The following is a 40,427-nucleotide window of genomic DNA, read 5'->3' as shown; positions in this document are numbered from 1 at the left end:
AGAAAATCAGTTGGCTTTATTTCCTGGAGCAATAAAGCCAACCGATGCTCGGTTAGATAGAAACCTGACTTTTTCAGGGCTGACTACCTACTTTAACCAGTCCGGCTTCGATAGCCACGTGGACAAGTTCTGCAATAGAGCCAATATTGAGTTTGCTTTTCAGAATAGCGGTATAATTGGATACGGTCTTACTGCTGATGCAGAGCAGCTCAGAAATTTCCTTTGCATTGCTTCCCTGAGCCAGCATGACAAAAATCTCAAACTCTCGCTGTGTCATATCATGCAAGCGGGTATCTTTTTGCTCTGGACGTGATACTGCAAGACGCATGGCCAGTTCGTGTTCAACATAGAGCTGACCGGCAGCGACTTTAGTGACGGCTTCGATCAGGATTTCAGGTGTGCAGCTTTTGGTAATATACCCTTTCGCACCGGCTTCTAATGCCTGAGTCACTACAGGAATTTCATCGTACATACTGAAAAACAGAATCCGGATATCTGAATTTCTCTGCAATATACGCCGTGTCGCTTCTATTCCACTAATTCCCTTCATATTGACGTCCATAATGACAAGATCCGGACTATCAGTCTGACATAGCTGAAAAGCCTGATCGCCATTGGCCGCCTCCAGTACTTCACAGGGAGCCAGCATAGCAGACAGTAAACTGGAATACCCTTGTCTGACTACAGCATGATCATCTGCTATAACTATTTTCATTTTAACTCCTCAATCACGCTGTTTGTTGTAATGGTATCTGCAGTTTTACGGAGCTCCCACGGCCCGGAACCTGATTAAACACCAACTCTCCTTTCAGACATCTGGCGCGTTCTCTCATCGAGCGCAGGCCTAATCCTGAAAGCTTACCCGCAGTTTCATCAGCCAGATTACCGGAACCGTTATCGGCAATATTCAGAGTGATTTGCTGATTGTCTGAACTCAGGCAAACCCAGGTCTGCTCTGCCTGTGCATGTTGAGCAATATTGTTAAGCGCTTCCTGCACAATACGATAAATATGAGTCTGGCTTTCGTCACCAAGGGAAGGCAATTCATCCGGAAGCTCCAGAGTTACCGGGATATTATGGGCTTGTTGCCAGTTAGAAATCTGAGCCTTAATCGCTTCCAGTAGACCCAGTTCTTCAAGCATAACAGGGTGTAGTTGTCTGATAAGTTGCCGGAAACTGATCTGCATCGCATTGCAGTTTTCTGCAATTTGACCACCGACAGAGGCTACAAGATCCGGGTTTCCTGTGCTGTTCTGAATCAACCAGGCCTGGGCTCTTATTCCCGTCAGATACTGCCCGAGATCATCATGAAGCTCTCTTGCCAGGTAGGCTCGCTCTCTCTCCTGAATACGCATCAGTTCATGGGTCAGTAATCTGTTTTCAGTCTCTGCGTGTTCCAGAGCCTGTGCCATAGAATTAAAATGCCCCGATAACTGATCTATTTCACTGATTGAATAGTGATTCAGTCGGGTTGCATAGTGACCTTTTTCTATTTTGTTCAGGGCAGCAAGAAAGTCTGCAACAGGTTTTATACCCTGACGCACCCCCAGATAAATTGCCAGGTTAGACAGCAATGCACTCAGCCCGAACAATATGAGTACGCTCTGAAATGATTCCCAGACCTCCTCCACTTCATCTTCGGGATCAGCCTGCAGCTTCAGAGACCTGCCATCAGGTAAATATAGGAAATATTGTTTGTGTCTGAGCTCATCCAGTCCGGGAATCATCTGTTGAAACCAGTCTGGTACATCACCTTCTGTATTCGTCTCTTTGCTGATTCCGGTATGGCTATTATCAACAATTTCTAAAGATACATGACGGGTTTCTGTATGCAGGATTTGCTGTAGAAGGGAATTATCTGTCACTGCAACACTGAGTAACTGGTGAGTCAGATTAACTCCGGCTGTGACTTCACGGGTGATATCTTTAGTGGCTTGTTCCAGCATTTCCAGTGCAGTGATGATAAAAGCAATCGTAAAAACAATGGCTACCAGAAGATTTAACCGCACAACTGCATTCATAGAACTTCCTCAGAGAACCGCTTTTAGCCTTTGTCTTTGTTATTCGACCTGTTTGCACACTGCTTAGTACCTGAACATTTAAGTAGCCATATTCCCACCGCTGTTAATCAGTCAATTCCAGCAGAATTCTCAGGTATGTAATTGGAGCTAAAAGTCAGTGTCTGAATATACAGAGGTTAACCATATGGGAAGATGCCACCTTGGCAGAAGAAAAACAGGGTCGAAAGTAGTAGTTTTAGAAATCGGGTAATTATCAGCTGCCAGTTAATGAGGAGGTTCAGGCGTTAAATCATATTTCATAAAACGTCCTGCTCTATCCAGGCCTGTAATACGTAAAACAAAGTAACAGTTCTGAAAAAATAAGATGGACAGAAATATGAGCTATGCACACAGAGTGTCGGGATATGCTGGTTTAATCCCCTTCTTTACTTTGATGATTCTGGCAATCAGCGGATATGATGCTGCAGGGCAATGGCTTTTGTCTTACGCCGCTCTTATTTTCAGTTTTCTTGGCGGCATACTATGGCTGGCTACGCTCAAAGACCCGTTACCCCGGCATGTCACAGTCATTTCTCTTGTCGTGATGCTCTGGGGATGGTTGTGGTTAATCGTTCCTTCTGAGTACTGGCTGATTATCGCTGCGTTATCATTTTTGCTATTGCATGGCTATGAGCGGTATTTTCTGGCTCACAGTTACTTTCCGGATTTTATGCATTTAAGACGTAACTTGTCTGCAGGTGCAGCTATAGCTCTGACTCTGGCATACTTATTCCTGCCATGAAAGCGAAATCATCGCTTTCATGTATAACTGCAGAAAATAGCTGTATCACTATATGGCCTGTCAATCACTATCAGGAGACATATTTTTCAGCTTTTCGCACTCTGGAGTTGAAGCTCCGTCATCCATAATTTCACTGCAACTCAATCTGCTGATACTACGCATGCAAGCTGTGGCCGGAGCATAAAGTTTATGTTCCGGCCCGAATCCTGATATAGCATTTCCAGACGGCAAGCTCTGACACATAGCATCAAGGCTCTGTCTCATCATATCTCTGTATTCTGGCGGAATATTTTCTAGCTGAGTGCTGGCACATTGACGTATATGGTTACATGCCGCTTCAGATTCTCTCGCGTAAGCATCATCAGCAATTGCCTGACTTGTTGGGTATACAGAGAAAGCAACAATAGCGGTCAAAGCATAATGCTTCCATTCTGAAAGATATCTCATTATTTATGGACTCCTGTATTGACCTGAAGTAACAGTGATGCGCTCTGTCGATCCAGATGATCCTGTATATACCAGTCATGCTGCACAGACGATGGCAGATGAATTACATTTTCTGCCAGGCATTATCGTCACCCCGTGAATTCAGTCAGAAGCATATCAGATCCTCTTGCCAGGGCTCTGTCATACAAAAGCATATTCAAATGTTCATGATGTTGCTTTCAGCTCATCAGATAGCGTAATCTCCGGGCGCAGCGGATCAGGTAAATCCCTGCAAGACAGCTGATAATAACCGGACTATCCAGCACAATACCGGCTCCCAGTACACCGTAACCGGCAGAATACCCTAACAGACGTTGTTTACGACTGACGACTTTTCTGGTCATTGCCTATGTCTCCTGATATTTATTGTGAACGGTGTTCAAAAATAAATTGATTTTTGAACACCGTTCACAATATGATTGATCTATTGCTGAAAATCAACCCTGAAGGTGAAGAATTTATGGCACGAAGAAAAGATCATACCCATGATGAGATCAGGGAACAGGCTTTAAATGTTCTGATGACTCATCTGGAGGAAGCACCTGCAGATGCAACCAGTCTGAGGCAAATAGCCCGGCAAATAGGCTACTCACCCGGAACTTTGATTAATATATTTGGTAGCTATGATCAGCTATTACTCAGTGCAAATGCTCGTACACTGGATCTGTTGGCATCTGATCTTCAAAATATTTCCAAAGAATATGCTTGTCCCCTGTCACGATTAAAAGCATTTGCCTGCAGTTATCTGCGTTTTGCTGAACAATATAATTATCAATGGCAGCTTTTATTTCAGCACAGATTGCCAGAAGAGGAATCTGTGCCTGAATGGCAGCTACAGCGAATCAATGATCTGTTTGCCATCATTGAACAGGCATTATCTGAGTTAGCTACGACGGTTCCTGAATCTGATTTGCAACAGGCTTCACGTACTATATGGGCTTCGGTACATGGCATCTGCTCTCTTTCGCTGGATGACAAGCTATTTGCTGGTAGTCAGACCTATGGTGAATCTATGCTTGATTCACTGATCAGTCACTACGTCAGTGACTGGAGAGCACAATATAATGAACCGTCTCAGGCTATTAAAGGATAATAACCATGAGTCAGCACAGTCAGTTTTCTCTGTTAAGTAAGCGCCGCTTTCTACCCTATTTTCTGACTCAGGCTATGGGAGCGTTTAATGACAACCTGTATAAAAATGCTCTGTTACTCATGATCGCTTTTGGAGGTATCAGTCAGCAGGAAAATAGCGCTCTGTTAACTAATCTGGCAGCGGGTATCTTTATCCTGCCCTTTTTTCTGTTCTCCCCCGTTGCCGGACAGATTGCCGATAAAATGGAAAAGTCATTACTGATCAGACGAGTTAAATTGCTGGAAGTTGTGATTATGTCTCTGGCTGCGATATCCGTTCTTGCTGGTTCAGTCTGGAGTCTGATGGCATTGCTTTTTCTTATGGGATTGCAGTCAGCCATTTTTGGTCCGGTGAAATTTGCCCTGTTACCGCAGCACCTGAGCAGCAAAGAGTTAGTGGCTGGTAATGCACTGGTTGAAATGGGTACTTTTATCGCGATTCTGACAGGGACGATCTGTGCGGGTATTCTGTTTGATCTGAGTGATTACCGCTATTGGATTGCTATAGCTGTCGTTCTGTTTGCTGTATTTGGCTTAATAACCAGTCGTTTTATACCTGAGGCACCCGCTAATGACCCTGATCTCAGAATCAACTGGAATCCCTTTACAGAGTTAAAAAACACGCTGCGTCAGGCCCGAGAAAAGCGAGCTGTTTTTTTGTCTATTGTAGCCATCAGCTGGTTCTGGTTTATCGGGGCCAGCTATCTGACACAGTTTCCAGGTTTTTCTAAAGAATACCTGGGTGGTTCAACTCAACTGGTCACTTTGTTATTAACTCTGTTCTCGTTAGGCGTTGCAGCAGGCTCTCTGGTTTGTGACAAACTATCAGGTCACAAAGTCGAGCTGGGCATTGTCCCTATTGGTTCAATAGGCATGAGTATTTTTGGCATCGATCTGTGGTTTGCACTGGATCAGCTGAATATATCGCAGACAATGACGATTACTGAGTTTATTAGCCAGCCAGCTCACTGGCGTTTAATGCTGGATATTACCTTAGTCAGTGCTTTCGGTGGCATGTTTGTTGTGCCGTTACAGGCATTGATACAGCAACGTAGTGATGATAAGAACCGAGCTCAGATTATAGCCGCCAATAATGTACTCAATGCTTTGTTTATGGTGGCCAGTGCCGTCACTGGTATTATTTGTCTTGCCATTCTTGAAATGAGCATTGGTGATTATTTTCTGCTGTTAGCGCTTATGAATCTTATCGTTGCCGGTTATGTCTATTCTCAGGTACCAGAGTTTGCTCTGCGCTTTATGATATGGATTCTTAGTCATTCTATGTATCGGGTTCGACATAAAAACCTGAGTCATATTCCTGAACATGGACCTGCAGTTCTGGTCTGTAATCATATAAGCTATGTTGATGCCCTTTTAATTGCAGGAGCCTGTCAGCGCCCTATTCGCTTTGTGATGGATAAAAGCATTGCAGAACTTCCCGGTTTAAAGACCTTTTTCAGATTGGCCAGAACGATTCCAATTTGTCCTCCCAGGACAGATCCTGAGATGTATCAACAGGCATTTGAACGTATTAAAGAGGAGCTGGATGCTGGTGAGCTGGTATGTATCTTCCCGGAAGGTAAGCTGACCCGTGATGGTAATATCAACCCGTTTAAAAAAGGTATTGAGCGGATCATACAGCAGAATCCGGTTCCCGTAATACCTATGGCTCTGGATGGCTTATGGGGTAGCTTTTTCAGTCATAAAGACGGACATGCTCTGACAACACGTCCCAGACGCTTCTGGTCAAGAGTCACCCTGACGGCTGGGCCATCAGTACCAGCGGCTGAGGTTAATGCAGAAAATCTTCAGCAACAGGTTACTGATTTAATTCATTCCTGAGTCATTCAATGATGCGATTAGTATCTGAACGGACAGATACCGATCGCAAGTGATTTTATAACTATTTTGCTGGAAAAGACTGATCTGCGTTAAAATACCCGTTGCACATACCTACACTTACGATATAAGGGCATAATATGGGTCTGCTTTCTTCTCTTAAGTCTATGTTTTCCGGTGGCGAATCCACACCAAAAGAGCCGGAGGCAATGCCCTCAACTGAATATAATGGTTATACCATCACACCAGCCCCGGTCGCAGAAGATACTGGTTTTCGTATTAATGGCACCATTACTAAAGGCGATCAGAGTCACACTTTCATCCGGGCAGATACTTTGCCAACGGCTGACAGCTGTGCCCAGGAGATGATTCGCAAAGCGAAACAGATGATTGACCATCAGGGTGATAATATTTTCTGATTAATGCCTATGACTCAGAAGCAATTACTCGGCCGCTATCTTGACGATATTAATCCGGGCAGACTGGATTGGATAGGATTGCGTCCTGGTCGGAAACAGCCAATGATCACAACAGAGTCAGTCATGGCGTTAGCTGAACTGGGGCTTGAGGGTGATCACAGGTGTGAGAAAACACCTGGTTCTGGCAGACAAGTTACTCTGATTGCTGCTGAGTCTATCCGCACTATCGAAATATACTCTGGTCATCAGCATATATCACCAGATCAGTTGCGTCGTAATCTGGTGATATCAGGAATTAATATTAATCTTCTGCGTCATCAGAGATTCAGAATTGGTGACGCTGTATTTGAGGCAACAGCACTGTGCCACCCCTGCTCCAGAATGAATCAGACGATTGGCCCGGGCGGTGCTGCTGCTATGTTTGGCTATGGTGGCTTATGTGCCAGAATTATCCAATCAGGCCTGATCAGCACAGGAGATCAGGTTATTCCGCTGACGGATGAGAGCTGAACGTTATTATTCCGCCAGCTCTACTCTATTTCTGCCATTGGCTTTGGCCTGATACATCGCTTTATCGACCCTAAGAATGACAGAATGGAAAGTATCATCCTGACGGAACTCTCCAACACCAAAGCTGCAGGTTACATGACCGACTTCATCAAAAGTCATATTGAAAATTGTCTCTCTGAGTTTCTCGGCAACAACTTTTGCTTTGTCCTGGTTGGTTGAAGGCAGAATAGCGACAAACTCCTCCCCTCCCCAACGAGCAACTATATCAGTCAGGCGCATACGTTTACTGACAGTCTGGCAGATTTCCTGTAGCACATAGTCTCCAGCAGCATGACCATAGTTGTCGTTAACCTGTTTAAAGTGATCTACGTCGAAGAACAGAACAGAAAAAGTCTCTGAGCCGTAGCGTTTGACCCGGTCAATTTCTTTCTGTAACTCAACTTCAAATTTTGCTCGATTGTAAATACCTGTCAGGTGATCAATAACAGACATCTCTTCAAACTTGGTAGCCCTGACCTGAAGCGCACGGTTCATCTCTTTCAGCTGCTTGTCATTATTGCGCAGTATTTCAGACCAGCGTGAATAGACCCTGTTAATCAACTCGCCCTGAGTAATCTGGCCAACAACAAAGCCATCTCTGTCCTCAACAATTAAACGTTTAAACTGTTTACGTTGAATAAAGTTAAGAGCATCTTTTATCGAGGTATCATATGGAATGGTCTGAATTGGCTGGCTCATAAACTTAGAAACAGGCTGGTTAAGGTCCTGCGCTTCACCAAATAAACGGATGACATCCTTGGTTGTGATGATACCAACGGGCTTATCTGTATCGAACACCATGACACAATCATTCAGCAAATGATCCATCAGGCCTATCACACTGATAGCAGAATCAGATAGCTGGGCTTTTTTCAGATGCTGATTAAGGATAATTTCACTGATAGTACGTTTTTCCAACAGGCGATGAGGATCAATACTGGAAATAATATCGGCGTAAAACACAACGCCAGCCAGTTTATCGTTCTGATCGGTAACGCACAGGCATTCTATTTCATGACTGACTTCTTCCAGAACATCATCCAGTGGGGTGTCCTCACTGATAGAGAAGACTTTATCGTACTTAACCGAGTCGATAGGGTTTGAGAAATCAACCTGATTCACTCTGAGCCGGATCAGATCATTGGCTGTCAGCAAGCCAAAGCGGTGGTTAACATTCTGCGAAACAACAATAATGTTCCGATGATTCTCCCGATACATCAGCTCCACGGCACAGGCTATGGATTCCGTTGCATCAATCCTGATAACATTTTTCTGAGCAATATCTTTTACTGTGGGTATATTCAACAAACTGACCTTCAGCGACCGTGGGTTTCAATCAAAACGAGAGTAATGTATAGATTCGGGCTATTTTCTGCAATATAGTCATTAGCAGAAAATAGTGCCATTACTTCCCTCGTTGTATCATTTATGACGACGGGCTGGTTCCAGTTTTTGACTCAAATTTTCAAAAAAAAAGAACATATAGAAAATATGGCTAAACCCAATAAAAAGGCACCGACATCAACAGTGAATATCTATTGCGCTAAATGTCGGACACAACTGTATAAATATAAAAAAGGCGGCAAAGGGGCATTGGTCAAGTGCTTTAAAGAACGTATCAGTGAAGACTACACGACAACACCATGCCACTGTCCCGGATGTGACTCGATGTTTGCCAGAGATACACTGGTCAGAGGAACACCTGCGTTCAAAATGATTGGTGGTAAAGTGATGATGAAGTAACCGAAGTAGCACCGCTACTCCGGTTATTTGCCTGTATTTATTCAGGTGTATTCGTTCAGATCAGAATTTACAAAGCTGTGACTTCAATTGCTGAGGCATCCTGTGTTCCAACAACAGATATGAATATACCATCACCGCTATTATCCGGGCCAAAATGAATAACAACTGAATTTACAAAAGGATTAATCTCTGCACTTATCACTTCATTCGCAGCAACCAGGTTGGCAACATTTGTTTCACCAGGAGTTGCAGCATCAAGGTCCAGCTTTAGCTTATCGTTAGTAACATCAAAGCCATTAATCGTCAGAACAGTGTTTTCATCCAGTGCTTCAGCAGCTGTAATATCAAGCACAAAAATATCACTCTCTGATGTCGCGTCTACTGTGCCGGATGAACCCGCAGCTAATGTAATCTCATTAGCAGTGTCAGTATTATCACCTGAATCTGTATTGTTGTCTCCGGTTCCTGAATCAGTGTTATCATCGCCCGATCCGCTATTACCATCTGTACCTGAATCGGTATTACCATCTGTACCTGAATCAGTGTTATCGTCGCCATGCCCTGAGTCATCTGCTGTTGAGACGAGCAAAGAATAGGTTCCACCACTGTATCCACCAACATCGACATCATAAGTTCCTGAAACGGTTGGTGTAAATGTGATAAGGGATTCAAGCCCTTTACCGCTGTCATCATCGAAATGGCTCAGGTTATTATTACCGGAAATAGTCAGATGTGGATCCACTAATGTCCCCAGACCTGAATCTTCTGCCAACAGGTTAACAACATATGTATTACCTGCTGTCAGCGTCACCTGATAGGTCTCTGTTTCTGAAGCATTTATCAGATCGCCAGAAATCACCTGATCGGTCTGAATCTGCATAACGCCATCATCATCTTCCCCTGCTGGCTGTATAGACAGGCTATGAGACGCTGCGCTGGTCGCTGAAAAAATAGGTATAAGGTCGATGTTGTACAGGCTGGTTGACTGAGATGTGAATGATAATGTAGTGGCATCCGCTTCTGATACATAACTTTCACCTGAATAAACATTCTGAACGCTAATCAGAAATTTATCAGTCTGGGAAGCAAGCCCCAGATCTATGGTGTAGTCCTTACCATTTTGTAATACCAGACTGTATTTGGCATTACCATCACCAGAAAAGTTATAAGTAGAAGCAATCTCTGCACGCTCACCATACACATCTGTGTCCAGTGCAGAACCGTCAAAGCCCTGAGCATCAAACCAGGCAACGACATCTGAAGCACTTACATCCAGTTCAACAATCTCTGCCAGCATCTCAGAGGTTACGCCAACGCTCTTTACCGTATTATATATAATCTCAGGCGAAGACAGGTTTCCCATAATAAAAGCGTTAGCTTCATTCATTGTGAAACCCAGTTTGGATAAGTATTCCTTAGTTGACATATTGTCTCCCGGTATAAAGCAGGCCTGTTGTACAGCCCGTATGGTCATATAAATTTAAAAATGCTAATAACATCTCTGAACAAAAAAATATGCTGGTATTCTCCAGCCAGCAGCTGGGGCATACTGCGATGTGTGCAGGGAAACTTTGTTCAGCGATATAGTTGATCTTGTTTCAAAACGATAATCTTTATGAAACAACCTATAGCGAAATGCTACCACATTCTTTATAGCTTTCCTTTCTCTCCTTCCAGAATATACCATCTGATACAGGGCTATAACATGATTGTACGAATACCACCGTCACTGGCAACTGTCTGCCACATTACCTGAGATAAAATTATCAGTAAATTCAGTTAGCTGGAAAGATATGCCTATATCTATCATGCCAGAATAAACACGCCAGCTCTGGGCAATGTGTTTAACCCGAGCAGAAGCGTCTTTGCCAATAGATTCCATCTTCTACGGTTGTTGACCGGAGAAGATGGAAAGGTACTTGTTCAGATACGTGATATTTACTTGCAGACAATACTTATCGTGGGGTTTTACTCATTTCGTTCAGGATAAATTCTGCAATAGATCCCTCAGTTGCTGCTATATAGTCCTGAAGATGATGGCTTTGCATATGAACCTGCCATAGTTCACGACTTTCCCAACGTTCATAAAACAGAAAAATGGCAGGGTTATCATTATCCTGATGTAAATCGTACTGCAAACAACCTTTTTCCTGCAGGGTTGGCTCTATCAGCTTAGTTAGTTCTGCTTTTACCCGTTCGATATGCTCAGGTTTGGCTTCAATTCTGGCAACAATAGTTAAGGCCTGACTCATCGTTGAAAACGCCTTGAAGTAATAAAGTCAAAGATATTGATCAGACAGGTATCTGTCTGAAATTAAGCATCAAACCCTTCCAGAACTATCTTTCCAATTGTTCTGCCCGCTTCTAAGTCCTGATGGGCTCGCTTAAGGTTAGTGGCATTGATAACTCCGTAATGCTCTCCCAGAGTTGTTTTCAGCGTTCCGGCATCAACCAGTTCTGATATTTCATTCAGTAAATCCCGCTGTCTGGCCATATCTTCTGTCTGGTACATAGAACGGGTATACATAAACTCCCAATGAATAGAGACTGATTTACTTTTTAACTGCAGGATATCAAGCGGTTCAGAGGGATCATCAATCAGTGCAAACTTACCCTGAGGGGCAATGACCTGAGCAATTTCGCTAAAATGCTGTTCTGTCGCGTTAAGACTGATAACGTGGGAAACATAGTCAATACCGATATTTTTTAGCTCTGAGCTCAACGGTTTTCTATGATCAATAACATAATCAGCCCCAAGCTCTGTTACCCATTTCTGGCTTTCGGGGCGAGAAGCAGTTGCAATAACTGTCGCTTCCGTTAATTGAGTTGCCAGTTGTACCAGAATCGACCCCACGCCTCCAGCGGCACCGATAATCAATATCTGCTCCTTATTATTCTTTGTAGCACCATAGGTCTTCTGAATACCTAAACGATCAAATAGCATCTCCCAGGCTGTAATTGCGGTTAAAGGTGCGGCAGCGGCCTGAGCATTACTCAGGCTGGCGGGTTTACGGCCAACAATACGTTCATCCACCAGATGGTACTCTGCATTGGTGCCCTGTCGGGTTAAATCCCCGGCATACCAGACGATGTCCCCTTTTTTATAAGCTGAGACTTTATCCCCGGTTTCAATCACTTCACCGACGGCATCCCAACCCAGAACTTTATAGTTGCCCTCTTCTGGCTGAGCTCTCATACGGACTTTTGTATCTACCGGGTTGACAGATATCGCTGCTATTTTCACCAGCAGATCATGTCCCCGAGCTTGCGGCACGGGCAAATCAATGTCCTGTAAAGCATCTGATTGGGTAATTTCCAGCGATTGTTGATAGCCGACTGCTTTCATAATTTCTCTCCTGAATAAAGGCTTTAGCTGACTGTTGGAGACATTCTGCCTGTGGTTTAATAAACTAAAAACAGGGCTATAAACTAAACACTTTCAAAAAATATTTGATAAATGAATATTGCAGATCTGCAACTTTTTATACGCACCGCGGATACAGGCAGCATTACTGCTTCAGCCAATCAGCTGGGAACAACTCCAGCCGCTGCCAGTGCAGCTCTTAAACGATTGGAAAAGCAGCTTGAAACTCAGCTGTTCATCCGCTCTACCCGACAGTTACGCATTACCGCTGAAGGAGAACGCTTTCTGGTATATTGCCGACAAGCGCTGGCTCAGCTGGAAGAAGGTAAAGCCTCTCTCCAGGCTATGCGAGGACGAATTGCCGGTGAACTCAGAATGTCAGTGCCATCAGATCTGGGTAGAAACTTTATTCTGCCCTGGCTAGATGAAGCTATGGCCCAACATCCCGGTTTATCTCTTCAGCTCAGTATCAGTGATGCGTTATCTGATTTCTATCTGGATCGAGTGGATGTCGCGCTGCGTTATGGAGAGCTGGAGGACTCCAGTGCAGTTGCTTTCCAGATTGCTGTTGTCGAAAGAATTGTTTTTGCCTCGCCAGATTATATTTCTCAACACGGGGCCCCCACTCACCCGAATGAACTCAAGCAACATAACTGTTTGTTATACCGTTTAGGTAAAAGAGTCTTTAATCACTGGGGACTGTCAGGTAAAGGTGAACAACATCAGGTTATGGTAAGGGGCGACAGAGAAAGTAATGATGCAGAAGTTGTGCGGCGCTGGGCCCTGGCTGGAAAAGGCGTTGGTTTTAAATCCAGCCTGGATTTAAGTGCTGACCTGCAAAGTGGCCGTCTGATCAGGTTATTGCCTGACTATCAATCAGAGCCGGTTGGTTTGTGGCTGATCTGTCCCAGCAGAAAACAGGTAACACCGGCGGTTTTAATGTTAAGAGACTTGCTTCGTCAGCACTGTGCAGAAGCTTTACGCCAGATATAGTACTTCTTTTCTCTTTTGCGCTGATGTTAAAGAACGGTACGATAATGGCGATTCCTGTTGTTGATTTCAGCCATAAGTCAGGGATATCAGATACTGGATCTGAATCGGCTTAGTCAGAGGAAACACCAGTTGGATAAGAATCTGGTGGTGTATTTGTTCTTTATTATTTTCTGATGCGTTACAGCGTCAGCTCCCGATCAGTCATCAGTCCCGTTAAATAATTTTTAATAAGCATACGGATTATACTCCTGCAGATTTTCGAAGAAGTTCATTACGGTAATTTCCTGGTGTGGATTCAGTAGTCTTTTTAAAAATCCTGATAAAAAAGCTCTGATTTTCATAGCCGACAGCGTAGGCAATCTCTCTGACACTCATTGTTGTCGATAGCAGCAATTTCTTCGCTTTTTCAATCCGGACAGCTTGCAGGTACTGAGTAAAAGAAAGCGCTGTCGCTTTTTTCAGACGGCGTTTAAGACCCGTATCACTTAGCCCGAACTGGCGAGCAACGCCTTCAATCGTCAATACTTCCTGATAATGCTCTTCTATCCAGTCCTGAATCTGTGCAATATCCACATCTGTGTGATTGCGCCGCCCGGGAAGAATGGGAGTTATCTGCTCTGGCGACGATAACAAGCCATGTGCAGCACACAAGTTAGCGAATTTATCCCCACGGTACTGTCCCAGATGGTACAGGATGGCATCAATACCGCCCGTCAGACTGCCGGTAGTAAATAAGCCACCAGATTCAATAAAAGAACTGTGGGATGTAAACTGACACTCTGGAAATAACTGTCGAAAACGAGCAATAAAAGCCCAGTGGGTAGCAATAATCCGTTGATCCAGTAATCCGGCTTTTCCTGGCAACAGCACACCAGTGCTGGAGGCCAGAATTGGAATCCCCTTGTCATATTGACGACGAATCCAGCTAATCAGGCTATTTTCATCGAGAATGGGCAGATCAATGCCACTGCCCTCGATCGCCGGAATAATAACCAGGTCCGTTTTATCGACAGTACTCAGTGCACAATCCGGAGTGATGCCTGCTCCACTGGCGGTTGTGACCAAAGAGCCATCCACTGAGGCAATAACACAATGAATGCTCTGCTTCCGGAAGATTTTCTTTTCAAGAATGCTGGCGATATGGACAAAATCTTTAATTGTCATCACATTCATCGCCCAGCAGTTGCGGTAAGCCAGAATAGTTATATGCATTTTTAAATCTCTTTGACCTGATCAGACTATATATTGGCCTGAATAGCTATCGCCTGGCCAGTATCTGTTTCATTATGCTGTCAGTACATACCTGAACAAACATATTCCGATATATCTCAGCCAATGATGGGATAGATTTTCCACTTTAAAAAGAAGTACTTTTATTCAGGTACTTATATATAACAAGAAGCTACAAAAATATTATGAAAAATATCACTGTTTCTGAACAGCATCTGGATACTCCTCATGGCTTAATTTTTATTCGACAGTGGGAGCTGGATGAATCAGCTAAAAATGACCCGATTGTGTTATTGCATGATTCACTTGGCAGTGTTGCACAATGGCGTGATTTTCCAGAAAAAATTGCTCTGGCAACCGGCCACCCGGTAATTGCCTATGACCGGGCCGGTTTTGGTCAGTCCTCTGCACGGAATTCGTTACCTTCTCGCCAATTTATCAGTGAAGAAGCAGAAATTGCTTTCCCGCAGATCCGACAGACTCTGGAACTGACAGATTATTATTTACTGGGGCATAGTGTGGGTGGCGCAATGGCACTCTTGATTGCTTCAGAAGATAGCCGGTGTAAAGGCGTTATATCCATTGCCGCTCAGGCGTTTGTAGAGGAAAGAACCAGAGAAGGAATTCGATTGGCTCAGCAGTTTTTCCAGGACCCTGATCAGTTTAATCGGCTTGGGAAATGGCATGGCGAAAAAGCACGCTGGGTGCTATCAGCCTGGACCGAAATATGGCTGTCAGAAGACTTTGCTGACTGGAGTCTGATTCCTGAGCTGAGTCAGGTCCACTGCCCTGTTCTGGTTATTCACGGTGAATCTGATGAATATGGCTCAAAGGCGTTTCCAGAAACCATTCGTGATCAGGTTTTCGGGCCGGTGCAAATGGCGGTTATCCCTGATTGTGCTCATATGCCCCATAAAGAGCAGCCTGAGACAGTGCTTAATCTGATTTCAGCATTTTTTAATCAGTCTGAATAACAAGATCCCACTCTGAGTGATCTCTTAAAAATAACATCACAATCTTTTGCTTATCAGATCTGAGCACTTAAGGCTGTCAGGTATTCCTTTTACCTGGCAGCAATCCTGACCTTCCTTGCTTTCCTCATTAGTTGTCATCTTTTCTCTCCTGCCTTCAGTTGTGAACTGAATACGCTATGTCTGGCAGACTGATCTGTCTTTTAAGTACCCAAGAGGTAGAGCAGAGATTTTTTAATCTATGTCAAACCACTTGTTAACAGCAGTCAAAAAATATACGATTCACATACAAAGCATATTCAAAATAAATATATGGATGCCATATGGGTGTATTAAAAGTATCAGAAGAACTGCATGGAGAAATTCGTAAAAGTAGCGCTGTAATGTCACGTTCTATCAATGCCCAGGCTGAGTTCTGGTTAAAAATGGGCATGCTTTGTGAACGAAACCCGGATATGACCTTTAACCAGATCATCCTCCAGCAGCTCAGGCAGGAACAGATTGATCCTCAGACATTACTGAATGGAGAAACCGATGAGCGGAATTAAGCAGGTCTCCATCAAAACGGCAGGTGAAATTGAGATCATGCGTGAATCCGGGCGTTTACTGGCCAGTGTTTTCGTAATGCTGGATCAACACATTAAGCCTGGTATAACGACAATGGAGATTGACAGGCTGGTTGAAAGCTATATCGTCAATGAGTTGAAAGCACGTCCGGCAAGTAAAGGGCAGTATGGTTACCCCTACTCTCTTAATGCATCGGTTAATCATGTGGTGTGTCATGGTATGCCATCAGAAAGCTATAAACTGAAATCCTCAGATATTGTTAATATCGATATCACGCTGGAGAAAGGCGGTTTTATTGCGGACTCCAGTAAAATGTATGTTATGCCTTCTGCCAGTACTCAGGCTCGCCGTCTGGTTAAAACAACTTATGAAGCCATGTGGCTGGGCATTCAGGAGGTTAAACCGGAAGCAACATTAGGTGATATAGGTTTTGCTATTCAACAACACGCTCGTGAAGCGGGTTATAGTGTTGTGCGCGAATATTGCGGGCATGGTATCGGCCAGCAGATGCATGAAGCGCCAGATGTATTGCATTATGGTCGACGCAATAATGGCATGATTCTGCAGCCAGGCATGACATTTACTATTGAGCCGATGATCAATCAGGGGGTATCGAGGATTAAAACATTATCAGATGACTGGACGGTTGTGACCCGTGACAGAAAGCTGTCGGCTCAATGGGAGCATACTATTCTGGTAACAGAAAACGGTTATGAAGTACTGACCTTGCGTGAAGAAGAGCGCTGTTAAAGTAACGCCGATGACTCCGGATGCTACAAGATGTGATACAGATACTTCTTCCTATCATAACTATTGAGTAGTAGTCTGGACTGGCAATGGATATTGCTGACCGTATGTGTCTCATTTATTAAAGGAATGACTGCATGGAACGCATTATTTTTAACTGGGCTCTGATCTTATCTCTGGCTTTTTTTTCTACCTTCTCTATCGCCTCCGATAAACACCCGCTTGATAAACCACGAACGAGTGTTTTACTGAAGATCAGTGGCAAAATTAAAAAGACCAATGCTGATAACATAGCCCTGTTTGATCTGGAGATGCTCAGAGATCTTCAGATCTATACTCTTGAGACCCACACGCCATGGCAGGATAAGCCTCAGAAATATCAGGGCATATTATTAAGGGATCTGTTGAATCTGGTTGGTGCAGATAAAAACAGCTCACTCTACACCCGAGCTTTGAATGATTATGATGTTTCTATCCCCGCTGAGATGATTGAAAAGTATTCCCTTATGCTGATTTTTAATCAGGATAACCAACCTATCAAAATTCGGGATAAAGGCCCTTTGCGCATTCTCAGTTCGTTTGAAGATTATCCTGAGTTACGCAAAAATAGTCGTTATATGATCTGGCATCTCAATGAGATAGAGGTCAGGTAAGCCCTTAAAACCGCTATCCCTGAAAGAGATCATCTTTCAGGGATATAAACAGGCACCAGTGCCTTTGCAGAATGTTGCGATATTCGTAGCTTCTGGCAGGATAAAACCGAAATACTTTCTGTTGGCTATATCAGAATTAATAGTCTACTGGCCGAAAATAGCACCCTTCTCAATGCCTTCATACGCAAAGACACGAGTATCAGTCTGCTCTGTGCTTTCACAGATAAAACGGGCAATCAGTTCAACTGTGCTATCCGTTTCCATTAATGTGCAAATACTTTTTGGCACGCTCAGCTCAAAGTAGCCCTGGTTGGCGGTATAAGCAAAGGTAATACTACTTTCATCTTCGGTAATAATGTCTTCCCGGGTACCAATGTAAGCATCGCGCAACTGATTTGCCCATTGCTTTTCCAGCGTTTGATTTCTTGAACCACTGGTGAAAATTTCAATTCGGGATCTGTGACCATGAGCAATACGCTGGCAGTTACCATCATGCTTTTTCAGACCGTGGCTATAGTGATAGTATGCCTGATCATCGGGCATAATCTCATGGTGCAGATGAAAGCGGACGCCTTTTACATTGCCAGGTAATACATCAGGAGCTGTGCTCTCCAGCCAGCGGGCAACATTTTCCGGAGTGATTGCTGGAACGGGTAAACGCTGTATCGCACACTGAGGACTGATATGACGGAACATTCCGACATGACTATCGAAAGTCATTTCCACCCGCCCTTCATCTTCGTTAATAAGACTATATGCGTCTGATGCCTCTGGTATTAGCAGAGCATGATCAACGGTACTGTCGATCATAGCTTTCAGTGTTTTCTTTACATGGCTGAAATCGAATAACATGCCCTGTTCATTCAGATCACCGTCCAGTTCCACGTCCACGTGCCAGCTTTCCCCAACCAATCCTCGGCGGGCATCCAGATAAGAACAGTCAATTACGGTCAGTTTACGAACAAAAAGGGTTGTCATATTTTGGATAATCCTGAGTCCTGTACTGTGATATTCACATAATATAGTAAAACTTATGATAAATATTTTACGTTATTGTTTCTTTTTTTTCAGTCAGATCAAGCAGATGCTCGGTTTAAGGTGTTCAGCAACAGGACAAAATGATATGTTACACCCTATCACAAGTGATAAAATGCTCTATAACTTAATAAGAGTATCAGGCGATAACTGACCGTTCCTGATTGACAGTACCGTTATCGTGCTCTGCCGATATCAATGGTTTATTGATATGACTCTGATCAATGGAGGTTGGCAGATGCAAGAGATTCAGCTCTGGCTTAGCAAGGTGAAGCTATCATTAAGTGCTAATGAGATTCCCTGAGCCTGGCAGAGAAGTCATTGAGTACAGATAGACTGAACGGTGTCGCCTACAGGCAATTTTCCTGACAATCATGCTGATACGCTACAACGTATCTTTTATAAGATAAAACAGGCCTGCCAAAGTTAAATATTGAAAAACTGTTACCAGCAGAAAATGCCGGGCTGACAGTGAATTAAAGCCGGTAATCGGCCAACGTCTGGAGCTAAACCGTTAATGAAGTCTCGTTTATTCTCTAAAGTCGGTGCAACTGCTGCACTGGGAACTGCTGTTCTGTCTTTTGCCAGTTTTCCGGTTCTGGCTAAGCCTCTGGTGTATGTCAGTGTATTGCCTCAGAAGTATCTGCTAGAACAGATTGTTGGCGATAAAGCAGAGGTCGAGGTACTGGTACAACCCGGCCATAACCCTCATAGTTACGATCCTACGGGTAAACAGATGGCTCAGCTGGGTAAGGCCAGCCTGCTGTTTACCACGGGTGTACCATTTGAAGATAACTGGCTGCCAAGAATCAGTAAACTTAACCCTGACCTGGTGCTGGTTGATACGACTCAAGGTATTGAGCAGGTCGAAATGGCTGCCCATGCTCATCATGATGAAAATGAAGATAAAGAGCATGGTCATGACGAGCATGAAGATCATGACCACGATAAGCATGATGCTGACCATGAGGAGCATCATGGACATAAAGAACATGATCATAATGATGAGCACGAGCATGCCCATAAAGATAAACATGATGCTCATGAGGGCCATGATGATCATAAAGAAGCGCATCATGATCACGATGAAGAGCATGACGATCATCATGACCACAAAGGCGAGCTTGATCCCCATGTCTGGATGAACCCTCTTCTGGCGATCAAACAGGCTGACAATATGACTCATACACTGGAAAAAGCATTTCCTGAATCAGCAGAAAGCTTTGAACAGGGTTTCGTGAAACTGAAGCAGCGTCTGACTGCTCTGGATCATGACATTCACGAAAAGCTGCATGATTATGAAGGCCGCAGTTTTATGGTATTTCATCCAGCCTGGGGTTACTTCGCCAAACGCTATGAGCTTGAACAGATTGCCATTGAGTTTGAAGGTAAAAGCCCGAGCGCTCGTCAGTTAACTGAACTGGTACATAAAGCTGAACACGAAAATATTAAGGTGATTCTGGTTCAGAACCAGTTTAACCAGAAACCGGCAGAAAGAATTGCCAGTCACGTTAATGCAAAAGTAGTAGCGGCTGACCCATTACCCTATAATCTGCCAGAAGCATTAGAACAATTAACCCAACAGCTGCTGGAGTCCTGGCAATAATGGGGCGATTCCCGAAAAGTATTATTGAGTTTGACCGGGTTAGTTTCCGGTATCAATCAGTGCCTGTTCTTGAAAATATCACCCTCGCCGTGCGCGAGGGTGAGTTTTTGGGTCTGGTAGGTCCCAACGGCGGGGGTAAAAGCACCCTGCTTAAACTAATTATGGGATTGATCTCACCTGACTCTGGCTCTGTCAGGGTTTATGGCACGACGCCTAAAAAGGCTCGCTCTCGCTTGGGGTATGTGCCTCAGTTTGCCCGCTTCCCTTCTGACTTCCCTATTACAGTGGAAGAAACGGTGTTAATGGGACGTTTGAAGCAACGCCGTATCTGGCAGCGCTACAGTGCTGAGGATAAAAAAATAGCCCACAAGTCTCTGGAAGAAACCGGAGTTGCCGAGTTTGCAGACCGTCCTATTGACCAGCTTTCAGGTGGTCAGCTACAGCGAGTTCTGATCGCCCGTGCTCTGGCTTCAGAACCAGAACTGCTATTACTGGATGAACCAACCGCCAGTGTCGATTCACACCAGGAAAAAGGTGTGTTTGATCTGTTTAAAGAGCTTAATAAACGCATGTCTATTATCGTGATTTCTCATGATATTGGTTTTATTACCGACTATGTTGATCGTGTGGCCTGTCTTAATAAAGAAATTCTCTGTCACGAGACTCACGCTATTACACCGGATATTATTGATCAGATGTATGGAGGGCATGTTCATGCTATTCATCACCACTCCCATGCCATCTGAAACTATCGCCTTAACTTCAGATCATTTATAAGCACCTGAACAAAAATTTCTCTGTAAGAGCCAATCGTATACGTCTAATTCAGATAGAAGAATATCGACGCGCTTTTGTTCAGGATGTCATAAGAAAACGCAGAAAAAGCAGTCCTATTATGATGGAATTTTTTACCGCTCTGGCCGAACAGAGTTTTTTGCAAAGTGCGATGATTGCCGGAGTGCTGGCCAGTATTGCCTGTGGTCTGATCGGCAGTTATGTCGTGGTGATGCGCATCAGTTATCTGGCAGGCGGTATCGCTCACTCAGTAATGGGAGGCATGGGTATCGCTTATTTTCTGGGTGGCTCGCCTCTGGTCGGAGCATTGATTGCAGCGGTTGTATCCGCCTTGATTATCGGCCTGGTCAAACTGTACTGGCAGGCTCGGGAAGATACTCTTATTGGTGCTTTATGGGCTTCAGGTATGGCGCTTGGCATCATTTTTATCAGCCAGACCCCAGGCTATCAGGTCGATCTGATGAGCTATTTGTTTGGTAATATTCTGTTGGTTGCCGAAGGCGATCTCTGGTTAATGGCCGGAATGGATCTGATTATTGTAGGGGCTATTGCTCTGCTCTATCGGCCTTTCCAGGCGGTAGCCTTTGATCCTGAGTTTGCCCGTATGAGAGGTCTGCCGGTTAATCTGCTGTATCTGTTGTTGCTGTGTATTGTCGCTTTAACCGTTGTGCTTCTGATTCAGGTGGTCGGTTTGATTCTGGTGATTGCACTGCTGACTCTTCCGGCTGCAATTGCAGGGCATTATGTGAGAACCCTCTCCTCTCTGATGGCTCTGGCGACATTACTGGGTCTTTGCTTTACATCTGCTGGCCTTGCGATATCCTACGGACCAGATTTACCAGCAGGGGCAACTATTATTCTGCTGGCTGCGGGTTGTTTCATTATTTCCAGTGTACTTTCTGCCCGCAAAAAACCGATGAAAAGTCCGGATACACGGACATAATCACTGTGTATGTAGCATTCATCTGCTACGTATCACTAAACCCTATATAATTCTGTCTCAGAGCCTGGCATTCAGAAGGTTCTGAGACATTGACCAGGATAGATGCATGAGTGACACTTTCAGCTGGAAAGCGATTGAAAAAGCAGAACTTAATCAGAAATTTGACCTGACAGAAGCTCTGGAAAATATTCAGTACAATGCCGATGGTCTGGTGCCTGCAATTGCTCAACAGCATGATACTGGTGAGATTCTGATGATGGCCTGGATGAATCTGGATTCCATTCGGGAAACGCTGCGTACCGGGCGGGTCTGCTACTGGTCCCGTTCTCGTCAGGCCTACTGGCGTAAAGGCGAATCCTCTGGTCAGGAGCAGCATCTGAAGGAACTGCGTCTGGATTGTGATGGTGATACTGTACTGTTACTGGTCGATCAGACTGGCCCTGCCTGCCATACTGGCCGTCGCAGCTGTTTTTACAACTTAGTCGATGGCGAGCATCTGGTCGTTGATAAAGAACCACTTATCGATCCTTCCGAGCTTTACAAGAAATAACTGATATAATACTTGTCGTTTGTCACACACGATATTGATTATTCAGATGATTAAGAGGCAGCTACGATGAAATGGTTTCTGAAACTACTGGTGAAATTCTACCGATACGTGATCAGTCCCCTGCTGCCTCAACGCTGCATCTATTATCCGACCTGTTCGACTTACGCTATGGAAGCATTAGAGGTTCATGGTGGTTTTAAAGGTCTTATTCTGATTATTAAACGCATTCTGAGTTGCAATCCTTTTGCTAAAGGCGGCTATGATCCGGTGCCTGAAAAAGGTCGCTGGAGTAATGGATTAAAAGACGCAGATCAGACTGGCACACAGGAACAGCCTGAAGTGGAATCACAGCAGCCCTGCCAGTGCTGCAGTAATCAGAAATCTGATTCAGCGACAAAACCGTAAAAAGTAATTACTACTATCTTTATACACCGCCTGAGAACCCGAGATTTCCCTTGTTTATGGCCCGAATTGAATCCCCATGCCTTGGCGTCTGTAGCACCACTCAGGGTGACCAGATCTGCCGGGGCTGCAAGCGTGACTCTGAAGAAATTCTGAACTGGGGAGCTTATACCCCGGAACAACGTAGTGAGATAATGCTTCGTACAGAACGTCTCACCGTATCTTCTGTTGGTGAATACTTTCAGCTGATTGATAAAGATCAACTGGAACAGCAACTTATACGACACAGAATCCGTTATACTAAGCGCTTTGATCCTTTATGCTGGGTAGTTGACCTGCTGCGAGCCGGTGCCAGAAATATTCAGCGACTTGACGCCTATGGTCTCAGCTTTTGTAATAGCGAGCACAGTGAAGCGGATCTTGAGCAGCTTTACCAGACCATAAATAAGCAGATTTTACAGAATACGGATAGATTGATTCGTGAAAGATACTGATTTACTTGAAGAAATGTTCCAGTTCCTGCCTTGTCGTACGCCAGAACTGTGGGTTCAGCAAGCGCTGGAGAATCTCGATATCCTGCTGATTGACCATGCTCAGTGTGAGAAAAAAGCGGCCTCAACGGCGATGAACCTGATGTATCGTTATGTTGATCGTCCGGATCTGTTAAAGAAAATGTCTCAGCTGGCCCGTGAAGAGCTGCTGCACTTTGAGCAGGTTGTGGGTATTCTGGAAGAGCGTGGTATCCGTTATGAGCACATCTCAGCCGCGCGCTATGCATCCGGCCTGCGTGACCATATGCGCAAAGGCAAGGATGAACTGATTGATCTGCTGATTATCGGTGCCTTTATTGAAGCCCGCTCCTGTGAACGTTTTATGGCTCTGATTCCACATCTGGATGATGCCTTAGCGAAGTACTATCGTTCACTGGTCAAGTCTGAAGGCCGTCATTATCAGGATTACCTGTCACTGGCTAAAATGTATGCCGACGAGCCAATTGATGATCGCATTGCTTTCTTTGCGCAAGTCGAGAAAGAGCTGATTGAATCGGATGATGATACTTTCCGTTTCCATAGTGGTCCGGTGAATAGTGGTCCGGAGAAAAACGCAGCATAATCTGCATCTCTTCAACGAGCACAGTTATAGCGAGAAACCGATAAGCTCCTGAAATACCCCGAGTGAGTTTCCTCGGGGTATTTGTATCAGACGCTCAGAATTTGCATCAATCCATTACATGACCCGGTTGGTGGTCATAAATTTCGAATCCTGATCAGGGCCTGTGCCATCAGCGTACAAAGTTACCCCTGAACGCAGACAGATCGATAAGTTATCATGAGAAGCCGCCGTTTCTTCTGGTAGCAGATGGTTCACAACCGCTTTCTCTTCCAGCAACTCTTGTTCCGTTACCTTCAGACACTCCTTACTGAAATCATTCAGCTCAATGCCCTGGACAATCTGATAACGACCGTAATTACAACGAACCGGGAATGAGTAGAATATCCCTTTCTCTACGCCGTAACTGCCATCACTCAAAATCCCCATGCTGGCGACTTCACCAGGCTCCGTACCCAGCACCCAGTCATGCATATGATCAACAATCGCCTGAGCTGCAGAGGCAGCACTGGACAGACCACGAGCCTGAATAATTTCACTGCCACGTTGCTGCACTTTGGGAATGAACTCTTCCTTATACCAGTTCATATCAACCTGGTTTATGGCTGGTTCGCCAAGAATAGTGGCATGATGCAGATCCGGGTATTGAGTCGGAGAATGGTTCCCCCAGACGATAATACCGTTAACATCTCGCGGGGTCGCCCCGGTCTGGTTTGCCAGAATGCCTTTAGCGCGATTGTGATCCAGGCGAGTCAGGCAAGTAAACTGAGATGGGCTCAGATCAGGTGCGTTACGACTGGCAATCAAAGCATTGGTATTAGCTGGGTTGCCTGTAATAAGCACTTTAACATCACGGTTGGCATAATCATTCAGCGCCTTGCCCTGACGCGCGAAAATTTCACCGTTAACTTCAATCAGATCGCTTCGCTCCATACCCGGACCACGAGGTCGTGCACCGACCAGCAGGGCATAGTGAGCATTTTTAAAGCCATCCTCTACATTATCATGCAGAGTGATCGTATGTAGCAGCGGATAGGCGCAATCCATCAGCTCCATAGCAACACCACGCAGGGCATCCATAGCTTGTGGGATTTCAATCAACTGCAGGATGACAGGCTGATCTTTACCCATCATCTCTCCCGCTGCAATCTTAAATAACAAACTGTAGCTGATCGCTCCCGCAGCACCAGTAACAGCCACTCGGACTGGTCTTCTCATTATTACACTACTCCATGTAGCTTTTAGTTTTATAGGGTTCCAGAAGACTAAACTAAAGTCTATAACAGTAAAAGTATTCGGGTTATATTGCGTCGGGATTAAGCAAATGTGTAAAGCAGATGGCAGAATTCAGGCAAAATGATGTCAGCATCAGGATTATCTTCTGTCTGGTTGCGACTTTTACATTATCCAGGGGATAATCCTCTGGTAATTCAGTTTACTATCCGGAGCTGGTGGTGAAAGAAAAATACATCAATCTATTTACTGATTTTGGTTTCAAGAAGGCTTTTGGTGAAGAAGCCAGCAAGCTGCATCTGATTAGCTTTCTTAATACCTTGTTGCCAGAACACCATCAGATTCAGGAACTACATTTCACCAGCAATGAACATCAAGGCGCGACAGCTTTGGATCGTAAAGCCATTTTTGATCTGAACTGCATCAGTGCGAGTGGTGAGTTTTTTATTGTTGAGTTACAAAAAGCAAAGCAGAATTATTTCAAAGATCGAAGCGTATTTTATGCCACCTTTCCTGTTCAGCAACAAGCTCAGAGAGGAAACTGGAACTTTAAATTATCAGCAGTCTATACGATAGGTATTCTGGATTTCATTTTTGAAGATGAAGAAACTGATACTCGCAATGATGTCATTCATCATGTACAACTCAAAAATCAGCACAACCAGGTTTTTTACGACAAACTAACTTTTATCTATCTTACTCTTCCTAACTTCACCAAAACTCAGGATCAACTGGAAACCTTGCAGGATAAATGGTTTTTCCTGTTTCGTCATTTACATGAACTGGATGAGATACCTCCCCGCTTAAGAGAAAAAGTCTTTTTGAGCTTATTTGAAAAAGCCAGTATTGCCCGATTTCAACCTGAAGAACGTCAGGCTTATGAGTCCAGCCTGAAATACTACAGAGACCTGAAAAATGTAATCGATACTGCCAGAGATGAAGGACGTGAAGAAGGGCGCGAAGAAGGCCGGGAGGAAGGTCTGGAACAGGGGCGTGAAGAGGCCACATTACAAATTGTTCAGGGTATGTTAACTACAGGCTTACCTGATCAGCAGATATGCTCAATCGCCCGAATTAGCAGTGAGCAGCTAGAGATCATTAAAAATAATTTATAACATCACAGGTTTCCGGGATGGAAATTCAGCGTGTCAACTCATTGCCCGACATATCTGGCCTGATTGTTGAAAGTAAAACAGAAGGTTTTCGCTTTGTTCAGCGTTTACAACAGGGCTTCGATGATGGCTCTAACCGGTTTGATCAGCAAGGAGAATTTCTGTTTGCGGTATACCATTACAACTCGGTAATTGCCATCGGTGGAATCAATCGTATGATTTACGAGAAAAAACCTGTTGGGCGTTTACGTCGCTTCTACGTTGCCAGAGAACATCGCAATTGTGGTACAGGCTCCTTGCTCTTAAATCATATTGAGAGTCATGCCTTCCACTATTTTGACATGCTGGTCTTGTATACCGACACCACTTCGGCAGCCTTATTCTATGAAAAAAACGATTATATCAGAGCTGATATGGACAATATCAGCCATGTTAAATACAGAAAATACAGAGCTGCGAAAGAGATATAGTAGAAAAAGCACACAGAAAAAGAAACCAGAAGTGCAGTAAACCTGCACTTCTGGCGAAGAGAATTAACTCAGTTTTCTCCATTTGATTCTGAACAGAATGACATAGAAGACAGGCACGGCTACCAGGGTCAGGATGGTAGCAAAACCCAGACCAAATGAAATAACCACAGCCATGCCTTCGAAGAAGGCGTCAAACAACAGAGGCACCATGCCAAGAATGGTTGTTACTGCAGCCATACATACAGGGCGAACACGGCTTACAGCAGAATGGAAAACCGCTTCATAGGCTTCTTTCCCCTGAGATAACTCAAGATTGATCTGATCCAGCAGAACAATGCCATTCTTAACGATCATACCGGACAGGCTCAAAAAGCCCAGTAATGCCATAAAGCCAAACGCAGCGTTCATTACCAGTAATCCGGTTGATACACCAATCAGAGCCAGCGGCACACACAGCCAGATAACAAAAGATGCACGGAACGAGCTGAACAACAATACCGTAATGATAAACATAAACAGATAGCCCATAGGCAATGAACTGAAGATATTCAGCTGTGCATCCCGAGAGCTTTCAAACTCGCCTCCCCACTCCAGTTCATAACCTGTCGGCAGCTCAATCGCTTCAACCAGAGGACGAATGCGCTTAAATACCGCATCTGTGGTTTCATTACCGGTAATCAGAGGATCACCCATGACTGTAATTGAACGCTTTCGATTGCGTCGCTCAATAATGGGGTCTTCCCAGACCAGATCAAACCCGGAAACCAGTGTGCTCAAAGGTACGTAGCTCTGGGTAATCTGGCTGTATACCTGAAGATCACGCACTCGCTCAATAGATAGACGCTCCTCCTCCGGTGGCTGCATCACAATCGGAATCTGTTTCGCTCCCTCACGGTAAATACCAATCGGTGTACCAGAGAAGTTCATCTGCAGTACCTGATCGATATCACGTTTAGTGATGCCCAGACGACGGGCATGGACTTCATCAAACTGAGGCCGCAGGACTTTTACTCGCTGACGCCAGTTGTCTTTAATGCCTTCAATACCACCATCATTGGCATAAATCTCTTTTGCCTGAGCAGAGAGTTTTCTCAGCACTTCAGGATCTGGTCCGATAAAACGTGCTTCAATTTTTGACCCCGTCGAAGGGCCAAGCATCAGGCGCTCCAGTTTATAATCCAGATCGCTGTGATTGGCTTCCAGATAAGTATGGAACTTCTCAATCAGTTGTGGAATATCCTCACCATTGTTCGCACGAACGACAATCTGGCTATAACTGTTTGACGGCGGTGCAATGTTATAAGTCAGCATAAAACGCATCATGGCTTCGCCTGTGGTTGATGCAGCGTATAACACCCGGTCATCTTGCAGAATATAGCTCTGTACATCCACAACCCGCTCATGAGTCTCTTCAATATGGCTGCCTTCTGGCGTTTCCATCGTGATAAAGAACAAGGGTGTCGTTGATGGCGGAAAGAAAGCCTGCTTCACAAACTGGAAAGCGTAACCAGAACCAACCAGACAGCCTACCAGCAGAATAACCGTTAACCAGCGGAACCTCAGTGCACCACTGAGCAACCATTTGTAGACGGTGAATAATCCCCCCTGGTAAGGATCAACCTCCGCTTCAGCATCATCACCCTCTTTTTTCGCCCGAATCTCTTCTTTAAAGAACAGATCACAAAAGAATGGTGTTAATGAGATCGCCGTCAGCCAGCTCAGGAACAGAGAAATTAACAGGACCTGGAAAAGAGAGCCAACAAACTCACCAACAGAATCCGGTGACAAACCAATCGGAGCAAAAGCCACAATGGCGATAATAGTCGCGCCTAATAATGGCCACTTAGTCTGTTTAACAACACTCTCTGCAGCTTCAAGCTTACTCATGCCTCGCTTCAGGCCTATCAGCACCCCTTCCGTTACAACAATGGCATTATCGACCAGCATCCCCAGGGCGATAATCAGCCCTCCCAGGGAGATACGCTGCAGGTTAATCCCCGTATATTGCATGACGATAAAGGTTCCCATAATCGTCAGCAGCAGAATCAGACCAATAAGAACACCGGAGCGCAGCCCCATAAAGATCAGCAATACAATGATGACAATCCCAACAGCCTCTGCCAGATTCAGCAGAAATGCGTTAACAGATTTGTCCACTTCGTGAGACTGGAAATAAATGGGATTCAGTTCAATACCATGAGGTTGCTGGTAGCGTAGATCTTCAATACGTTGTTCAAGGTTTTTACCAATCTCAACAACATTAACACCACTGGCAAAGGAAACACCCAATAGCAGAGCAGTCTGATTATTAAAGTCAACTTTATGACTGGCAGGATCACGATAGCCCCGGCGAACTTCTGCGACATCGCTCAGGTAAATGGTTTTACCGTCCGGGCTGGGCAGCAACAGATTCTCCAGCTCACTGATATCCTTAAACTCACCCGTTGGATGAATACGAATATACTCTGAACCCACTTTTACCCGGCCAGCACTGGTGACAGTGTTCTGACTGCCCAGTAACTGAGCCAGCTGAGTGGTGGTAATACCCAGAGATGCCAGCTTCGTCCGTGATATCTCCACGTAGATCTGCTCTTTCTGTTCACCGGCAATAGCAACCTTGCTGACACCTGGCACCAGAACCAGCTCCCGTTTCAGAAAATCTACATAGGATTTCAGGTCGTTATAAAGATAACCTTCACCGGTAACCGCCAGAAAGACACCGTACACATCACCAAAGTCATCAATAACCATAGGTGCAGTGGAACCATCAGGCAAATCAGCCTGCAGATCACGCATTTTTTTGCGTAATTCATCCCAGATCTGATTCAGCTCTTTACCTTTGTACTTGTCCTGAACCGTTAACTGAATCCGGGAAAATCCACTTTTGGAGCTGGATACCAGTTTATCGACATAGGGCAGATTCTGGATCGCTTCCTCAATGGGATAGGTGATCTCCTCTTCTACCTGTTCCGGCGTAGCTCCCGGATACCAGGTCATAATCAGAGCATCTTTAATGGTAAATTCGGGGTCTTCCAATTGCCCCAGTTTAGTAAACGCAATCATACCGCCCAGCAGCAATATCAGCGTCACCATCCAGCTGGAGGTTCTGTTTTTTATGAAGTAGCGTGCAATATTCACTTACAACCCCCTTTCCTTAACCCAGGGACGAACCTCCAGTCCGTCGCGCAATGCCTGAACACCGGCGATGACAATCTGCTCGCCTTGTGACAAACCTGAAGTGACCTGGATTTTGTCGCCTTCCAGCTCACCCACTGTCACAATGCGTTTATTCAGGCGTTTGCTATCCGGGTTATAAACCCATACCTGACGATCAGGATTATCCAGAGACTGGCTTTCGTTAACAAAAACGGCTTCTACCGGAACCAGCCAGTAACTTTTATCACCTAGCAGCTCATTAATATCGATCTGAACCTCTGCGGTCATACCCGGTAACAGGGTAATATCGTTTTCATCCGGGCGGTTCATGGTCAGTTTAACGTCATAACCACGAGTAGATGGATCAGGGTTGGTGCTGTGTTCTTTATAACGGGCGCTGAAATCTCTTCCCGGCGCACTGGAGATCAGCACTTTAGGCTGGTAGCTTGCATCTCCTTTCTGAATTCTGACCACCAGATCTTCCGGAATCTGGAAGCTGACATCAATATCACTGGCATTTTCCAGTTTCATGATAGGGGCTGTTGCGTTCACAAACTCATAGTTATCGACATACACTTTTGCAATGACACCATCAAATGGCGCAAAGATCTGGCTGTATTCCAGCTGATTCTTCGCTTGCTCCAGAGCCGTTCTGGCCTGCTTCAGATTAGTGTTGACTTCATCCAGCTGAGACTGAGTTGCGGCTTTCTGACGGACCATCTCACGGATACGACGTTGCTGCAGTTGTGCCAGATCGTAAGCGGTCTGACGCTGACTGACATTCAGTTTCAGGTCTTTTTCATCCAGAGCTGCCAGTAAATCACCTTTTTTAACCACCTGCCCTTCTGCAACCGGCAAGGATTTAAGTTCACCGGATACCCGAAACGCCAGATCCGTTTCTTCACTGGCAATCAACTCTGCCGGAAAATAGCGTACTGACACACTCTGATCGCCAATTTCAGCCAGTTTAACCGGTCTTATGACTTCGGCTTTTGGCGCATTTTTTTCTTCCTGCTGGCAACCGGCCAGCAGGAAACCTGCAACCAGAATTCCGCACAAAGCCAGTCTCTGTATCTTGCGGGGCATAGTAATTCCTCGGAATGGCATTAATTCTTTTACATAAGGTGCAGTAAATCGCTGAATACTCTTTTCTGATCACCAGATAATGACTGCAAAATGCAGACTGTGATGGTACAGAAACACTCTTTTCAGCTAATTAGCACAATATCAGACAGCAACACTGTTACGAATATAGGTCAGAACTCACTGAAAAACCTGATAATAATGGCTTTTAATGTAGATTCAAACAAGTGATTGAATAAGTCTGTGGGAGCAAATAATATGTGGCGCAGGTATGGTGGGAAAGCTTAATTATTCATCAAATTAATTAATTTGATCAGATACTTTCGCACCCGCCCGGAACACACTTATCCGGGCGGGAAGTACATAAGGTGGCGGAGTATAAAATCGTGACAATTCACTGAACAAATACAAACACAAGCTGCTTTGTTAAGCCTTTTCAGATAACTGAATAGCAAAGTGCTTCCGATCAGCGGAATATATAGATTAACGCTGAGTTAATCAGCTCTCTTCCAATTGTGTGCTGGTCATAATGACTTTCAGTGCCTGTGCATGTTCAGCCGCCGTATGACCAAGAGAAGTCAGGTAGCCGCCGTCGGGCTGAGTTATAAGCCCTTTTGCATGTAAACGTTGTGTTGCTGCAATCATTTCAGGTGCAGCAGTTGAGTGTACTTTAATGCCCTCTTGCAGGCTTTCCAGATTAAATTGAATCAGAACATCGATTTCGTGGTACTGCTCTTCCGTAAAACGCATAGATAGATTCCTCGTTATTGTTTTTCTATCTGACCCCAACACTCTAGCAGCTTTTTTCGGCTCCGTCTTTGCTATGACGCATTTTCAAAACATTTTTATGTTATTGAGTTTTATAGCCTTTTAGCAGATGTGACAGTAATGCCCGAATATTCCTGTGCGTGGGAAGCTGATAACAGGCCTGGATATAAGCCTTAGATGCTTTCCAGTATCCGCCTTCTGAGGCTTGCCAGCATTCTGCCTGGGCCAGTTTCAGTCGTGCTCTGGCAGCAGGATAACAGGAGGGATTCAGCGCGGTCATAGCTTCCCGGAAACGCTCCAGAATCAGTTCGAAGCTCTCCAGACGGCGCTCTGCATTTCTTGAGATAGAATTACTGCGCACCAGATAACCCATCAAAGGCTGATTAATAGCTACAAAATTACCGAGGTGATGCAGTTTCAGCCAAAGATCCCAGTCACTGGCAGACTGCAAATGTTCATCGAATCCCCCGACCCGTTCTACTGCCGTTTTATTCACCAGTACGGTCGATGTACCTATCACGTTTTCTGCATAAATAACCGTTTTAAGCGCACCGTTCAGATTCAGCATATTAATCTCAGGTTTAAGCAAAGCATCGAACCCCGGCCAGAACCTGAAGCAGCGCCCCAGATCGCTCCCAGCTTCTGAAAAATGGTCATAGTCGGTAAAGCTCAGCACCACATCCGGATCGCATTGATGAATCTCCAGTTGTTGTTTCAGCTTATTGCTGTACCAGTAATCATCGGCATCCAGAAAGGCCAGCCATTGGCCTCTTGCCTGTGCGATTGCCAGGTTTCTGGCTGCTGAAACGCCTTTATGCTCGCCTTTAATAACCCGAATCCGTGTGTCTTTATTCTGTAAAGCTTCCAGCCACTGGGCAGAACCATCGGTGGACTGATCATCAATAATCAATAACTCCAGATCAACATTCTGCATGAGCACACTGTGAACCGCTTTTGGCAGATACTCCAGGCAATTGTAGGTTGGCATAATCACACTGACATCAACTGACTTAGTCATGGTCTTATCTCCCCTTCGGAAAAACTCTGGCATTACACTTGCAAAACCTCTGTTAAGCGAATCAGACACTGGCATTTTGCAAATTGGGATCTCAGAAAAAATGATCTGGTTTATATAAAGCAGCAGATGTGCCAGTTCTTTGAAATCTGTTTAGACAGCCCACCGTTCAGAGGTGATGATCATGCAACGTATTGCTTATCTGATGACCAGTTTTCCTGTTCTGTCCGAAACCTTTATTGGTAATGAAATCAGGGCGATGCAGGCTAAAGGCCACTTTATACTACCTTGTAGTTTTGAGAGAGCTTCTGGTAAGGCCCAGCCAGCAGATCTGATGCTGGCGGATCAGCTTAAATTACTGATCGATGTACCGGTTGCCAAAGTGCTCTGGCAGCTCAGTGCCAGTCCTAAACGCTTGCAATCTGCAATGCAGTTTATCAATCAGCAAAAATCACTGCCTGCTCGCTCTTTACTCTGGTACGGCGCACGGATGGCAGCTCTGGTTGAACAGCATGGTTGTCAGCATATTCATGCCCACTTTGGTCTGGCCAGTGCGGCGACAGCAATTGTGGCGGCGAAACTGGCGGGTGTAACCGTCTCTTTCACTTGTCATGGTTTTGATGTCTATCGCAGCCCGGCGGATCTGGCAGTAAAAATGAAGCATGCTGATTTTACCGTTGCAGTTTGCAACGAGATGCAAAATATACTGCGACAGCAGGCACCCGAAGCCAATATCAGAATGATTCGCTGTGGTGTCGACGAACAGCAATTTACCAGTGATGAATTCAACCCTTTTAACCAGAAACGTCTGTTATATCTGGGACGCCTGTCTGAAACGAAAGGCATTGATGTACTCTTGCATGCTCTGGCAAATATTCCGGTACGAGAACGTCCGGTGCTGGATATTGTGGGTGATGGTCCGCTGTATCTGCCTCTGTTGAAAAAAATGATCCGGCTTGATCTGATGGGCTATGTTCACTTTCTCGGCCCGAGAAGCTCTACCTGGTTATACAACAATCACAACCGATATACCGCCATGTGCTGCCCTTATGTGATCACGGACCAGGGTGTAAGAGACACCGGCCCCCTGGTGCTGAAAGAAGCGATGGCATTGCGTTTACCTTTGATCACAACAGACCTGCCCGCCTGCCAGGAAATGTTGTGCGATAGCTCTGGGAAAATGCAGCCTCTGGGCTATATGGTGCCGATGCAGGATAAAATGTCGCTGGCCGGAGCAATACGCCTGTTACTGAAGCAGTCTCCCCAGACTCTGCGCATCATGGGAAAAAATGGCCGGGCTCATTATCTGCAACACTTCACCACCGCAAAACAAGCTGAAGCACTGTCTGTAGCCATTGAATCATGCCAGAAGGAGGTGCGTCATGCGGTACTCCAGGAATGAATTACTATCAGTCAGTATAAGAACCCCATCTCTGCTATTTTCACGTTTATCATCAGCGGTAAAACAGCAGCTTTGTTATGCCGTGGGTATTATCGGCATGAAACTGATCGGTTTTATGCTATTGCCCTGGATCACTACGGTACTGGGTGTAACAGAATACGCCCGACTGGAAAGCCTGATGGCACTGATTAATGGTGCCATCGTGATCACAGGCTTTGGTCTGGTGAATAATCTGTATCGACTGACGGGACAGGCCAATGATTCGAAGGGTGAGCAAGCAAAAGCAGCGGATGTGTTTGGTTCCGCCATTTTTATCACCCTATTTACAGTCGTACTGCTTATTGCACTGATGCCAGTGCTGTTACCCTGGCTGAACCAGTTCTGGGCTATCAGTTCAACCGAATACTCGCTGATTGTTGTGCTGATCAGTGCCGAAAGCACTCTGGCCGTCCCTCTGGCCTGGCTGAGAATTAAAGAACAAGCCGGGCAGTTTCTGGTTATTACACTGGGCAGAACCCTGCTCTACGCCATGCTAACCATCAGCTTTTTACAGCTGGATATGGGATTAACCGGCTTGCTACTGGCATCGGTCATCGCGGTCAGTTACCAGATTGTGCATCTGTTCTGGCTACAGTTCCGGGATACCGGATTTAATATTCGGTATCCAGCTATCAAACAGCAGATTCGCTATGGCTTACCTTTTATTATCAGCGGATTAGCGATGTATGCCACACAAGGGCTGGATATTATCCTGTTATCTCAATATATCCCTGCCGTTGAACTGGCAGCTTATGCACTGGCGATCAAATTCTTTCTGATTGCAGCTCTGCTAAGCCAGCCCTTTCAGCTCTGGTGGTATTCCAGACGTATTCCGATACTTAACTCAGAGAATGGCACACAAAAGGCAGCAGATGGTGCGGTGGCCGGGGCAATTCTTGCGGCGGCACTGGGGCTGATAGTGGCCGTTACCGCGCCGGTGCTGACACTGATGCTTTTTGCCTCTGAATTTGCAATTTCACTGCAATACCTGCCCTGGCTGATTATCGCAGGCATACTCAAACAATGGGGCGCTTTGCTTAACCTGGGCTGCTTTACCACCGAACGCAGCGAAATCCAGATGGGTATTGAATTAGCTACAGGCACACTCTGCCTGATCGCCTTCCCACTGGTGATCCCAGAGTACGGTGTGCAAGGAGCGTTATACTGCCTGACTGTCAGCCAGCTACTGCGTTTTATCGCTTATTACCTGATCAGCCAGAAAATGACAGCTCTGCCCTATCGTCATACCTCACTGCTGTTGCCCTCAATGATATGTATCATGCTGATTTTACTGCCAATTATATTTCCAACCCTTTACTACAATACTTATCTGCTGGTGCTTTATATCTCAATCAGCACAGCAATAGCAGCAGGCATTATCTGGAAATACATATTGAACAATGCCCAGGGCCTGCTGCAAAAAATCTGATCGAAGCAACACATAAGTGCCTGCACAAAAATTTTTCGATACTGATACCTTTTGCCTCTCTGTCCACAGACCGGGGAAGCAAGAGATATCTATGTTGATGGATTTAAAAAGGCAATAACATCAACTGATTAACAAGGAGGTTCTCGTCATCTGCTGCACAGCACTCTGGTTATAACAATGCCATTAAATTCCTGAATTGCGACTGGCATATCGATTGCTTAAATACATTTATAGCTCTTCTCTCTTTATTTATGGGAGTACAGATTATGAAAAAATTAATCGCGCTGGTATTTGTGTTCAGTATATTTTTTTATGAACAAGCCCACTCTGGTAGCGTGCCTGCTGCAGTCTGCGGAAATGGGGAGGCTACAGGAAATACTCACTGTATTACAGGTGGAAGTATATCATCCATACCTATGCCAGGCTTTTCTTCAGGAGTAATTAGTTTAACCCTGATAGTGTTATCAGGCGTTATCGCCTGGAAAATAAATAAAAAAGAATAACCAACCAGGGGATGACACTATGAATAACGGAAGCCATATTCTCCCGAGAACAGCATCATTTACACTATACTTTTTTCTGATATTGATAACGATAGCCAATGGCTTTGCTTACCAGGTAACCACATGGATTAACACTGGTTATGAATGGGAACCGCCAATTACTCTGGCTTTTACCATAGCGGCTATCTTCATAGGGTTGAAAAAGGAAAAGTTTTTAATAATACATTATTCAGTATTGTTCGCATGGACAGCAACATTACTCATCCCTAGCAGCACCATGAGCTGGCTCGGACTTCTTTTTGTCGAACTAGCACTTATTATTTTTTATAACAAAAGAGACATCCATATTATTATTGCTATTTTCGCATTATCAGAAATATGTCGTGCAGCGATATTTAAAATGGTCTCTCACCCTATACTTAATTTTGAAAGCTGGATTGTTACACTTTTTATAAGACTTGTAGAGAAAGATGCATCGGTTTCTGGCAACATAATTGATATATCAGAGGGATATTCACTATCTTTAAGCTCAGGATGCTCTGCATTACTCAATTTCTCACCGATTATTCTGGCATGGATATCCAGTTACTATATTGCCAACCACAGGCTGCCTGCAGTTTCTATAGCCTTATTATTTTTTTTAACATTTTTCTTATTAAATACAGTTCGCATAATGATAATGGCAATAGACCCTGCATGGTACTCCATTATTCATAATGGTTATGGTGCCCAGATTTTTAGCGTCACAATATTATTGATTATTCTGTCACCAATTCTAGTGAGGATAAGAAAATGAAAACTCTAACTATAGGGGCACTGTTAACCTTATCTATCATCTCTTTGTCAGCAAAGTATTTAAGATACACACATCCTGTGCCAGATGAAAAAATTGTCACAGCAAAAATCGAATCCAGGCTAAATAATATGGGCTGGCACCTGGAGTATACGCTGGCGATGAATACCAATATGACCAGTAAGCTTATGATTCTGAAAAAAGAGCATTGCTCTGGATATCTTTATCTGAACATATCAGGCAGCGATGCCAGTAATGTAAGCATCTTCAAAAACTATCTTGGACTAAGTAAGATTGATTTCATATTATCAGATCAATCTCTGGACGACTATGTTTACATGAGCTTCTACATGACCAATGTATATAATAAATTTAAAAGCTTATTTTTCAGCGAGTCAGCATACTACTCCCCTCTACTTTTAACTCATAATTCCAGCGACCAGAAAAATTGCAGCCTTATATCTAATCTGAATTATTACAATGAGACTCTGGATTTGTCGGCATCAGATATAATCTGATTGTTAATAACATATTGAAAACCGGCACGATTTAATTTTAACCCTGTCTCAATTTAAGCAATGGCATACATATTGCTGAAACCTACTTTTCTTTCACACTCAGTCCTTAATTCCAGTAATAAATTGCATTCTGGAAATTGCGATAGATAAGCCCGAAAAAACTCAGTGATATGCAGGAGGACAGCATTATGGAACTCAGCCTGGTTAATAAACTGAAGTTACCTGCACTGGTCTGCCTGCTATTCAGTGCGGCGTGGTGGTTTGCCCCTCACCCGCTGCTGATCGTACCGCTCGCTCTGCTTCCTCTGGCGGGCTGGGTGGCGGTTAACAGTACCATCTGGATCTGTCTGGGTTTTATCATTTTCTCTTTCTTCAGAATTCATGAGGCATTCCCGGTACTTTATCCGCTTAAAATCCCTCAATTGCTGGCTCTTGGCGCTCTGGCAGTCACAGCATGGCATCTGGCGATTACCCATAATATCCGTATTTTCTGGAATAGCCATTTCACCGGCTTTGCGATCTTCTTTGTGCTGGTCAGCATCGGCCTGATGTTCGCCAGTAACCGTGGCGAAGCGATTGCCGCCTGGACAGGCAACTTTGTAAAAATCGGCATTATGACCCTGATTGTTGCCTGGCTGCCAAAATGCAAACGGGATTTTGCGATATGCAACTGGAGTATCCTGATTGCCGGAATCCTGATTGCACTGGTCGCGCTGAGTAACAAAGCCAACGGCATCGGTCTGGTGGAAGGCACACGAGTGACAATCAGCCGGGATATCGGTTCTATGCTGGGCGACCCTAACGACCTGTCGCTGGTGCTACTCTTCCCTACCAGTTTCTCTCTGGCGCTGTTTTTTGCGCCTTACGCCGGTAAATTCTCACGCTTTCTCGCACTGGCGGGTTATCTGATTATTGTCTCTGCGATTATTGCGACACAAAGCCGTGGCGGATTACTGGGCATTCTTGCCGTAACCGGCGTCTTTGCCTGGCAAAAAGTAGAAAATAAAGCCTTACTGATTACAGCAGGCGGAGCTGGCGCAGCTTTACTGTTGGTGCTGGCGGGTATCTCAGACCGATCATCTGGCGGAGCGGCTGAAGATGGTATCGACGCCTCGGCGATGGGGCGAATATACGCCTGGCAGGCGGCCTGGAATATGGCCATCAGTAACCCGTTAAGTGGTGTCGGGCTGAATAACTTTTACTATAACTATTTCTTCTACAGCCCCCACTGGGATGGTAAAAACCACGCAGTACACAGCACCTGGCTGGGCGTACTGGCAGAAACCGGCTTTATTGGCTTTATTGCCTTTACAACGATGGTGGTTCGCTTACTGCGTAATAATATTCAGCAGGTGAAAAGAGTAAATCAGATCATTGCTGAAGCAGCGGCCAGATGTCTGGATAATACCGCTCAATCAGGCCCACAAAACCAGCAACAATCGAATAACCGGGGTAAAATCACTCAGGCCCTGCCCTCTGCGATGGTCGCGAGTGCTCAGGCAACACTCGCCGGAGTCGTTGGCTTTATGGTCTCGGGCACCTTTCTGACACAGGGCTTTACCTGGCCCATCTATATACTGTTTGCATTAAGTATGGCGGTAACCCATAAACTGGCCCCGATGCTGGAAGAATGGGATAACGATAATCATCAAAGTAATGTGTAATACAGGCTGGTATTTACAAGGTAAGCTGATCAAGAGGACTTGTTGTACCGGCATAATGCTGACCAACAACATGAGTATAAATCTGAGTTGTACTGACATCCTTATGGCCCAACAGCTCCTGAACAGTTCGGATATCCCTGCCATTTTGCAGCAGATGAGTAGCCAAAGAATGTCGGAAAGTATGGCAGTTAACCCGCTTGTGCAAAATGCCTGCTTCCCGTGTCGCTTTTCTCAGCACCTTACGCGGCACAGACTCATGTAAATGATGGCGACAGCGTTTATGAGAAAAAGGATGAATACACAAGCCAGTAGAGGGAAAAATAAACATCCAGGCTGGTTCACGAAAAGCATTCGGGTATTTCCGATCCAGCGCATAAGGTAAAGACGGCCCTGTGCCCTCCAGATTATCCTGCTGCTGAAGGTCAACAGCTTGTTCAATCAGTGTTCTCAAATCAGGAAATAATGACGATGAAAGCAAAGTTTGTCTGTCTTTATGCCCTTTACTGTCATGAACCGTCAGACAACTACGAGAAAAATCAATATCCTTTACTCTCAGTCTGAGACATTCTGAGATACGAAGGCCACTACCATACAGAATTGAAAAAATAACACGATACTTTCCCTCAAGCTGGTGCAGAATTGCCTGAACTTCACCCGGAGACAGTACGCAAGGTAAGCTTTTCTGCCTGGTTGCATGCTGAAAACCAAGATCACCTAAAGGCTGTTGCAAAATCTGGTTATACAAAAAAGCCAGAGCATTCAATGCTGTTTTCTGAGTATTAATAGCCACATTTCCATGATTAGCCAGATGAGATAAAAAGGATTTAACCTCTTTCGCTCCCATCGCTGCCGGATGCTGCTTGTTATGGAAGAAAATGTATCGCTTGATCCAATGGATATATGTTTTTTCTGTTCTCAGGCTATATCCCCTTAGCCTGATTTCCGAGCGTACCATTTCAAGAAATGGGCTTCGTGCCATAATCGCATACTCCTTCATGCAGAAACTGATTAAATATACAGTATATTGATCACAGGCTATATAATTTTGCTCGGATAATCTATAGCGATGCGCGGTTTATCGGTGTATTCTTTTTCAATATTTAAGTAAATCAACATGTTGCAGCTTGCATGAAAAGCAAAGCGAGTGCGCGTTGATTGGAAATAACACGCATGCTCGGTTTTCAGGGATGAGAAAACAAAGATATTCTATTTTTCCCTTCCTGAACAATCAGTTATGGCATTTCTCGGTAAAGTCAAAATCCGGGGAAAACGCGCATGCGTGATATTAAAATGTTGAACTAAGCCGC

Annotated in this window: 42 protein-coding genes; 26 read left to right on the top strand and 16 right to left on the bottom strand. The window is 44.8% G+C overall.

Going from position 1 to position 40,427, the window contains the following annotated elements:
- Positions 1-73: 73 nt before the first annotated feature.
- Positions 74-715: a response regulator gene (locus tag H4O21_RS21180; RefSeq protein WP_182810912.1), complete on the bottom strand. Its 642-nt coding sequence runs from the start codon at positions 713-715 to the stop codon at positions 74-76.
- A 13-nt stretch (positions 716-728) separates the two neighbouring features.
- Entirely contained in the window at positions 729-2,021 is a 1,293-nt protein-coding gene (locus tag H4O21_RS21175; RefSeq protein WP_182810911.1) for a HAMP domain-containing sensor histidine kinase, read from the bottom strand.
- Positions 2,022-2,397: 376 nt separating this feature from the next.
- Between H4O21_RS21175 and H4O21_RS21170 the strand changes: the two genes are divergently transcribed.
- Complete coding sequence (locus tag H4O21_RS21170; protein ID WP_182810910.1) at positions 2,398-2,802, top strand: DUF3429 domain-containing protein; 405 nt, start codon at positions 2,398-2,400, stop codon at positions 2,800-2,802.
- Positions 2,803-2,862: 60 nt separating this feature from the next.
- Here the strand turns inward: H4O21_RS21170 and H4O21_RS21165 are convergent, their stop codons facing one another.
- Together H4O21_RS21165 and H4O21_RS21160 are read right to left on the bottom strand one after the other, a co-directional pair.
- Entirely contained in the window at positions 2,863-3,249 is a 387-nt protein-coding gene (locus tag H4O21_RS21165) for an LA_2478/LA_2722/LA_4182 family protein (protein WP_182810908.1), read from the bottom strand.
- 218 nt (positions 3,250-3,467) lie between these two features.
- Entirely contained in the window at positions 3,468-3,632 is a 165-nt protein-coding gene (locus H4O21_RS21160) for a hypothetical protein (RefSeq protein WP_182810905.1), read from the bottom strand.
- 116 nt (positions 3,633-3,748) lie between these two features.
- Here H4O21_RS21160 and H4O21_RS21155 point away from each other — a divergent pair, with 116 nt between their 5' ends.
- The 4 genes from H4O21_RS21155 to H4O21_RS21140 all read left to right on the top strand — a co-directional run bounded on the left by H4O21_RS21155 (position 3,749) and on the right by H4O21_RS21140 (position 7,187).
- The gene (locus tag H4O21_RS21155; protein ID WP_182810903.1) at positions 3,749-4,381 is read left to right on the top strand and encodes a TetR/AcrR family transcriptional regulator; all 633 of its coding nucleotides are present in this window, start codon (positions 3,749-3,751) and stop codon (positions 4,379-4,381) included.
- A 5-nt stretch (positions 4,382-4,386) separates the two neighbouring features.
- Positions 4,387-6,261 carry an MFS transporter gene (locus H4O21_RS21150; protein WP_182810901.1) on the top strand — a complete coding sequence of 625 codons (1,875 nt, stop codon included), beginning with the start codon at positions 4,387-4,389 and terminating at the stop codon, positions 6,259-6,261.
- A gap of 137 nt (positions 6,262-6,398) precedes the next feature.
- The gene (locus tag H4O21_RS21145; RefSeq protein ID WP_182810899.1) at positions 6,399-6,677 is read left to right on the top strand and encodes an HlyU family transcriptional regulator; all 279 of its coding nucleotides are present in this window, start codon (positions 6,399-6,401) and stop codon (positions 6,675-6,677) included.
- 9 nt (positions 6,678-6,686) lie between these two features.
- Positions 6,687-7,187, top strand: coding sequence for an MOSC domain-containing protein (locus tag H4O21_RS21140; protein WP_182810897.1), 501 nt, complete (start codon positions 6,687-6,689; stop codon positions 7,185-7,187).
- Positions 7,188-7,193: 6 nt separating this feature from the next.
- On the opposite strand, the gene H4O21_RS21135 is transcribed toward H4O21_RS21140, so the two are convergent.
- The gene (locus H4O21_RS21135; protein WP_220495782.1) at positions 7,194-8,531 is read right to left on the bottom strand and encodes a diguanylate cyclase; all 1,338 of its coding nucleotides are present in this window, start codon (positions 8,529-8,531) and stop codon (positions 7,194-7,196) included.
- 186 nt (positions 8,532-8,717) lie between these two features.
- Between H4O21_RS21135 and H4O21_RS21130 the strand changes: the two genes are divergently transcribed.
- Positions 8,718-8,969 (top strand): hypothetical protein, encoded by a 252-nt coding sequence (locus H4O21_RS21130; RefSeq protein WP_182810893.1) that lies wholly within the window; start codon positions 8,718-8,720, stop codon positions 8,967-8,969.
- A gap of 67 nt (positions 8,970-9,036) precedes the next feature.
- Here the strand turns inward: H4O21_RS21130 and H4O21_RS21125 are convergent, their stop codons facing one another.
- From H4O21_RS21125 to H4O21_RS21115, 3 genes are all read right to left on the bottom strand, one after another.
- On the bottom strand, positions 9,037-10,395 hold the full coding sequence (locus tag H4O21_RS21125) for an autotransporter outer membrane beta-barrel domain-containing protein (RefSeq protein ID WP_182810891.1): 1,359 nt from the start codon (positions 10,393-10,395) through the stop codon (positions 9,037-9,039).
- Between the two features lie 529 nt (positions 10,396-10,924).
- The gene (locus H4O21_RS21120; RefSeq protein ID WP_182810889.1) at positions 10,925-11,221 is read right to left on the bottom strand and encodes a putative quinol monooxygenase; all 297 of its coding nucleotides are present in this window, start codon (positions 11,219-11,221) and stop codon (positions 10,925-10,927) included.
- Positions 11,222-11,283: 62 nt separating this feature from the next.
- Complete coding sequence (locus H4O21_RS21115; protein ID WP_182810887.1) at positions 11,284-12,315, bottom strand: zinc-binding alcohol dehydrogenase family protein; 1,032 nt, start codon at positions 12,313-12,315, stop codon at positions 11,284-11,286.
- Positions 12,316-12,426: 111 nt separating this feature from the next.
- Here H4O21_RS21115 and H4O21_RS21110 point away from each other — a divergent pair, with 111 nt between their 5' ends.
- Entirely contained in the window at positions 12,427-13,326 is a 900-nt protein-coding gene (locus H4O21_RS21110; RefSeq protein WP_182810885.1) for a LysR family transcriptional regulator, read from the top strand.
- Positions 13,327-13,566: 240 nt separating this feature from the next.
- Here H4O21_RS21110 and H4O21_RS21105 read toward each other — a convergent pair whose 3' ends face one another.
- Entirely contained in the window at positions 13,567-14,538 is a 972-nt protein-coding gene (locus H4O21_RS21105; RefSeq protein WP_182810883.1) for a GlxA family transcriptional regulator, read from the bottom strand.
- Positions 14,539-14,741: 203 nt separating this feature from the next.
- Here H4O21_RS21105 and H4O21_RS21100 point away from each other — a divergent pair, with 203 nt between their 5' ends.
- The 4 genes from H4O21_RS21100 to H4O21_RS21085 all read left to right on the top strand — a co-directional run bounded on the left by H4O21_RS21100 (position 14,742) and on the right by H4O21_RS21085 (position 17,494).
- A complete protein-coding gene (locus tag H4O21_RS21100) occupies positions 14,742-15,530 on the top strand; it encodes an alpha/beta fold hydrolase (RefSeq protein WP_182810881.1) in 789 nt (262 codons plus the stop codon).
- A 320-nt stretch (positions 15,531-15,850) separates the two neighbouring features.
- Positions 15,851-16,075: a ParD-like family protein gene (locus tag H4O21_RS21095; RefSeq protein ID WP_182810879.1), complete on the top strand. Its 225-nt coding sequence runs from the start codon at positions 15,851-15,853 to the stop codon at positions 16,073-16,075.
- Positions 16,062-16,844: a type I methionyl aminopeptidase gene (gene map, locus H4O21_RS21090; protein WP_220495779.1), complete on the top strand. Its 783-nt coding sequence runs from the start codon at positions 16,062-16,064 to the stop codon at positions 16,842-16,844. Before H4O21_RS21095 ends, map begins: the two co-directional genes overlap by 14 nt.
- A gap of 134 nt (positions 16,845-16,978) precedes the next feature.
- Positions 16,979-17,494 (top strand): putative pterin-binding protein, encoded by a 516-nt coding sequence (locus H4O21_RS21085; protein WP_182810878.1) that lies wholly within the window; start codon positions 16,979-16,981, stop codon positions 17,492-17,494.
- A 144-nt stretch (positions 17,495-17,638) separates the two neighbouring features.
- On the opposite strand, the gene H4O21_RS21080 is transcribed toward H4O21_RS21085, so the two are convergent.
- Positions 17,639-18,472, bottom strand: a complete 834-nt coding sequence (locus tag H4O21_RS21080) for a 6-pyruvoyl trahydropterin synthase family protein (protein ID WP_182810877.1) — start codon at positions 18,470-18,472, stop codon at positions 17,639-17,641.
- A gap of 574 nt (positions 18,473-19,046) precedes the next feature.
- On the opposite strand from H4O21_RS21080, the gene H4O21_RS21075 reads away from it, so the two are divergent.
- The 7 genes from H4O21_RS21075 (at position 19,047) to H4O21_RS21045 (ending at position 23,938) form a co-directional block, all read left to right on the top strand.
- Complete coding sequence (locus H4O21_RS21075) at positions 19,047-20,135, top strand: metal ABC transporter solute-binding protein, Zn/Mn family (protein ID WP_182810876.1); 1,089 nt, start codon at positions 19,047-19,049, stop codon at positions 20,133-20,135.
- The gene (locus tag H4O21_RS21070; RefSeq protein WP_182810875.1) at positions 20,135-20,881 is read left to right on the top strand and encodes a metal ABC transporter ATP-binding protein; all 747 of its coding nucleotides are present in this window, start codon (positions 20,135-20,137) and stop codon (positions 20,879-20,881) included. The genes H4O21_RS21075 and H4O21_RS21070 overlap by 1 nt, the downstream gene beginning before the upstream one ends.
- 149 nt (positions 20,882-21,030) lie before the next feature.
- Positions 21,031-21,873, top strand: a complete 843-nt coding sequence (locus H4O21_RS21065; RefSeq protein ID WP_182810874.1) for a metal ABC transporter permease — start codon at positions 21,031-21,033, stop codon at positions 21,871-21,873.
- A gap of 106 nt (positions 21,874-21,979) precedes the next feature.
- Positions 21,980-22,423, top strand: coding sequence for a phosphoribosyl-AMP cyclohydrolase (gene hisI, locus H4O21_RS21060; protein ID WP_182810873.1), 444 nt, complete (start codon positions 21,980-21,982; stop codon positions 22,421-22,423).
- A 66-nt stretch (positions 22,424-22,489) separates the two neighbouring features.
- Positions 22,490-22,828 carry a membrane protein insertion efficiency factor YidD gene (gene yidD, locus H4O21_RS26370; RefSeq protein ID WP_182810872.1) on the top strand — a complete coding sequence of 113 codons (339 nt, stop codon included), beginning with the start codon at positions 22,490-22,492 and terminating at the stop codon, positions 22,826-22,828.
- 56 nt (positions 22,829-22,884) lie between these two features.
- Positions 22,885-23,319, top strand: a complete 435-nt coding sequence (locus H4O21_RS21050; RefSeq protein WP_182810871.1) for a DUF1289 domain-containing protein — start codon at positions 22,885-22,887, stop codon at positions 23,317-23,319.
- A 13-nt stretch (positions 23,320-23,332) separates the two neighbouring features.
- Complete coding sequence (locus H4O21_RS21045; protein WP_182810914.1) at positions 23,333-23,938, top strand: MiaE family protein; 606 nt, start codon at positions 23,333-23,335, stop codon at positions 23,936-23,938.
- A 114-nt stretch (positions 23,939-24,052) separates the two neighbouring features.
- Here H4O21_RS21045 and H4O21_RS21040 read toward each other — a convergent pair whose 3' ends face one another.
- The gene (locus H4O21_RS21040; protein ID WP_220495778.1) at positions 24,053-25,153 is read right to left on the bottom strand and encodes a malate dehydrogenase; all 1,101 of its coding nucleotides are present in this window, start codon (positions 25,151-25,153) and stop codon (positions 24,053-24,055) included.
- Positions 25,154-25,389: 236 nt separating this feature from the next.
- Between H4O21_RS21040 and H4O21_RS21035 the strand changes: the two genes are divergently transcribed.
- Positions 25,390-26,283 carry an Rpn family recombination-promoting nuclease/putative transposase gene (locus tag H4O21_RS21035; protein WP_182810870.1) on the top strand — a complete coding sequence of 298 codons (894 nt, stop codon included), beginning with the start codon at positions 25,390-25,392 and terminating at the stop codon, positions 26,281-26,283.
- Between the two features lie 17 nt (positions 26,284-26,300).
- Positions 26,301-26,750: a GNAT family N-acetyltransferase gene (locus H4O21_RS21030; protein WP_182810869.1), complete on the top strand. Its 450-nt coding sequence runs from the start codon at positions 26,301-26,303 to the stop codon at positions 26,748-26,750.
- A 63-nt stretch (positions 26,751-26,813) separates the two neighbouring features.
- Here the strand turns inward: H4O21_RS21030 and H4O21_RS21025 are convergent, their stop codons facing one another.
- The 4 genes from H4O21_RS21025 to H4O21_RS21010 form a co-directional block, all read right to left on the bottom strand.
- Positions 26,814-29,888, bottom strand: a complete 3,075-nt coding sequence (locus tag H4O21_RS21025; protein ID WP_182810868.1) for an efflux RND transporter permease subunit — start codon at positions 29,886-29,888, stop codon at positions 26,814-26,816.
- Positions 29,889-30,992, bottom strand: a complete 1,104-nt coding sequence (locus H4O21_RS21020) for an efflux RND transporter periplasmic adaptor subunit (RefSeq protein WP_182810867.1) — start codon at positions 30,990-30,992, stop codon at positions 29,889-29,891. It lies immediately after the preceding gene.
- A 495-nt stretch (positions 30,993-31,487) separates the two neighbouring features.
- Positions 31,488-31,739, bottom strand: a complete 252-nt coding sequence (locus H4O21_RS21015; RefSeq protein ID WP_182810866.1) for a TIGR02647 family protein — start codon at positions 31,737-31,739, stop codon at positions 31,488-31,490.
- A gap of 100 nt (positions 31,740-31,839) precedes the next feature.
- Complete coding sequence (locus H4O21_RS21010; RefSeq protein ID WP_182810865.1) at positions 31,840-32,775, bottom strand: glycosyltransferase family 2 protein; 936 nt, start codon at positions 32,773-32,775, stop codon at positions 31,840-31,842.
- A gap of 181 nt (positions 32,776-32,956) precedes the next feature.
- Between H4O21_RS21010 and H4O21_RS21005 the strand changes: the two genes are divergently transcribed.
- From H4O21_RS21005 to H4O21_RS20980, 6 genes are all read left to right on the top strand, one after another.
- The gene (locus H4O21_RS21005; RefSeq protein WP_182810864.1) at positions 32,957-34,174 is read left to right on the top strand and encodes a glycosyltransferase family 4 protein; all 1,218 of its coding nucleotides are present in this window, start codon (positions 32,957-32,959) and stop codon (positions 34,172-34,174) included.
- A complete protein-coding gene (locus tag H4O21_RS21000) occupies positions 34,155-35,642 on the top strand; it encodes a lipopolysaccharide biosynthesis protein (RefSeq protein WP_182810863.1) in 1,488 nt (495 codons plus the stop codon). The genes H4O21_RS21005 and H4O21_RS21000 overlap by 20 nt, the downstream gene beginning before the upstream one ends.
- Positions 35,643-35,908: 266 nt before the next feature.
- Positions 35,909-36,145, top strand: coding sequence for a hypothetical protein (locus H4O21_RS20995; protein ID WP_182810862.1), 237 nt, complete (start codon positions 35,909-35,911; stop codon positions 36,143-36,145).
- A gap of 19 nt (positions 36,146-36,164) precedes the next feature.
- Entirely contained in the window at positions 36,165-36,941 is a 777-nt protein-coding gene (locus tag H4O21_RS20990; RefSeq protein WP_182810861.1) for a hypothetical protein, read from the top strand.
- On the top strand, positions 36,938-37,456 hold the full coding sequence (locus tag H4O21_RS20985; protein ID WP_182810860.1) for a hypothetical protein: 519 nt from the start codon (positions 36,938-36,940) through the stop codon (positions 37,454-37,456). The genes H4O21_RS20990 and H4O21_RS20985 overlap by 4 nt, the downstream gene beginning before the upstream one ends.
- Before the next feature lie 188 nt (positions 37,457-37,644).
- Positions 37,645-39,120 carry an O-antigen ligase family protein gene (locus H4O21_RS20980; RefSeq protein WP_182810859.1) on the top strand — a complete coding sequence of 492 codons (1,476 nt, stop codon included), beginning with the start codon at positions 37,645-37,647 and terminating at the stop codon, positions 39,118-39,120.
- A 13-nt stretch (positions 39,121-39,133) separates the two neighbouring features.
- Here H4O21_RS20980 and H4O21_RS20975 read toward each other — a convergent pair whose 3' ends face one another.
- The gene (locus tag H4O21_RS20975) at positions 39,134-40,099 is read right to left on the bottom strand and encodes an integron integrase (RefSeq protein ID WP_182810858.1); all 966 of its coding nucleotides are present in this window, start codon (positions 40,097-40,099) and stop codon (positions 39,134-39,136) included.
- Between the last annotated feature and the right edge of the window lie 328 nt (positions 40,100-40,427).

It is taken from the genome of Oceanospirillum sediminis (assembly GCF_014164585.1).
Classification (GTDB): Bacteria; Pseudomonadota; Gammaproteobacteria; order Pseudomonadales; family Halomonadaceae; genus Oceanospirillum; species Oceanospirillum sediminis.
This window is presented reverse-complemented; position numbering and strand designations above follow the sequence as displayed.

Bases quoted from the DNA above. Each gene is read 5' to 3' on its own strand.
- H4O21_RS21180 (WP_182810912.1), bottom strand. From the start codon at position 715: ATGAAAATAGTTATAGCAGATGATCATGCTGTAGTCAGACAAGGGTAT.
- H4O21_RS21175 (WP_182810911.1), bottom strand. From the start codon at position 2,021: ATGAATGCAGTTGTGCGGTTAAATCTTCTGGTAGCCATTGTTTTTACG.
- H4O21_RS21170 (WP_182810910.1), top strand. From the start codon at position 2,398: ATGAGCTATGCACACAGAGTGTCGGGATATGCTGGTTTAATCCCCTTC.
- H4O21_RS21165 (WP_182810908.1), bottom strand. From the start codon at position 3,249: ATGAGATATCTTTCAGAATGGAAGCATTATGCTTTGACCGCTATTGTT.
- H4O21_RS21160 (WP_182810905.1), bottom strand. From the start codon at position 3,632: ATGACCAGAAAAGTCGTCAGTCGTAAACAACGTCTGTTAGGGTATTCT.
- H4O21_RS21155 (WP_182810903.1), top strand. From the start codon at position 3,749: ATGGCACGAAGAAAAGATCATACCCATGATGAGATCAGGGAACAGGCT.
- H4O21_RS21150 (WP_182810901.1), top strand. From the start codon at position 4,387: ATGAGTCAGCACAGTCAGTTTTCTCTGTTAAGTAAGCGCCGCTTTCTA.
- H4O21_RS21145 (WP_182810899.1), top strand. From the start codon at position 6,399: ATGGGTCTGCTTTCTTCTCTTAAGTCTATGTTTTCCGGTGGCGAATCC.
- H4O21_RS21140 (WP_182810897.1), top strand. From the start codon at position 6,687: ATGACTCAGAAGCAATTACTCGGCCGCTATCTTGACGATATTAATCCG.
- H4O21_RS21130 (WP_182810893.1), top strand. From the start codon at position 8,718: ATGGCTAAACCCAATAAAAAGGCACCGACATCAACAGTGAATATCTAT.
- H4O21_RS21125 (WP_182810891.1), bottom strand. From the start codon at position 10,395: ATGTCAACTAAGGAATACTTATCCAAACTGGGTTTCACAATGAATGAA.
- H4O21_RS21120 (WP_182810889.1), bottom strand. From the start codon at position 11,221: ATGAGTCAGGCCTTAACTATTGTTGCCAGAATTGAAGCCAAACCTGAG.
- H4O21_RS21115 (WP_182810887.1), bottom strand. From the start codon at position 12,315: ATGAAAGCAGTCGGCTATCAACAATCGCTGGAAATTACCCAATCAGAT.
- H4O21_RS21110 (WP_182810885.1), top strand. From the start codon at position 12,427: ATGAATATTGCAGATCTGCAACTTTTTATACGCACCGCGGATACAGGC.
- H4O21_RS21105 (WP_182810883.1), bottom strand. From the start codon at position 14,538: ATGCATATAACTATTCTGGCTTACCGCAACTGCTGGGCGATGAATGTG.
- H4O21_RS21100 (WP_182810881.1), top strand. From the start codon at position 14,742: ATGAAAAATATCACTGTTTCTGAACAGCATCTGGATACTCCTCATGGC.
- H4O21_RS21095 (WP_182810879.1), top strand. From the start codon at position 15,851: ATGGGTGTATTAAAAGTATCAGAAGAACTGCATGGAGAAATTCGTAAA.
- map (WP_220495779.1), top strand. From the start codon at position 16,062: ATGAGCGGAATTAAGCAGGTCTCCATCAAAACGGCAGGTGAAATTGAG.
- H4O21_RS21085 (WP_182810878.1), top strand. From the start codon at position 16,979: ATGGAACGCATTATTTTTAACTGGGCTCTGATCTTATCTCTGGCTTTT.
- H4O21_RS21080 (WP_182810877.1), bottom strand. From the start codon at position 18,472: ATGACAACCCTTTTTGTTCGTAAACTGACCGTAATTGACTGTTCTTAT.
- H4O21_RS21075 (WP_182810876.1), top strand. From the start codon at position 19,047: ATGAAGTCTCGTTTATTCTCTAAAGTCGGTGCAACTGCTGCACTGGGA.
- H4O21_RS21070 (WP_182810875.1), top strand. From the start codon at position 20,135: ATGGGGCGATTCCCGAAAAGTATTATTGAGTTTGACCGGGTTAGTTTC.
- H4O21_RS21065 (WP_182810874.1), top strand. From the start codon at position 21,031: ATGATGGAATTTTTTACCGCTCTGGCCGAACAGAGTTTTTTGCAAAGT.
- hisI (WP_182810873.1), top strand. From the start codon at position 21,980: ATGAGTGACACTTTCAGCTGGAAAGCGATTGAAAAAGCAGAACTTAAT.
- yidD (WP_182810872.1), top strand. From the start codon at position 22,490: ATGAAATGGTTTCTGAAACTACTGGTGAAATTCTACCGATACGTGATC.
- H4O21_RS21050 (WP_182810871.1), top strand. From the start codon at position 22,885: ATGGCCCGAATTGAATCCCCATGCCTTGGCGTCTGTAGCACCACTCAG.
- H4O21_RS21045 (WP_182810914.1), top strand. From the start codon at position 23,333: ATGTTCCAGTTCCTGCCTTGTCGTACGCCAGAACTGTGGGTTCAGCAA.
- H4O21_RS21040 (WP_220495778.1), bottom strand. From the start codon at position 25,153: ATGAGAAGACCAGTCCGAGTGGCTGTTACTGGTGCTGCGGGAGCGATC.
- H4O21_RS21030 (WP_182810869.1), top strand. From the start codon at position 26,301: ATGGAAATTCAGCGTGTCAACTCATTGCCCGACATATCTGGCCTGATT.
- H4O21_RS21020 (WP_182810867.1), bottom strand. From the start codon at position 30,992: ATGCCCCGCAAGATACAGAGACTGGCTTTGTGCGGAATTCTGGTTGCA.
- H4O21_RS21015 (WP_182810866.1), bottom strand. From the start codon at position 31,739: ATGCGTTTTACGGAAGAGCAGTACCACGAAATCGATGTTCTGATTCAA.
- H4O21_RS21010 (WP_182810865.1), bottom strand. From the start codon at position 32,775: ATGACTAAGTCAGTTGATGTCAGTGTGATTATGCCAACCTACAATTGC.
- H4O21_RS21005 (WP_182810864.1), top strand. From the start codon at position 32,957: ATGCAACGTATTGCTTATCTGATGACCAGTTTTCCTGTTCTGTCCGAA.
- H4O21_RS21000 (WP_182810863.1), top strand. From the start codon at position 34,155: ATGCGGTACTCCAGGAATGAATTACTATCAGTCAGTATAAGAACCCCA.
- H4O21_RS20995 (WP_182810862.1), top strand. From the start codon at position 35,909: ATGAAAAAATTAATCGCGCTGGTATTTGTGTTCAGTATATTTTTTTAT.
- H4O21_RS20990 (WP_182810861.1), top strand. From the start codon at position 36,165: ATGAATAACGGAAGCCATATTCTCCCGAGAACAGCATCATTTACACTA.
- H4O21_RS20985 (WP_182810860.1), top strand. From the start codon at position 36,938: ATGAAAACTCTAACTATAGGGGCACTGTTAACCTTATCTATCATCTCT.
- H4O21_RS20980 (WP_182810859.1), top strand. From the start codon at position 37,645: ATGGAACTCAGCCTGGTTAATAAACTGAAGTTACCTGCACTGGTCTGC.
- H4O21_RS20975 (WP_182810858.1), bottom strand. From the start codon at position 40,099: ATGGCACGAAGCCCATTTCTTGAAATGGTACGCTCGGAAATCAGGCTA.